We start from the raw sequence: 55,758 nt of genomic DNA on the forward strand, positions 1-55,758 counted from the left end.
ATCCGCCCTTCCCGATAGCGGTCCGCGAGCCGTGTGTTGCCGCCGACGAGGCGGCGCAGCAGGTGCGGGCCCTCGCCCTCGGGCGGAAGTACGGGCAGGGGTGCGCCCAGGACGCGTTCGGCGCTGTCGAGCAACTCCTGGAAGGTCATCGGCGCGGACCGGTCGTCGTCCGGTGACTCGACCTCCGTGGTGTGGACGCTCGCGGGTCGGCCGGGCAGCCTGGCGTAGACGATGGTCCCGCGCTCGGTGCGCACGTACATGGTGGGCGGCAGCGTCCCGTAGCCGGGGACGAGCAACTCGCCCTGCGGGCCCAGGTGTTCCTCGCGCACGGTGACGTTCGCGGAGCGTGACACGAAGTCGTCGTTGGTGACTCCGGGAAAACCGATACCGGCCAGGCGGCGCACGGTGCTGCGCCCTCCGTCGGCCGCCACCAGGTAACGGGACGTGAGGTGTTCCCCGTTCGCCAGCGTCACCCGGACCGAGTCGGCGTCCTGGTGGACGTCGGCAACTTCCTGGCCCATGCGCAGGTCGACCCCGAGTTCGGCGGCGCGTTCGGCGAGGACCTCTTCGATCCGCGCCTGTGGTGCGGGGAGGATGCCGACCGGGTTGTTCTCGAGCCGGTGGAGTTCCAGGGGGAACGCGCCGAACATGTAGCGGGGCACGGGCCTGACGGGTTCGTCGGACCCGCTGATCCGGGCGTACAGACCGCGCCGGTCCAGCATCCGCACCACCTGGCCCACCAAGCCGTTCGCCCGGGGTTCCGTCTTCGGTCCTGTGAGCCGCTCGATGACGACCGGGCGGACCCCGACCAGCGCCAACTCGCCGGCCAGCATCAGCCCGTTGGGGCCGCCGCCCGCGATGATCACATCGAACATGACATGCCTCCTCAGGCTTTAAGGGGAAGGCTTTAAGGGGTCGGTAGCCCTGCGGCCACCATCGTGAGGGCCGACTTCAGCAGCGCCTCCATCGACGTCGACTCCGCCGCACCGCCTCCGTGCAGGAACAGGTCGAGCGCGGCACTGTTGGCGGCGGTCACACTCGCGGCCACCAGGCGGGGATAGAGGTCGACGTCGACGGACGTGCCCGTGCGGTCGGCGATCGCCGCGGCGAGTTCACTCTCCGCGACCTTGCCCGCCCGCAGCATCTCGGCCTGCAGCGCCGGCTCCGCCACCATCACCCGGAGCCCCGCCGCCCAGTCGGCCGGCTCCTGCGGCGGCATGTCCCGCACCTCGGGCCCTGGCTCCAACTGCCGGAGGACCGCTTGGGAGACGACCTCCCACAACGGCTCGCCCTCCGGCGCGGACCGCACTTCGGCGGCCACCCGCAGGGAGCGCTGGAGGTGACGGAAGGCGATCGCCTCCGCCTTGCTGGAGAAGTAGTTGTTGAAGGTGCGCGGCGAGACACCGACCGCTTCGGCGATGTCCTCGACCCGGACGTCATCGAGCCCGCGCTCCACGGTGAGCCTGATCGCGGCCCAGCTCAGCGCCACCCGCGTGGCCTCCTTCTTGCGCTCCCTCAATCCACTCATGACACCAAGGTAGCAAACTTTGCGTGGCACGCAATAATTCCTGCCAAGCAATAATGCGCACCACGCAGATATCCCAGTGGGTCTCGGTCACAGCCAGGACGTCGCAAGGCCTACAGTCATGGCCCCCGCGCCGAGCAGCACACCGTTGAGCGCGACCTGGCGCTCGCCACGGCGCAGATGGAGGCTCGTCGCCCCGACCTGAAGGGCCACGAACCCGACGGCCGCGACCAGGGCCAGCCAGGGCGCGATCCCGGTCAGCGGCGGCAGCACAAGGCCGAGCGCGCCGAGCAGTTCCAGCGCCCCGATCGCCCTGACGGCCCGCATCGGCGTGCTGTCCACCCAGGCCATCATCGGCCGCAGCCGCTCGCGGCTGCGGACCACCTTGAGCCCTCCCGCGTAGACGTAGAACAGGGCGAGCGACCCGCCGACGATCCAATAAGCAACGGTCATGCCCCCGATTCCACCGCCGGGGCGCGGGATCCGTCCAAGACCTGTTTCGCGACGCCGATACCGTGCGGGTATCGTCCCCGCATGGAGCTACGCGCGCTGCGCTACTTCGTGGCGGTCGCCGAGGAACTCCACTTCGGCCGGGCCGCCACCCGGCTGCACATGAGCCAGCCGCCGCTGAGCCGGGCGATCAAGCAGCTGGAGACCGAGGTCGGAGCCGCGCTGTTCGACCGCTCCCCCGCCGGTGTCACGCTGACCGCGGTGGGCACGGTGCTGCTCGACGAGGCGCGCGCTCTGCTGGAGCGGGCCGATCTGGTACGTGCCCGGGTGGCAGCGGCGGCAGGGGCCGCGGCCCTCACCGTGGGCGTCCTGGGTGACAGCACCGATCCGGGCGTGACCCGGCTCGCCGCCGCTCACAGCCGCCGGCATCCGCGCGTCGAGGTGTCCGTCCGCGAGACGGATCTGACCGACCCCACCTGCGGGCTGCACGCCGGCCTCGTCGACATCGCCCTGACCCGTGGCCCGTTCGACGAAACCGGCCTGGCCGTCCACGAGTTGCGCGCAGACCCGGTGGGCGCCCTACTGCGGGACGACGATCCGCTGGCCGGCCGCGACAGCCTGGCTCTGGCGGATCTTGCCGACCGCCGCTGGTTCGTGTTCCCGCCGGGCACCGACCCCGCCTGGCAGGCGTACTGGAGCGGCGGAGAACCCCGCGAGGGACCGGTGGTCCGCACCGTCCAGGAGTGCCAGCAGGCCGTGCTCTGGAACGGCACGGTCGGCATGACACTTCTGAGTCACCGACCGGCGCGTGGGCTCACCGTGGTGCCGCTGACCGACATGCCACCGAGCCGCGTGGTCGCGGCGTGGAGCGACGGCGACACCAATCCGTTGGTCCGCTCGTTCGTCCAGCTCGCGACCACGACGTACCGGGGCTGACCTGCGCCCTCTCAGGCGGTGTGCAGGCCGAGGGCCGGGGCGAGTTCCCGCAGCGCCGGCAGTGGGTCGGCGGAGGGGTCGTCGCCGAGGACCTGCACGACCACCTGGTCGGCGCCCGCGTCCAGGTGTGCCTTCACGCGCGCGGCGACCGCCTCCGCGTCGCCCATGGCCACCATGGCCTCGGCCAGCTTGTCCGAGCCTCCGACGACCACGTCGGACTCGTCGAATCCCTGACGCAGCCAGGAATTACGGTAGTTGGGCAGCTGCGAGTACATGTCCAGGTGCTGGTGCGCACGGCGCAGGCCGGTCTCCCGGTCCGTGGTGAGCGCGACACCCTGCTCGCTGACCACCCACTTGTCGGGACCCAGCTGCTCGCGGGTGGACGCGGTCTGCTCCGGCGTCACCAGGTACGGGTGCGCCCCGTCGGCCGCCTTGCCGGACAGTTCGATCATCTTCGGGCCCAGGGCGGCGAGCAGCCGCGCCGGGCGCTGCCCGTCCGGCTCCACGGCGTCCGGCACCGCGTCCATGGTCCGCAGGTACTCCCGCATGGTGGCAAGCGGCTTGCTGTAGGACCCGGCGTAGCTGTGTTCCACCAGCGGCGCGTGGCTGACGCCGAGGCCGAGCACGAAGCGGCCCGGGTGCAGCGCGCCGAGCGTACGGGCTCCGGCTTCGCTCGCCGGGGCGCTGCGGGCGTGGATGTTGGCGATTCCGGTGCCGACCACCAGGCGTTCGGTGCCGCCCAACAGGGCGGCGGCCTGCGTGAAGGTCTCCTTGCCTCCGGCCTCGCCGTAGAACAGCGAGCCGTAGCCGAGGTTCTCGATCTCACGGGCTCGGGCGACGACGTCGTTGATCGGCCACCGGTCACTGGTCCACCAGACGCCGACACGAGAGCTGAAATTGATGTTGGCCATGCCCCCGAGGCTACCCACACCCGCCTCAGTGCGAGTCGCGCGGCACGGCGCTGCCGCGACAGCCGCGCAGGAAGCCGAAGTCCGCACCGCGGTCGGCGCCCTCGACGTGCTGCGTGTACAGCCACGCGTAGCCGCTGGTGTGGCGCGGCTCGGGCGGCTGCCAGGCCGCGCGGCGCCGCGCAAGCTCGGCCTCCTCGACCTCAAGCCGCAGCGACCGCTTCGGCACGTCCAGCGTGATGACGTCCCCGTCGCGTACGAGGGCCAGGGGGCCGCCGACCGCCGCCTCCGGTGCCACGTGGAGGACGACCGTGCCGTATCCCGTGCCACTCATCCGGCCGTCACAGACGCGCACCATGTCGGTGACCCCGGCCTTCAGCAGTTTGGTGGGCAGCGGCACGTTCGAGACCTCGGGCATGCCGGGGTAGCCCTTCGGGCCCGCGCCGCGGATGACGAGCACGGTGTTCTCGTCGACGTCGAGGTCCGGGTCGTCGCACACCGCGTGGTAGGCCTCCGGGGAGTCGAAGACGCGGGCGACACCGGAGTGCGTGAGCAGATGGGGCGAGGCCGCGGACTGCTTGATGACCGCGCCGTCGGGGCAGAGGTTGCCGCGCAGGACCGCCGTCCCCGTGCCCACGGGCTGGAACGGGTCGAGCACCCCCGTGATCACCTCGTCGCCGATGCGCTCCGCGTCCGCCACGTTCTCGGCGATGCTGCGCCCGGTGACGGTGAGCTGCTCGCCGTCCAGCAGCCCGGCGCGTACCAGCTCGTGGTGGACGGCGGGCAGCCCGCCCGCGTAGCAGAAGTCCTCCATGAGGTACTGACCGGAGGGCATCAGATTGAGCAAGGTCGGTACGTCGCGGGCGAGTCGGTCGAAGTCCTCGGTGTCGAGGTCGACGCCGACCCGGCCCGCGAGCGCCGTCAGGTGGATGATGGCGTTGGTGGAGCCGCCGATCGCCGCGTTCGTGCGGATCGCGTTCTCGAAGGCCTCGCGGGTGAGGATGCGCGAGGGGCGCAGGTCCTCGTCCACCATGTCCACGATGCGGCGGCCGGCCGCCTGCCCGGTCTCGTAGCGGCGCATGTCGACCGCGGGCCAGGTGGCGGAGCCGGGCAGTTGCATGCCGAGGGTCTCCGCCATGCACGCCATGGTGGAGGCCGTGCCCATCGTCATGCAGTGGCCGTTGGAGCGGGCCATGCAGCCCTCGGCGAAGAAGCACTCCTCCTCGGTCATCCGCCCGGCCTTGACCTCGGCCTCCATCTGCCAGACCGCCGTGCCCGAACCGACATCGCGGCCCTGGAACTTGCCGTTGAGCATCGGTCCACCGGTCACCATCACGGCGGGCAGGTCTACGCTCGCGGCGCCCATGAGCATGGCCGGTGTCGTCTTGTCGCAGCCCGAGAGCAGCACCACACCGTCCAGCGGGTTGGCGCGGATCAGCTCCTCGACCTCCATCGCCATGAGGTTGCGGTACAGCATGGCCGTGGGCCGCATCAGTGTCTCGCCGGTGGCCATGGTGGGGAATTCGAGCGGAAAGCCGCCGGCCTGCCACACCCCGCGCTTCACCGCCTCGGCGACCCGCGTCAAGTGCGCGTTGCAGGGCGCGAGTTCGGAGGCGGACACGGCGATGCCGATCACCGGCCGCCCGTCGAACACCTCGGGCCCGAAGCCCTGGTTGCGCATCCACGACCGGTACACCATGCCGCCGCGTCCGGCGGCGCCGAACCAGGCCTGGCTGCGTCGGGCTGCGTGACCATCCGTCATGAAGTTCCACTCCTGTACGTAGCGGGGTTGTACGGGACCAGGGTTGCGGGCGGGGCCGGGTGGTTCAGCCGAAGAGATCCGTCAGTTGCTGCCGCACCGTCAGCACGGACAGCACGCCGAAGAGCACCACCGCCCAGAGCAGCGCGGCCACGCGGATGCCGCGCACCTTCAGGGGGTTCGGCAGCGCGGTGCGGTTCATGACGAGGAGCAGGATCGAGTACACGAACATCATCAGCCCGGACACGCACGCCGAGATGACGAGCAGCACGAGCGGCTGGTCGAGCCCGGAGAGCAGCACGATCGCGCCGACGGCGATGACCGCCCACACGAGGCGCGCGTACATCCGCGACTCGCTCGTCCGGCTGCCGCGCAGATACGTCGACTTGAGGACGTCGGCCGCCATCCGGCTGGTGTAGTCGATGATGCCGGTGGCCGCGCTGAACAGCGAGAACGCGCCGACCAGCCAGAAGAACACGCCGAACCAGTCGCCGACGCGCTCCTGGAGGACCTGCCCCTCCTTCTGGATGAAGCCGACGTTGTTCTCGAGGCCGCCCGTCCCGAACAGCGTCGAGTGCGCGAGCAGCGACGACAACACGATGGTCACGACGGTGACGAGTACGAAGGTGAGGGCCTGCTCGACGTTGGCGAAGCGCCACCAGCGGCGCCAGCGCGCCATGTTCGTCTCGTTGAGCTCGAAGACGTAGCCGACGACGGGGTCCGCGGCCTCCTCCGTGCCGGTGACCGGGCTGACCAGGCGGGGCACGTAGTGGCCCATGCCGAATCCCTTGTCGCGGATCCAGTTGCTCTGCACGAGGTTCTGCCCGCCGCCCGCACCCGCGTAGGCGAGGGCGCCCATGAGCACGGCCACGCCGAGTTCGGAGGGGAACGTCGCGTCGGTGACGGCCTTCGGCAGATCGCCCACCGTGGTGGCGGTGACCGCGAGGATCAAGGCGAGGACGAAGAAGCCGCCGATGACGAGGATCTTGACGCCGAGCAGCTTCTCCAGCGCGTTGTAGACGACGGGCGCGAGGGTGAGGATCAGACCGATGAGGACGAGGAGTCCGATGCCGATGTAGGCGGGTTTGCCGCCGAACACGTAACTGAGCATCGTCGCCGAACTGGTGGCCCAGCCCGGCCAGAGGTTGGCCGCGTAGGTGAACACCACCATGACCAGGCCCCAGTGCCGCCAGTAGCGGTTGAAGCCGGTCACGGCGGTCTCGCCGGTGGCGAGGGTGTAGCGCTCGATCTCCATGTTGAGGAACCACTGGGTGACCACGCCCACCACGGCGCCCCAGAGGAAGACGAGGCCGGCCTGCGTGGCGATGTAGGGCCAGAGGATGAACTCGCCCGATGACACCCCGACTCCGGCGGCCACGATACCGGGGCCGATGATGCGCCAGGTCTTCGCGGGCGGTGCGGGCAGCTCCCGTACGGCGGGGGGCGGGAGGAGCTTGGTGCGCAGCGGGAACGGGACGGGTGCTGGGGAGGGGGAGTTTCCGGTCTCGGTCATCCGGGGCGTCTCTGGGGGCCGTTGGGGCGGAAGTGGAGCGCTTGCGATGCCCAGCAATCATCGGATGATTCGGGGAGTCCCGTCCAGGGGTGCGCACGAGAACGCCCCGAGAGCGGCGCGCCCAGGAGGCCGGCGGCGCTCTCGGCGACGGCTCCGGCGCGTCAGCCGCTCGTGGGCACGAGAACCGTGCGGTCGAACGGGCCGCCGTGTGCCGCGGAGTACGCGATGGCCTCGTTGACCTCGTCGAGCGGGAAGGACCGGACGCGTTCGGCGGTGAGGTCCGGGGCACCGGCGGCCAGCAGCCGGATGATGCCGGTGTTCGCCTCGCGCGGGTACATCCACTGCCCGCGCACCGTGATCGAGTTGCGCATGAGCCACGGGTAGGGGAACGCGAGGTCGTCGCCGCCGAGCATGCCGACGCCGCCCATGAGGACGACGCGGCCGTACTCGCGCACGGTCATCGCCGCCGCACGCGTCACGGAACTGGGCGCGCTCGGTGGAAGCAGGTCGAGCATCATGTCGACCGGCCCCTCGGCCGCCTCGGTCGTCGCCGCGCGGTCGGTGGCCTCGTCGCCGGTCAGCCGGACCGCTCGCACCCGCGGGCCGAACCGGTCGGCGAGGAGGCCGAGGGCGGCCCGGTTCCGTCCCGGAGCGACGACCCGCCCCGCCCCCATCGCGAGGGCGATCGCCACCGCGCAGCTGCCCAGGTTGCCGGTCGCCCCGCTGACGAGCAGGGTCTCGCCCGCCGCGAGGCCACCGGCCAGCAGTCCTCCGTACGCGATGGTGTGCGCGCTGAGCGCCGCCCACCGGGCCGGGTCGTCCCCCGCAGCGGCGGGCAGCGGGTGGACGTTCTCCGTCGGGACACGCATCAGCTCGGCGAACGCCCCGTCGTGCAGGTGCCGGGCGAGCGCGGCGCCGCCCTCGCCACGTGAACTCCAGCCCTGGAGCGTGATGTCGGGGGTCAGCGCGTCGTCGCGTGAGCGCACGGTCAGGTCGCACCACACGAGGTCGCCCGCGCGCAGCCGGGTGGCGTCCGGGCCGATGTGCACGATCCGGCCCACGCCACCTGTGCCGGGTACGACGGGCGGGACGAGCGGGTAGTTCCGTACGCCGCCGAAGACCTCGCCCGCGTACGGGGCCACGGCGGCGGCCAGCACTTCGACCAGCACCTCACCGGCCTGGGGCTTCGGGTCGGGCAGCTCCCGCACGGTGAGCGGGGCGCCGAATTCCGTCAGGACGGCTGCGCGCATGGGAGGACCTCCGGGGGTTGAGGGGGCGGGTTCCGGAGTCGACGTTAGGAGCGTGCAGGTCATGCGGGAAGCGAAGATCCAGCATCCCGGGCATGCGGGCCCCGCATGGCGAGCCGGTGGTGTCCGCGCTGAGCGACCCTGGTATCCGTAGGCCCATGGACATCTCCAGTGCGGGCCTTCGGGTGCTGCGGCAGATCGCGGAGTCCGGCAGTTTCACGGCGGCGGCCACCCGGCTCGGCTACACGCAGTCGGCCGTCTCCCGGCAGGCCGCCTCCCTCGAACAGGCCGCGGGCGCCGCCCTCTTCGAGCGCCGGACGAACGGGGTGCGGCTGACGTCCGCGGGGCTGACGCTGCTGCGGCACGGCCGGACGATCCTCGACGCCGTCGCGACGGCGGAGCGCGAACTCGCCGGTGCCGCACAGCCGACCGAAGTGGTGCGCCTGGGCGCCTTCCTGAGCGCGGGCGCGGCGCTCCTGCCCGCCGCGCTCCGGCGTCTCGCGCAGACCGATCCGCAGCTCACGGTCACCACCCGCGAGGGCACCACGCCCGCCCTGACGCGGGCGCTGCGCGCCGGTTCGATCGACCTGGCCCTGCTCACCTCCCGCCCGCCCCACCGGCCCTCGGACGGCGAGTCACCGCGCCTGCGGTTCGAGACCGTCGAGAACACCGAGCTCGTCGTGGCGGCGTCCACGACCGGGGAGTTCGCAGGCCGCGGCGCGGTGCACATCGACGAGCTGGTCGACGCGTCGTGGATCGCCACCCCGTCGTCCCGCTCCGAGCCGCTGCTCGGTGTCTGGCCCGGTCTGCCCGGACGGCCGCGCGTGGTCCACTCCGCGCGTGACTGGCTGACGAAGACGCAGCTGGTCGCCGCCGGTCTCGGGGTGACCACGGTGCCGCGGGCGCTCGCCCCGGTGTTGCCGTCGGGAGTGACGCTGCTCAGCGTCGAGGGGGCGCCGCCCGAGACCCGCCGGGTGCACGTGGCGCGCCTTCCCGGCACCCCGAGCCCGGCGGTCACGGCGGTGCTCCGGGCCCTGACGTCGTCATGAGACGGGGCGCGCGGCGACCCGGTGTCACTGCTTGCCGGAGCCGACCGGGTCCACCGTCACGTTGGACGTCGTGGAGTCGCTCGCCGGCAGGTTGAGGGAGACCGGCAGGGTCTTGGAGTGGGTCTCGCCGGGCGGCGTGACGACGATGCTGACGATGTCGACGCCCGAGCCGCCGGTGTCGTTGCGCGGAGTGTGCAGCGTGAAGCGGGTCTCCTCGCCGTTCTTGAGGACGACAGCCGGGCCGTCTTGCACGGCCCGGTGTTGATCTGCCCGCCGCCGCTGCCCTCGGCCGGGTCCGCCGAACCGCTGGCGGACGAGCCAGGGTTCGACGAGCCGTCCCCGGTGTTCGTGGCGTTGTCGTCCGCGCCCTGCTGCGCGTCGCCGCCGCCGTCGGAGTTCGAGGCCGAGGACGACGACGAGGCGGAGGAACCGGAGTCGTCCGTGCTCGCGGCGGAGCCCTCGCCGCCCTGGCAGGCCGTGAGCGAGAGGCCTAACGACTGCCGGATCCTCACATCACGGCGTTGAGCGCCATGACCCCACCGAGGCCCAAGAGCGCCAGCACCGTCGTATAGGTGGTCCGTGCCTTGATCGCGTCGAGGACCGAGAGGTTGAAGTACTCCTTGAACATCCAGAAGCCGGGGTCGTTCACGTGGGAGAAGGCGATCGAGCCGCAGGAGACGGCGAGCACCATCAGCTCCGGGGACGAACCGCTGCCTGCCACCATCGGGGCCACGATGCCGGCCGCCGTCGACACCGCCACCGTGGCCGAGCCGAGCGCGATGCGCAGGATCGCGGCGATCAGCCAGGCGAGCAGCAGCGGGGAGATCGACCAGTGCTCGGTGGTGTTCTTGATGTAGTCCGAGATACCGCCCTCGACGAGGACGTTCTTGTACGCGCCGCCCGCCGCGATCACCAGCATGATCATGGCCATGGACTTGGCGGCGTCGCCGCAGGACGTGGCGATGTCCTTCAGCGAGCGGCCGATGCGCGGGCCGAAGACGTAGATGGCGAGCAGCAGGGTCAGCAGCAGCGCGAACTCGGGGGAGCCGACGAACTTGATGACACCCATGCCCGGGGCGTGGTCGTCGAGGGACATCTCGGCGATGGCCGCGCCGGCGATGAGGACGACCGGGAGCAGCGCGACCGCGAGCGACCAGCCGAGGGCGGGCATCTCGTCGTCCTCGAAGACGCGCTCGGTGACCAGGCCCTTGGGGATCGAGGGGTTCATCCGGCGGATGAACGGGAGGCGGGGCCAGGCCAGGGCGATCAGGGCGCCGGCCGGGACGGCGATGAACAGGCCGACGAAGAGCGTCTTGCCGACGGAGGCGTCGAACATCTCGGCGACGGCGGTGGGGCCGGGGTGCGGCGGCAGGAAGCTGTGCATCGTGGAGAGCGCGATGGACATCGGCAGGCCGATCCACAGCAGGTTCTGCCGGGTGACACGGACCAGGGTGAACGCCACCGGGACGATGATGACGAAGGCCACCTCGTAGAACATGGTGACACCGATGAGCATCGCGGTGACGACCATCGCCACCTGCACCCAGCGGTCGCCGAAGGCCTTGGTCAGCTTGGTGGCGATGCGCTGGGCCGCTCCCGCGTCACCCATCACGCGGCCGACCATGGCCCCTAGGCCGATCACCGGCAACGTACCGGAGAGTTGATCGCCGATTCCGGTCTCCAGGACATCGGAGATGTCGGGGAGGCTGATGCCCTGGACGATGGCGACGACCACCGCGACGAGCAGCAGGGCTATGAAGCCGTTGAGCTTCACCTTGGTCATCAGGAACAGCAGCGCCACAACACTGAGCGCCACGACGAGCATTGGCATGATCACTTCCCCTTCGAAGTGACGGAGGTGCACGTTCTGAAGTCAGGGCATGCGAGGGCTCGGTGCGGCGTCACGGACGGACACCGCACCGGGAGAAACGGCCCGGGCGGAGAAGGCTCAGCGCACCAGCGCCGGGCGCTTGGCGTCGAAGGTCCAGCCGGGGATCAGGTACTGCATGCCGGCGGCGTCGTCCCGGCTGCCGAGGCCGAGGGAGAGGTAGCGCTGGTGGGCGGCCTCCACCTCGTCCATGTCCAACTCGACGCCCAGTCCCGGGCGTTCGGGGAGCGCGATGGCGCCGCCCTCGATGGGCAGCGGCTCGCGCGTCAGGCGCTGGCCGTCCTGCCAGATCCAGTGGGTGTCGATCGCGGTGATGTCACCGGGCGCCGCGGCGGCGACGTGCGTGAACATCGCGAGCGATACGTCGAAGTGGTTGTTGGAGTGCGAACCCCAGGTCAGACCCCAGGCGTCGCAGAGCTGGGCGACGCGCACGGAACCGTTCATGGTCCAGAAGTGCGGGTCGGCGAGGGGGATGTCGACGGCGTCGGCCTTGATGGCGTGACCCATCTGCCGCCAGTCCGTGGCGATCATGTTCGTGGCGGTCTTCAGGCCGGTGGCGCGCCGGAACTCGGCCATCACCTCGCGGCCCGAGTAGCCGCCCTCGGCGCCGCAGGGGTCCTCGGCGTACGCGAGGACGTCGCGCAGCGAGCGGCCGATCTCGATGGCGTCCTTGAGGAGCCAGCCACCGTTGGGGTCGAGGGTGATGCGGGCCTCGGGGAACCGCTCGGCGAGTGCGCGGACCGCCTCGGCCTCGGCCCAGCCGTCGAGCACACCGCCCTTGAGCTTGAAGTCCTGGAACCCGTACCGCTCCTGGGCCGCCTCGGCGAGCGCGACGACGGCCTCGGGGGTGAGCGCCTCCTCGCTGCGCAGCCGCTCCCAGTCGTCCTTGGCCTCGGACTCGTCGCGGTACGGGAGGTCGGTGCGGCGGCGGTCACCGACGTAGAAGAGGTAGCCGAGGACCGGGACGGACGTGCGCTGCACGCCCTCGCCGAGGAGCGCCGCGACCGGCACGTTCAGGTACTGGCCGAGCAGGTCGAGCAGTGCGGCCTCGACGGCGGTGACCGCGTGCACGGTGACGCGCAGGTCGAAGGTCTGCGCGCCGCGCCCGCCCGCGTCCCGGTCACCGAACCGCTCGCGTATCGCGCGCAGCACGGCCTGCGGGTCACCGACGGGCCGGCCGACGACCAGGTCGCTCGCCTCTTCGAGGGTGGTGCGGATGGGCTCGCCGCCGGGGACCTCACCCACGCCGGTGCGGCCGTCGGAGTCGGTGAGGATGACCAGGTTGCGGGTGAAGTACGGGGCGTGGGCGCCGCTCAGGTTCAGCAGCATGCTGTCCTGGCCTGCGACCGGGACGACCCGCATGGAGGCGACGACGGGGGTGGCGGCGGGGGGAACGGCCTTGGTGCTCATGGACGGTGACACCTTTCGCGTGCGGCTCGCAGGCGGATGAGGGGACCTACGGAAGGGGCGGGCGGTGCAGGGGGCGTGCGCTGGACGCTCTCAGAGGGTGATGCCCTTGATCAGCGCGGTGAGTGCGTCGAGTTCGTCCGGTTCGAGGTCGGTCAGCGGCGGCCGGACCGGGCCCGCGGGGTGGCCGGTGGCGGTGAGTCCCGCCTTGACGATGCTGACCGCGTAGCCCGCCTTGCGGTTGCGGATCTCCGTGTACGGGAGGACGAACTCGTCGAGCTTGCGCAGCACTTCGTCGTGGCGGCGGGCTCGGACGTCCGCGTAGAAGGAGAGCGCGAACTCGGGGACGAAGTTGAAGATCGCCGACGAGTAGGTGGTGACACCGAGTTCGAGGTACGGCAGGGCGAACATCTCGGCGGTGGGCAGGCCGCCGATGTACGTGAGCCGGTCGCCGAGCTTCGTGTAGATGCGGGTCATGGCGTCGATGTCACCGACGCCGTCCTTGTAGCCGATCAGGTTCGGGCAGCGCTCGGCGACGCGGGCCACGGTGTCGGCGCGGTACACGGCGTTGGCGCGGCTGTAGATGATGACGCCGAGGTTCGTGGCCTTGCAGACCGCCTCGACGTGCGCGGCGAGTCCGTCCTGCGGGGCCTCGGTGAGGTAGGGCGGGAAGAGCAGGATGCCGTCGGCGCCCGCGCTCTCGGCAGCCTTGGCCATCTCTACGGCGGTGGCGGTGCCGTAGCCGACCGGGGCCAGGATCGGGGTGCCCTCGGGCGCGGCGGCCACGGCGGCGGCGACGACACGTCCGACCTCGGGCACGGTCAGCGAGAAGAACTCGCCGGTGCCGCCGGCCGCGAAGAGACCGGCCACTTCGTACGCCCCGAGGCGGCCGATGTGCTCCCGGTAGGCCTCCTCGTCGAAGTCGAAGGAGGCGGGGTGGTCCTCGCCCCGGAAGTGGGTCACGGGGAAGGACAGCAGGCCCGAGCCGAGTCGTCGACCGAGGTCGGCAGGCGTGTAGGCGGTCATAGCGGTGGTGCTCCCGAACTGAGGTGTGCGACAGACGTACCAGAGGCGGGCCAACTCCCGTATGGCCCGCGTCACTGGTCTGGCGTGACGCTATGAGCTGCCGCTCATGCACGTCCAACACCGATTTCGCATCTTGCGATGCGCGTTGAGCATCACTGGGCAGGTCTCGCGGAGGTGTCCCGCATGTGACGTACAACGAAACGTTTGCGTTTCGATGAAAGGAGGGCGTACCTTTAGCGGTACGAAACCGTTTCGGATCGCTTATCCGCGCACGACAGACCGCGAGCGGATCCGCGCACCAACCGTCAGGCAAGGAATCCATGGGGCTGCCCGAACCCCTCACGCGCAGAAAGCGGCGCACCCGGCTCACCCCCGAGCGGGAGCGCGAGCTCTACGGACGCACCCTCGACCTCGTACGCGACGTCGGCTACGAGACGATGACGCTCGACGCCGTCGCCGCCCAGTCGCGGTGCAGCAAGGCCACGCTCTACCGGCAGTGGGGCAGCAAGCCCCGGCTGGTGTCCGAGGCGCTGCGCGAGATGCGGCCGTTCTCCCTCGACGACCTGGACACCGGGTCCCTGAGGGGCGATCTGCACGCGCTCGCGCGGCGGATCGGCGAGGCCCGCAAGGACCTCGACCTGGTACGCGGCATCTCGCTGGCCATCCGCAAGGACGCGGAGCTCGCGGACGCCGTGCACGAGGCGCTCGTCCAGCCCGAGCTCGACCTGTTCGAGGCGATGCTCGCGCGGGCCGCGGAGCGCGGCGAGATCGACCGCTCCCGGCCCGCCTGCGGTTTCCTTCCGCACATGTTCCTCGGTTCCGTCTTCTCCCGGCCGCTCCTTGAGCGGCAGCCGGCCGACACCGAATATCTCCAGCGCTACGTGGACACCGTCGTCCTCCCCTTGCTGCTGCACGCCTGACCGCCTCCGGCCGCTCCCGGCCTCCGGCGCACGACAGACCCTCGAAGGACCACGCAATGCCCACCCCGCTCGACGCGCGCGAGCGTCCGGCCGCGGCCCCGTCCGCACAGCCGCCGGGCGCCCTCGCAGCGCACCACGTGCCCCACCGCTGGTGGGTCCTGGCCGTCATCGGCCTCGCCCAGCTGATGGTGGTGCTCGACGCCACCATCGTGAACATCGCCCTGCCGTCCGCCCAGGCGGACCTCGGCTTCTCCGACGACGGCCGCCAGTGGGTCGTCACCGCCTACTCGCTCGCCTTCGGCAGCCTCCTGCTGCTCGGCGGCAAGCTGTCCGACCTCTTCGGACGCAAGAACACGCTGATCATCGGCCTCGTCGGGTTCGCGGGCTCGTCCGCCCTCGCCGGTGCCGCCACCGGGTTCTCGATGCTCGTCGCGGGCCGCGCCCTGCAGGGTGTGTTCGGCGCGATCCTCGCGCCGACCGCGATGGCGCTCCTTACGACGACGTTCACCGAGCCCAAGGAACGCGCCAAGGCGTTCGGCATCTTCGGTGCCATCGCCGGTTCCGGCGGTGCCATCGGCATGCTGCTCGGCGGCTTCCTCACCGAGCACCTTGACTGGCGCTGGACGCTCTACGTCAACCTGGTCATCGCCGCGGTCGCGGTCGTCGGCGCGGTCGTCTTCGTGCGCAAGCCCGCGCCCGGCCCGCGTCCCAAGCTCGACCTGCTGGGCACGCTGCTCGTCGCGGCGGGCCTCTTCAGCATCGTCTTCGGCTTCTCCAACGCCGAGACGCACAGCTGGGGCAACTGGATGTGCTGGGTCTTCCTGGCCGCGGGCGTCGTCCTGCTCGGGCTCTTCATCGCCTGGCAGACCAAGGCCAAGCACCCGCTGCTTCCGCTGCGCGTCCTGGCCGACCGCAACCGCGCCGCTTCCTACGTGAGCGTCTTCATCACCGGTGCGGGCATGTTCGGGATCTTCCTGTTCCTGACCTACTACCTGCAGCTGATCCTCGGCAAGAGCCCGATGGAGACGGGCGTCGCCTTCCTGCCGATGATCCTGTCGCTGATGGTGACGGCGCAGCTCGCCACCATGGCACTGATCCCGAAGCTCGGTCCCAAGCCGGTCGTCCCGGTCGGCATGGGTCTCACCGCGGGCGGCCTGGTCTGGCTCACCGCGCTGGACGTGACCAGCAGCTACGCCTCGCACGTGCTGCCGCCGCTGATCATGATCGGTGTCGGTATCGGCCTCGTGATGCCGCCCGCGATGAGCCTCGCCACCCTCGGGGTCGCCCCGAAGGACCAGGGCGTCGCCGCCGCGACCGTGAACACCATGCAGCAGGTCGGTGGTTCGATCGGTACGGCGCTGTTCAGCACCATGGCCGCGACGGCCGCCTCGAACTACATCGCCGACCACGGTGCCTCGAAGGCCGCCCAGGCCGAGGCCGCCGTGCACAGCTACGCGACCGCCTACTGGTGGGCCGCCGGGTTCTTCGTGGCCGGTCTCATCGTCTCGGTCCTGATGTACCGCGCGGGCCGTCCGCTGGCGCACTCGCAGCAGAAGGCCGAGTCCGCGGAGGCGGTCGAAGCCGCTGCCGAGTCCGTGGGCGCGACCGCGCCCATCGCCGCCGTCGCCACCGCCCCCGTGGTGGAGGGCTCCGGCGTGCACGGCCGGATCCTCGACGGGCAGGGTGCTCCCCTGACGGGCGCCGTGGTCACTCTCATCGACCGCACCGGCGCCCAGATCGGTCGCGGCGCCGCCGCCTCCGACGGCAGCTACGCGGTGTCGGCCCCGTCCGCCGACGGCGACGGCTACGTCCTCGTCGGCTCGGCGCCCGGCCGCGACCCGCGGGTCGCCACGCTCGCGCTCCGCGCGGACGGACCGGTCAGCTTCGACCTCGTCCTCAGCGGCGACGGTGGCCTGTACGGCACCGTACGGTCCGAGTCCGACTCGGCCCCCGTCCTGGGCGCGCTCGTCGTCACCACCGACGAGCGCGGTGAGACGGTCGGCTCGGCGCTCACCGACACCGACGGCGGCTACTCGCTGCCGCAACTGCCGCCGGGCGCCTACACCTTCACCGCCAGCGCGGAGGGCTTCCAGCCGTACGCGGGTCAGGCCCAGGTCGCCGGCGGCACCGCCACCCGGCAGGACGCCGTGCTGCGCTCCGCCGCGACCCTGACCGGCACGGTCCGGGGCACCGACGGCTCCCCCGTGCACGACGCGCGCGTCACCCTCCTCGACCAGGCGGGCAACGTGGTCGCGGTGCACACCACGGGCGACGACGGCGCGTACGCCTTCGTCGGCCTGTCCGGCGCCACGTACACGGTCATCGCCAGCGGCTACCCGCCGGTGTCGAAGCCGGTCACGGTGGCGGGCAGCGGCAACCCGAGCGACCTGGACGTCGCGCTCGGCCACGGGGACTGACGCCCCCGCTGGTTGAGTGAGCACACCGCCGCGGGCGGGGCAGATGTCTGCCCCGCCCGCGGCGTCTTGCTGTCGGCACGAGCGTGACCGCCACGACCGTGATCGGCGTGCCGCGGTCTCACACCGCCCGATGCCCCAGCGCATCGATGACCCGGTCCATGAAATCCGCCGCGGCGGGCGCCAGTTCGCGGCCCGCGCGGCACTGGACCTGGAGTGTGCGCTGGCGGAATTCCTTCTCCTCCAGGGGGACGGCGACGAGCGCGCGGCGGTCGGACGGACCCAGGGTGACGCGGCTGGCGAGGGTGACCGCACTGCTGGCACGTACGAAACGCAGGAGCGCGTCCACCGTGGTGCACTCGAAGACGCCCTCCACCGTGAGCTGGTGTGCGGCGGCCGAGGCTTCAAGGAGCAAGCGGCTCGTGGTGTCGGTCGAGGGCAGCGCCACGGGGTGCCGGACGAGGTCGCGTACCGAGACGGCCGGCCTGTCCGCCAGCGGGTGGCCCCTGCGGACGATCGCGCACAGCGGGGCCTCCTGGGTGTAACGGATCGAAACACCCGCGGGCAGCGCGATGTTGAAGGTGACGCCGAGGTCGGCGATGCCCTCCGCGACCATCTGGGTCGCCTCCGTCGGCCGCGCCACGTGCAGGATGACGCGGGCCTCCGGGTGCTCCGCGTGGAAGCCGGCCGCGACGTCGGGCAGCAGGTGGTGGGTGACGCCGATGGTGGCGGCGACGGTGATGACCGCCCGGGTCGTGCGGCGCTGATGCACCTCCTCGGTGAACGCCTCGGCGTCCTGGATCGCCCGGCGCGCGAAGCCCGCGAAGGCGCGCCCGGCCGCGGTGGCGGTCACACCGCTCGGCAGGCGCTCGAAGAGTGGCGCACCCACTTCCCTTTCCAGACGGGCGAGTTGACGGCTCACGGCGGAACCCGCGACGAAGAGACGGCGCGCGGCCGCGTTCACCGAACCCGTCTCGAAGACGGCGATGAAGTACTTCAGGGCCGGGTCGATCAGCGGCATCGGATGTCTCTCCGTGTCGGTCGCGACGAGCGTCTCTTCGTATACAGGGCAGGGGCGTTGGCATTGCCGCAGCGGCAACGCACGCATTCCCATATTGTCACTGCCGGATCGCTCGCCGCCCCTTGTTGACGTCCGAGGGGCAGTGCCACCGTCGTGGCCCATGAGCAGACAGGACGCGATCGACAGCGCCGCACACCACTTCGACTCCGGGACGTTCAGGGAGGAACTCACCCGTCTCGTCGCGGTCCCGACCGAGAGTCACGACCCGCGCCAGGAACCCGCGCTGCACCGGTACTTGACCGAGGAGGTCACTCCTCGCCTTGAGCGCATGGGGTTCGCCGTCGACATCGCGGAGAACCCCGTCTCCGCCCGCCATCCGTTCCTGGTCGCCCGCCGCACCGAGGCCGAGGGTCTGCCCACGCTGCTCACCTACGGTCACGCGGACGTGCAGCCGGGACACCCCGACCGATGGCGCACCGGGCTCGACCCCTGGCGGCTAACCGTCGAGGGCGAACGCTGGTACGGGCGCGGGGTCGCCGACAACAAGGGGCAGCACCTGGTCAACCTCGTCGCCCTGGAACATGTCATCGGGCAGCGGGGCGGGCGGCTCGGCTACAACGTCGTGCTGCTACTGGAGACCGGCGAGGAGTTCGGCTCCCCCGGCCTCGCCGAGTTCTGCGAGCAGCAGCGCGACCAGTCGCTCGCCGCAGACCTCCTCATCGGCTCCGACGGCCCACGCGTCGCGCAGGATCGGCCCACCGTGTTCCTCGGCTCGCGCGGCGCCGTGAACTTCACGCTGAGCCTCGATCTGCGCGAGGGGTCCCACCACTCGGGCAACTGGGGCGGGCTGCTGCGCAACCCCGGCACCGTCCTGGCGGGCGCGATCGCCTGCCTCGTCGACGAGCGCGGCAGCATCCGCGTCGAGGGCCTGCGCCCCGCCGGGATCTCCGACGAGGTGCGCCGCGCCCTCGCGGACATCCCCGCCGGCACCGACGGGCCGACGCCCGACGCCGGTTGGGGCGAGCCGGGGCTCACACCGAACGAGCGCCTCTTCGCCTGGAACACCATCGAGGTCCTCGCGATGACCACGGGCCAGCCGGACAACCCCACCAACGCCATCCCCGGCTCCGCCCGCGCCCACTGCCAGCTCCGCTTCGTCGTCGGCCTGGAGTCGTCCGACGTGGCGCGGGCGGTGCGCAAGCACCTCGACGAGCACGGTTTCGACATGGTCGAGGTCACCGCCGACTACGGCATGGAGGCGAGCCGGCTCGACCCGGACAACCCCTGGGTGCGCTGGACGCTCGACTCGCTGGAGCGCACGACCGGCACGACGCCCGCGCTGCTGCCCAACCTCGCCGGCTCGCTGCCCAACTCCGCCTTCTCCCGCGGCCTCGGCCTGCCCACCGTGTGGGTTCCGCACTCCTACCCCGGCTGCTCCCAGCACGCCCCCGACGAGCATCTGCCCGCCCCGCTCGTCCGCGACTCGCTCCAGGTCATGGCGGGACTCTTCTGGGATCTCGCCGAACTCGCCGGGTCCGGCACCTGGCCTCCGCAGGCCCCGGCCACCGAGGGGAACACCCCATGAGCGCGCCCCCGGTGAGAACCACGGCACCGACCACCACCACCCCGAGCCCAGGGAAGATCATCACCGCGGCGTGCGTCGGCAACGCCCTGGAGTGGTACGACATCGCGGTCTACAGCTACTTCGCGACGTACCTGTCGAAGGTCTTCTTCACCAATGACGACCCGGCCGTGTCGCTGCTCCTCACCCTGGGCACCTTCGGTGTCTCCTTCCTGATCCGGCCCGTGGGCGCGCTCGTACTGGGTTCCTACGCCGACCGGGCGGGCCGAAAGGCCGCGCTGACCTGGTCGATCGGGCTGATGGCGGTGGGCACACTGCTGATCTGCGTCATGCCCTCGTACGCGGCGATCGGTGTGGTCGCACCGATCGGGATCCTGCTCGCCCGGCTCATCCAGGGCTTCGCGGCGGGCGGGGAGTTCGGCAGCGCGACGGCCCTGATGGTCGAGTTCATGCCGAACCGGCGTGGTTTCGCCGCCAGTTGGCAGTTCACCAGCCAGGCCGCGAGCACGCTCCTCGCGGCGCTCCTCGGCACCGTGCTGACGTCCACCCTCAGCGAGGACCAGCTCATCTCGTGGGGCTTCAGGATCCCGTTCCTGATCGGCTTGCTCGTGGCGCCCGTGGGCCTCTACATCCGCCGCAACGTCCCCGAGCCTCCTGCCGCGCCCCGGCAGGAGGGATCCCGAAAGGAGGACTCCCCCACCCCGATCCGCACCATGCTGCGCGAGCACAAGGCCGGCGTGCTGCTCACCATCGGGCTGCTCGCCGTCACGACCTGCCTCAACTACCTGATCACGTACATCCCGACGTACGCGACGAAGACCCTGGACCTCCCGGACTCCACTGGTTTCATCGCGGCGCTCGCCGGTGGCCTGGTGCTGCTCGCGGTGACGAGTGTGGCGGGCCACTTCTCCGACCGGGTGGGACAGATCGCGATCATGGTTCCGGCGGCGGGCGCGGTCCTGCTGCTGATCTACCCGATGTTCGCACTCCTCGTGGCCGCACCCTCGCTGGCGATGCTGATCGGCGTCGTCATGGTGATGGCACTCTTCAAGGGCTGCTATTACGGTCCGATGGGCGCTCTCATGGCAGGCATCTTCCCGGCGGAGACCCGCGCGACCGGGATGGCGGTGGGTTACAACATCGGTGTCACCGTCTTCGGCGGCTTCACCCCGATGATCGCGGCCTGGCTGCTCGACTCCACCGGGCAGTCCGCGGCCCCCGCATATTGGGTGGCGTTCGCCGCCCTGGCGAGCCTGACCAGCCTGTTCGTACTGCGCCGCCGTTCCCTGCACCCCCGATGACCAGCGCCCGACGGGCCCGCCCAGGCAAGGAGTCCCCATGTCCCTGAACGACATGTCCCTGAACGACTTCGAGCGCCACCCCCTCCTGTTCGGCCCCAGCCCCGTGCACCCACTCGACCGGCTCAGCAGGCACCTCGGCGGCCCGCGCGTCTGGGCCAAGCGGGAGGACTGCAACGCCGGGCTCGCCTTCGGCGGCAACAAGACCCGCAAGCTGGAGTACCTGATCCCCGACGCGCTCGCCCAGGGCGCGGACACCCTCGTCAGTATCGGCGGCGTACAGTCCAACCACACCCGGCAAGTGGCCGCGGTCGCCGCCAAGTTGGGCCTGAAGGCCGTGCTGGTGCAGGAGAGCTGGGTGGACTGGCCGGACGCGGTCAACGACAAGGTCGGCAACATCCTGCTGTCCCGGATCATGGGCGCCGATGTACGGCTGGTCGAGGCCGGGTTCGGCATCGGCTTCAAGGACAGCTGGCAGCAGGCCCTGGACGACGTACGCGCCGCGGGCGGCACCCCGTACGCGATCCCCGCGGGCGCCTCGGACCATCCGCTCGGCGGCCTCGGCTTCGCGAACTGGGCGTATGAAGTGGAGCAGCAGGAGCGCGAGTTGGGCGTCTTCTTCGACACGGTCGTGGTGTGCAGTGTCACCGGTAGTACGCACGCGGGCATGATCGCCGGGTTCGCGGGCCAGGACCGGCCGCGCCGGGTGATCGGCATCGACGCCTCGGCGAAGATCGACGAGACCCGCGCACAGGTGGCGAAGATCGCCCGCGGAACCGCCGAACTCATCGGACTCGAACGGGAGTTGCGCGAGGACGAGATCACCGTCCTGGAGGGCTGGGCCGGTGACCGCTACGGCATTCCGGTCGATTCCACCGTCGACGCGATCCGGCTGACCGGCGAGCTGGAGGGTGTACTCCTCGACCCGGTGTACGAGGGCAAGTCGATGGCCGGACTCATCGATCTCGTACGCGACGGGGACATCCCCAAGGATTCGAACGTCCTCTACGCCCATCTGGGCGGCCAGCCGGCGCTCAATGCCTACAGCGGCATCTTCCACTGATCGGCGACCCACTCGCGGAACGTCCGCGCGGGAACCCCGAGGACATCGGCCACCGCCGATGTCACGTACGCCGGGTGCCCGTCGCTCGCACCCCACGCGTCGAGCAGCATGTCGACGACGGGCCGCGGCCACACACCTTCGGTCGCGTGCCGGAACTCGTCCGGCGTGAGCTCCTCGAACGGGATCGGGCGGCCGATGACATCGCCGATCACGCGCACCTGCTCCGCGTGGCTGAGCGCCTCGGGGCCCGTGAGGACGTAGTCGCCGCCGGTGTGCCCATCCTCGAACAGGGTGCGGGCCGCCACGGCGGCGAGGTCCCGCTCGTCGATCGGGGCGGTCTCGACGCCGGCGTAGGGCCACCGGACGGGCTCGCCGGCGTTGATCGCGGGCTCCCACCACAGGCGGACGTTCGAGGCGAACATGCCGGGCCTGAGGATCGTGGAGTCGAGCCCCGAGGCCGCGATCAGGCGCTCGATCTCCGCGTGCAGATCGGCCATCGGGTTGGGCTGCTGGAAGAACGGGTGCGGCGTCCGGTGGGGCGAGGAGAGGAAGACGATCCGTGACGTGTGAGCCGCGATCCGCTCGACGACGGCCCCGGCCGTGGCGGGCGGCGCCGTCCACAGGAGGAACACCGAGCGCACGCCCCGCAGTGCGGGGTCGAGCGAGGCGGGGTCGGCGAAGTCGCCCGCCACGACCTCGACCCCGTCCGGGAGCCCCGCGGCCGCGGGATCGCGCGTGAGCGCCCGCACGGGCACACCCGCGGCCAGGAGTTCACCGACCACCGCCCGGCCGATACGGCCGGTCGCTCCCGTCACGAGGACGGGGTGCGTCCCGCCCTGCCCGCCTTCGTTGCTTGCCTGCTCTTCGTTGCTTGCCTGCTGCGCCTTGTCGATCTTCACGGGAACCATAATAACGTAACCGAGTTACATTTTTTACCCGGCAAACCTCACGGCGTGACGATCGCGAAGTCCTGGTCACCGGGGTCGAGCACCGAGGCGAGCCGGCCGAGCACCGACGCGTCGCCCTCGACCCGGACACCCGCCCGCTCAAGCCCCTCGGAGGTCAGGCCCGTGACGGCCAGCGCGGACAGAGACTGGACCCCACCGGTGAGGGAGACATCAGCCGCGGTCTTCTGGGACGCTGCACTGTAGGTGAGCACACCGTTGGCGAGGCGGAGCCGGTAGCGCTCGTCGACATCCGTGAGATGGACGTCGATGCTGAGCTTCTCGTCCCAGGCCTTGGGTCCGTCGACCTGAATGGCGATGGCGTCGAACAGCATCGTCGGGCTGAGGTTCGCGATCACGTCGGCCGATGCGGCGACGGTGGGAGTGCCGAACTGGCCGTCGCGCAATTCGGTGGCGCCGGAGAGGTAGAAGTTGCGCCAGGGGCCGTTCTCCGCGCCGTAGCCGAGCTGTTCGTAGGTGTCGGCGAGCAGTTCGCGTGCCGCCGAGTGATCGGGTTCGGCGAACACGACGTGACTGAGCACCTCTGCGGCCCACCGGTAGTCGCCCGCGTCGAAGGAGCCACGCGCCTTGTCCACGACGGTGTCGGCGCCGCCCATGAACTCGACGTAGCGCTTGCCGGCCTCGACGGGCGGGTGCTGCCACAGATGGGCCGGGTTGCCGTCGAACCAGCCCATGTAGCGCTGGTAGATGGCCTTGAGGTTGTGGCTGACGGAGCCGTAGTAGCCGCGGGCGTTCCAGGCGTTCTTCAGGGCGGGCGGCAACTGCAGATGTTCGGCGATCTCCGCTCCGGTCCAGCCCTTGTTGATCAGGCGGAGCGTCTGGTCGCGGAGGTAGCCGTACAGGTCGCGCTGGCTCTCCAGGAACGCGACGACGCGCTCCTGACCCCAGGTCGGCCAGTGGTGCGAGGCGAAGACGACGTCGCTCTTGTCACCGAAGAGGTCGATGGTCTCGGTGAGGTAGTGCGACCAGCCGTGCGGGTCGCGGACCACGGCGCCGCGCAGGGTCAGCAAGTTGTGCAGGGTGTGCGTGGCGTCCTCGGCCGCGCACAGCGCCTTGAAGTCGGGGAAGTGGATCAGCATCTCCGAAGGCGCCTCGGTGTCGGGCGCCATCTGGAAGACCATACGCACCCCGTCGACGGTCTCCTCCTGACCCGTCGTCGTGACGGACAGGGTCGGCGGGATCAGCGTGACACCACCGGTCGACAGGGTCTGCCCGAGCCCGGCGCCGACCTGCCCCTGCGGGCCGCGGGCGAGCGCCGCCCCGTACATGTAGGCGGCGCGGCGGGCCATGGCGGTGCCCGCGTAGACGTTCTCGGCCACCGCGTGCTCGGTGAAGCCCTCCGGTGCGATGACGGGTACGCGCCCGGCGTCGACATCCTCCTGCGTGGTGACACCCTTGACGCCGCCGAAGTGGTCGGCGTGCGAGTGTGTGTAGATCACGGCGGTGACCGGGCGCTCGCCGCGGTGTTCCCGGTACAGGGCCAGCGCCGCCGCGGCCGGCTCCTTCGACAGAAGCGGATCGATCACGATCACACCGGTGTCGCCCTCGATGAACGTGACGTTCGACAGGTCGAGCCCACGCACCTGATAGATGCCCTCGACGACCTCGAACAGGCCCTGTTCCACGACGAGTTGGGACTGTCGCCACAGGCTCGGGTTCACGGTGTCGGGGGCATCGCCCTTGAGGAAGGCGTACGTGTCGTTGTCCCACACGACACGGCCGTCCTCGGCGGTGACGGCGTTCGGTGCACGCCGGGCGATCAACCCCCGCTTCGCGTCCTCGAAGTCCTGCGTGTCGGAGAACGGGAGACGTGCACGCAGTTCCGTCTGCTGCTGGGTGATGGCCGGCTGCGCGGCGTTGGGCGTCGAAGTCATATCGACAGATTCGCACCTTTGCATCCCTATTGTGCAGAGCGACGCGCACAACCAACCGTTGTGCCTGCGCGCCGTGTTCGTTGTTTGATCCCGACTCCCCCTGATGGCTTGGATAACGGCCATGCCAGATCAGGATCGCCTCTACGTCCACACACCCGAGTTCGCGCGCGTGGCCGAGCGCATCGAGTACGTCACCACGCTGACCTCACGGCTGAACGTCCTACCCTTCGACGACAAGGCCGCACGCGCGTCTCTGCTGTCCGAGATCTTCGGCAAGCCGCTGCCCGAATCCGCCACCGTCTACCCGCCCTTCTACACGGACTACGGACTCCGCATCGAGTTCGGCGAGCACGTCTTCGTGAACCAGGGGTGCACCTTCTTCGACCAGGGCGGCATCCGCATCGGCGACGGCGTGCTGATCGGGCCGAAGACCAATCTGATCTCCGCCAACCATCCGATCCGCGCGTCCGAGCGCCCCGAGTACTACACACGGGCACCCGTCACGATCGAGGCCAACGCGTGGATCGGTGCGTCGGTGACGGTGCTGCCCGGTGTCACGATCGGTCGCGGTGCCGTCGTCGGCGCCGGCGCCGTCGTCACCGAGGACGTACCACCGGACACGCTGGTGACCGGGTCCCCGGCGGCGGTGCGCAAGCGGTGGGAGGACTGAGGTGCGAGTCCTGGCGTCGCTACGCGCGTTCGCTCCCTGTGACCGTGATGCGGAAGGCGGGGTGGTCGGCCGGGTCCGGCAGCGCGTCGAAGGTCTTGGCGACGTTCGGGAGCTTGCCGAACTGTCGCAGGTAGTCCTCCATGAGTGCCGGAAGCTCCGACGGGTCGACCTCCACCGCCGTGAACCGCTCGACACGGCCGCGCCGGGTGAGCCGCCCCGACCCGCTGGCACGCAGATTGCGGGACCACTCGGTGTCGCCGTAGGCCGCCAGCAGGTACTCGGCGCCCCCGTGATCGAGCACGGCCACAGGGGTGGAGCGCCAGGCTCCCGTGGTGCGGCCGGGGACCGCGAGCAGGCTGACCACCTTGGGCTTGACCAGGCGGGCCATGCGCCCGCCGATGACACGCGCCGCCCAGGGCGGGCGCAGATAGTTCCTGGTGGACATGGTGGGACCTCGTCTTCTCCGTCGGGTACGCCGTGCCGCCCCCTCCCTGCCTCTCAAAGATAGACGCCTAACGCTTAGACATCAAACGTTTTGAACTCGCTGCTAAAGTTTCCGGCATGCCGCAACCCGCATCCCCGCCCCTCGGCCTCCAGCTGAGCCAAGCCGCCCGGACGGTCAGCCGGGCCTTCGAAGACGCACTGGAGGAGGCCGAAGGCTCGCTGCCGGTGTGGCTGATCCTGCTGAACCTGAAGACCGGGCGCCCCGCCAACCAGCGGCAGCTGGCCGAGGCGGTCGGTGTCCGGGACGCGACGCTCACACACCACCTCAACGCGATGGACAAGCGCGGCCTGATCACCCGGCGGCGCGACACCGCGAACCGGCGCATCCACGTCGTGGAGCTGACCGAGGCCGGCGAGGAGGCCTTCAAGCGGATGCGGAAGGCCGCGACCGCCTTCGATCGCGGCCTGGGCGCCGGCCTTTCGGACGCCGACCGCGCCGAGTTGAGCCGGCTGTTGCAGCACCTCGCGCGGAACGTGGCCCCCTAGGATCTGTCGTTCAGGGCCGGTTCTACAGGCCCACGTCCCGGCTGTGGATGTCCTCCAACGACTCGCGGCGTACGAGGAGTCGGGCGCGCCCGTCGCGGACGGCGACCACCGGCGGCCTGCCGACCGCGTTGTAACCGGACGCCATCGACAGCTGGTAGGCCCCGGCCACCGGCACGGCGACCAGGTCGCCCGCCCGCACGTCGTCGGGGAGCCGGGCATCCGCGGCGAGCACGTCACCGGCCTCGCAGTGCCGGCCGACGACCGTGACCGGGGCGAGGTCCGCGCTGCCCCGGCGGCCGATGAGGCGGGGCGCGTAGCGCACCCCGTACAGCGCGGGCCGCGGGTTGTCGCTCATGCCGCCGTCGACCGCGACGAAGGTGCGGCCCGCGGTGTGCTTGACGGACACGACGCGGTACAGGGCGACCCCGGCGGGCCCCACGACGGCCCGGCCCGGCTCGATGATCAGGCGCGGCACGGTGAGTCCGGCCGCCGCGCACGCCTCGGTCAGCTCCGCGCGGACCTTGCGGACGAGACGGGTGAGGTCCATGGCGGGCTCGCCGGGACGGTAGGCGATGCCGTGACCGCCGCCGAGGTCCAGCTCGCGGAGCGCGAGACCGTGCTGCTCCTTGAGGCGGGCCATCAGGCCCACCATGCGGCGGACCGCCGCGAGGTACGGCTTGACGTCGGCGATCTGGGAGCCCAAGTGGCAGTGCAGGCCCGTGAGTTCGAGCTGCGGCTGGTCGAGGATGCGGGCGATGGCGTGCTGGGCGTAGCCGTCGCTGATGGACAGGCCGAACTTCTGGTCCCCGGTGCCGGTGCGGATCTTGTCGTGGCCGCCCGCGCTGATGCCGGGGACCACGCGGACCATCACCTTCTGGTGTCCTTCGGGGCCGACCGCCGCGGCGATCCGGGCGATCTCGGAGGGGCTGTCGATGACGATGCGGCCGACGCCGTACCCCAGGGCCCGCCGCAGGTCGTGCGGTGTCTTGGCGTTGCCGTGCAGGACGATCCGGTCGGCGGGGAAGCCCGCGGCGACGGCGAGTTCCAGCTCACCGGCGGAGCACACGTCGAGGCCGAGGCCCTCCTCCGACACCCAGTGCGTCATCGCGCGGCACAGGAACGCCTTGGCGGCGTAGTGGATTTCGGCTTCCGGGAAGGCGTCGCGGTAGGTGCGGCAGCGGTGGCGTACCTCGCCCTCGTCGAGGACGTACACGGGCGTGCCGTAGCGGCCCGCGACCTCCGCGAGCGGCACACCGCCGACGGTCGTGTCGCCGGGGTGCCGTTCAGTGGCGGAGCTCGGCCACACCGACAGGTCCTCGGGAGGAGTCATGGCGGCGGGTTCGTGAAGGGTGGTCATCGCGCCGTCGCCCTCCTCGACCCATCGAGTACGACAGCGCCATGCCGAGGTTGGGGGTCCACCGTGACGGTGGCGGCGCCGAGCGGCGTGGCCATGTCGCGCAGGGCGGACTCGGCCAGCCTGACCCACGGTTGGCCTGCCCCGAGGGTCGCGGTCAGCGCGTGCTCGGAGGTGAAGCCGACCGCCGTGCGGTCACCGAGCGGGGTGCGGAACAGCCGGGCGGCGTGCCCGAGCGGGCCCGGCCGGACGGGAACGTACAGCGGCCAGGCCGGGAACCGTTCGGAGGGTTCCGGGTCCTCGTCGCTCACGGGTTGTGCCATGGGGTGTCTCCTGGAGAGTCCGGGAATGGTGGCTCACCAAGGACGCTATGGCGCTCTCCTCCGCCCCCGGCCCGTCCTGACGGGACGCTGACGACGACGGCGGCGATGCTGACGCGCTGGTGACGCCCCCGGACCCCGGCGGCCCTACCGCCCCTCCCACTCCGGCTTCCGCTTCTCCAGGAAGGCGGCCACGCCCTCCCCGAAGTCCCGGCTGCCGTAGACACGGGCGTACAGGTCCTCGGCGGGTCCGGGGGCGGCGGCCGCCAGTACGCGGCGGTCCGCCTCCTTCAGGGCCGCCAGGGTCAACGGGGCGCAGCGGGCGATGTCCGCCGTGAGGTGCGCGAGGCGTTCGTCCAGGTCGGCCGGGTCGACGATGTCCGCCACGAATCCCGACTCGTAGGCCTCCGTCGCCGTGATCAGGCGGCCGGCGAGGAGGGCGCGCAGGGTGCGGGCGCGGCCGAGTCCCGCGTAGAGGCGGGAGATCATGGCGGGGGCGAGGCAGTTGCCGAGCGTGCGGCCGATGGGGGCGCCGAAGACCGCGTCCGGGGTGCACAGCACCACGTCGCAGCAGCTCGCGAGCGCGCTGCCCGCGCCGACCGCCGGTCCTTCGACCACCGCGACGACGGGCATCCGCATCCCCGCGAGCCGGTCGACGGCGAGGCCGACACGGCGCTCGTACGCCACGCCGTCGTCGCCGCTCGCGAAGTCACGGAACTCGCGGATGTCGGTGCCGGCCGCGAACGCGCGCCCGCCCGCTCCGCGGAGCACCGTGAGGCGGACGTCCGGGTCGGCGTCGATCTCCTGGCAGGCGCGCTCCAGTTGGTCGTACATGTGCAGGGTCAGGGCGTTGCGCCGGTCCGGGTTGGCGAGGGTGAGGTGGGCGGCGTATGTGTCGGTGCCGGGGACCGCGTGGCGGGTCCAGGTGACGGAGCCGCTCCCCGCGTCGTCGTCTGCCGTCAACTCCGGTTTCTTTCCGAGGAGTTCCTCGTCTGCCGTCAACTCCGGTTCCTTTCCGAGGAGTTCCTCGTTGTGCTCACCCAGGACCGGCGGGTGGCGGCGCAACGTCGCCGGGGTGCGGGCGAGTTTCACCGGGAAGCCGACGACGCGGCTGCGGCCGTCGACCGGGTGGTCGTACTCCTCGACCATGCCGCGGGCCCGGGCGTGCGGGTCGTGGTCGAGGATCTGCCCGTAGTCGAGGATCGGGCCCGCGGGGACGCCCGCTTCGAGGAGCTGGGCCACACACGACTCGGTGCTGGTCGCCGCGAGCCGACCTTCGAGGAGGGCGATGAGTTCGGCGCGGTGGCCCATCCGGTCGGTGTTGGTGGCGAACCGCTCGTCGTCCGCGAGGTGTTGGAGGTCGAGCGCCTCGCACAGCCGCAGCCACAGCCGCTGGTTGTTGGCGGCGATGGTGGCGTGGCCGTCCTTGGTGCGGACGACCTGGTAGGGCGCGGACATCCGGTGCGCGGAGCCGAGGCGCTGCGGGGGCTCGCCACCGGCGAAGTACTCGACCGACTCCCACACCGACATCGCCAACACCGCTTCGTAGAGCGACGTTTCGAGGTACTGGCCCTCCCCCGTGCGCAGCCGGTGGACGTGCGCGGCGGCGATACTCAGCGCGCAGAGCATGCCCGCGCCGAGGTCACCCACCGGAAGGCCGCACTTGACCGGCGGGCCGTCCGGGTCTCCGGTGACACTGACGGCTCCCGCCATGCCCTGCGCGATGAGGTCGTAGCCGGGTCGGTCGGCGTACGGGCCGTACTGGCCGAAGCCGGAGATCGACGCGTAGATGATGTCGGGCCGGACCTCGCGGACGGCTTCGTAGCCGACACCGAGGCGGTCGGTGACACCGGGCCGGAAGTTCTCCACGACGACGTCCGCGTCGGCGACGAGCCGGAAGAACTCGGCGCGGTCGGCGTCGGTGCGCAGGTTGAGGGTGACGCTGCGCTTGTTGCGGTTGAGGGCGTGGAAGGCGGGGGTGTCGCTGCCGGGGCGTGGTGTGCCCATGGATGTGCGGGTCTGGTCGCCGCCCTCCGGTGACTCGATCTTGATGACGTCCGCGCCGAGGTCGGCGAGCAGCATCGTGCAGTACGGGCCCGCCATGACCTGGGTGAGGTCGAGGACGCGGACGCCGTCCAGCGCACCTGCGGTGCCGGTCATCGCACCGCCTCCCGTATCAGCTGGAGCGGGTGCACCGCCGTGCGCTCCGTGCCGTGGTGGATCTGCTGGCGGCAGGAGACACCGGTGGCGGCGAGCACGGTGTCGTCCGGTTCGGCCCGCACCGCGGGGAAGAGCCGGTCCTCGCCGACCGCCATGGATGTGTCGTAGTGCTCGGCCTCGAAGCCGAAGGAGCCCGCCATCCCGCAGCATCCCGCGTCGAGTTCGACGACCTCGGCGCCCGGGATGCGCTGGAGCAGCGCGACGGTGGCCGCGGTGCCGACCTCGGCCTTCTGGTGGCAGTGGCCGTGGAAGAGGATGCGGCGGCCCGCGGGCCCTGTGTCGTCCCGCAGTGGGAGCCTGCCGTCGTCGATGGCCTCGGTGAGCAGCTCCTCCAGTTGCCTCACCCGTCCCGACACGTCGGCGACGGCCGGGTCGCCGGGCAGCAGGGCACGGTGTTCGTCGCGCAGGGTCAGCAGGCAGGAGGGTTCGCAGCCGACGATGGGTCCATCCCCGGAGTCCGCGAGGCGGTGCACGAGATCGCCGGCCTGCGCCTTCGCCTGGTCGAGCAGTCCCTTGGAGAAGGCGGCACGGCCGCAGCAGCCGCCGCTCTCCAACTGTACGTGCCAGCCCGCCCGTTCGAGGAGTTCGACGGCGGCGCGGCCGACGTCCGGGTCGGTGTACGTGGTGAAGGAGTCGGCGAGGAGGGTGACGGTGCCCTGGCTGCCCGCCACCGTCCCCGGCCTGCGCCGGAACCATGTCACGAGGTTGCGGCGGGCGAACACGGGCAGCGGGCGGGCGCTCGCGATGCCGAGTCCGCGCTCCAACAACCGCCTGGGCAAAGGGAGGTTGGAGATCGGGGCGGTCGCGGACCCCAGTCGGTTGAGGCGGCGGATGGCGCCGAAGACCCGCGAACGCAGTGGTGTGCCGTGCTGCTCGTGGTGGTGGGCCAGGGTCTCGGCCTTGAGGGTCGCCATGTCGACGCCGAGGGGGCACTCGCTCTTGCACGCCTTGCACATCAGGCACAGGTCGAGGACCTCGTGCAGCCCCTCGTCGCCGAGCGCCGCCTTGGGGTCGGGCTCGGAGAGCGCCTTGACAAGTGCGTTCGCTCGGCCGCGCGTGGAGTCGTGTTCGTGGCGGGTCACCATGTACGAAGGGCACATGGCGCCCGATTCGCTCTTGCGGCACAGGCCGATGTTCATGCACCGGTCGGCGGCGCCGCGCATGTCACCGCCTCCGACGACCTCGAAGTCGAGGTGGGTACGCAGCGGTGGCGCGGGCGGCAGGGCCACGTCGCGGAGGTGCTCGGTCATCGCCGGGGCGTCGACGATCTTGCCGGGGTTCAGCCGGTTCTCCGGGTCGAACAGGCCCTTGACCTCGCGCATCGCCTCGTACAGGTCGTCGCCGTAGAGCTCGCGGTTGAACTCGCTGCGGGCCAGGCCGTCGCCGTGCTCGCTGGAGTTGACGCCGCCGTACTCCCGTACCAGCTCCTTGATCTCCTCGGCGACCGCCCTCATCGTACGGACCTGGTCGGGGTCGGCGACGTCGACGAATGGCCTGATGTGCAGACAGCCGACCGAACAGTGGCCGTAGAAACCGGCGTTGAGTCCGTGCCGGTCAAGGACCTGCTTGAAGCGGCGGGTGTACGCGGCGAGGTGTCGCGGGTCGACCGCGGTGTCCTCGATGAAGGCCAGCGGGCGGCGGGTGCCCTCGCTCGCGGCCATCAGCAGTCCGAGGCTGGACTTGCGGACCTTGAGCAGCCCGGACTGCTGGGCGGGGGTGACGGCCTGGAGGGTGTGGTAGCCGTGGCCGTGCCGCTTCCAGAGGCCGGTCAACCCCTGTAGGCGACCGGTGAGTTCGGCTTCGTCGTCGCCAGTGAAGCTGACGAAGAGCAAGGCCTCCGGTTCGCCTTCGAGGATGTTTCCGAGCGAGGCGTACTCGATCTTCTGCCGGGAGAGGTCGAGGATCGTCCGGTCCATCATCTCGACGGCGGCCGGATCGAGGCCGAGGGCGTCCTCGGTGGCCTCGATGGCGCCGGCGACGGAGGTGAAGTGGCCGACGGCGATGACCGTGCGGGCGGGCTTGGGGACGAGGTCGACCAGGGCGCGGGTGGCGACGACGAGGGTGCCCTCCGAGCCGACGACGAACTTCGCGAGGTCGAAGGGGGCGTCGCCGCTCGGGTCGGCGAGCCGGTCCAGGCGGTAGCCGCCGGAGCGTCGCCAGTAGGCGGGGAAGTCCGTGGCGATCGAGGCGGCGTGCGCCTCCACGATCCTGGGGAGCTCGCGATAGAGCCGCCCCTCCAGGGTGTCGAGGCCGGCGCGGCGGGCGCGCTCCGCCTCGTCTACGGGGGCGAGGCGGGCCGTGGTGCCGTCCGAGAGGACGACATCCAGTTCCCGTACGTGGTCGATGGTCATGCCGTAGCGGATCGAGCCACTGCCCGCCGAGTTGTTGCCGGCCATGCCGCCGATGGTCGCGCGGTTGCTGGTCGAGGTGTCGGGGCCGAACATCAGGCCGTGCGGTGCGGCGGCCCGGTTCAACTCGTCCTGGACCACACCGGGTTCGACGAGCGCGGTACGCGCGTCGGCGTCGAGTTCGATGATGCGGTGCATGTGCCGGGAGAGGTCGAGGACGAGGCCGGGGCCCACCGTCTGCCCGGCCAGACTGGTCCCGGCACCCCGGGGTACCAGCGGCACACCGTGCTCCGCGGCGGCGGCGACCGCGGCCCGCACATCGTCGGCGTGGCGTGGGAAGACGACGCCCTGCGGTTCGATCGCGTACATGCTGGCGTCGCGGGAGAACAGGTGCCGGGTGTAGTCGTCGAAGGCCACCTCGCCGTCGAGATCGCGGCGCAGCGCGGCCTCGAGGTCGCGGGTGGCGGTGCGGACCTCGCTGGGGGCCGTCATCGCAGCACCTCCAACGCCGCTTCGAGGCCGCCCCGTTGGACGGGGACGCCGGCGAGTTCGAGGCCCATCTGCACTCCGGCGAGGGTGCCCGCGAGGGTCAGGTCGTTGAAGTTGCCGAGGTGACCGATGCGGAAGACACGGCCGGCGAGCTTTCCGAGGCCGGAGCCGAGTGACATGTCGAAGCGCTCCAGGATGATCTTCCGGAGCTTGTCGGCGTCGTGCCCTTCGGGCATCAGGACGGCGGTGAGCGAGCCGGAGTGCTCGCGTTCGTCGGCGCACAGCACCTCGAGTCCCCAGCCCCGCACGGCGGCGCGGGTGGCGGCGGCATGGCGGGCATGCCGGGCGAAGACGTTCTCCAGGCCCTCCTCCTCCAGCATGCGCAGCGCCTCGTCGAGGCCGTACAGGAGGTTGGTGGCCGGGGTGTACGGGAAGGCGCCCTTGGCGTTGGCGTCGATGACCGGCTGCCAGCGCCAGAAGGAGGCGGGGAGCCGGGCGGTCCGTGAGGCGGCGAGGGCCTTGTCGCTCACGGCGTTGAAGCTGAGGCCCGGCGGCAGCATCAGCCCCTTCTGCGAGCCGGCGACGGTGACGTCGACGCCCCACTCGTCATGCCGGTAGTCGATGGATCCGAGCGAGGAGATGGTGTCGACGAACAGCAGCGCAGGATGCCCTGCGGCGTCGATCGCCGCGCGCAGTTCGGGGATTCGGCTGGTGACACCGGTCGATGTCTCGTTGTGCACGACGCACACCGCCTTGATGCGGTGCTCGGTGTCGGCGGCGAGCCGCTCGGCGAGCGCCTGCGGGTCCGCGCCGTGCCGCCAGTCACCGGGGATCGCGTCGGTGTCGGCGTCCAGGCCGAGGCCACGGGCCATCTCACGCCAGAGCGCCGCGAAGTGCCCGGTCTCGAAGGACAGTACCCGGTCGCCGGGACTGAGCGTGTTGACCAGCGCGGCCTCCCAGGCACCGGTGCCCGAGGCGGGGTAGACGACGACGGGCCCCGCCGTACCGAACACCGGCTTCAGGGCGGCGAGCAGACGCTTCGTCAGCTCGGCGAACTCCGGTCCGCGGTGGTCGATGGTGGGCGCCGCCATGGCGCGCAGTACCCGGTCGGGGACGTTCGTGGGGCCGGGGATCTGCAGGAAGTGGCGGCCGGTGCGGAGCGTCATGCGGTCGACTCCTCAAGGGTGTTGTGCCGTGAGACGGCACGCCGTACCGTGAAGCGGCACATGGAGCGTAGGCTTCCCCTCGCCGACGCGTCAACGGCCGCGTACGGCTCGTGGGTTGGGATCACGCGTACGGGCCGCTGAGCGGGGTCACGCGTACGGGTCGCCGGCTGGGATCAACGGATGCGTGAGGACTCGCGATGATGCAGAACGTGGCCAACACCCTGCGGGCGCTGGAGGAAGTGGCGGCTCTGCAGCCCGTCGGCGTCGCCGACCTGGCCAGGGCCCTCGACCTGCCGAAGAGCTCCGTCCAGCGCTCGCTCGTCACACTGCACACCACGGGCTGGATCCGCCCCGCCGGAGGAACCCCGACCCGCTGGGTGGTGACCACGAAGGCACTGCACGTCGGGCGGCACGCCACGGACGAGCTGGGGCTGCGCGACGCGGCGCTGCCCGTGATGGAGGAACTGCGCCAACGGACCGACGAGACCGTCCATTTGGCGGTCCGCGAGGGCGGAAGGGTGCTGCTGGTCGAGCGGCTGCAGACGAGCAAGGCCGTGCGCATCATCCTTCCGCTCGGCCAGGATCTGCCGATGCACGCCTCGGCCAACGGCAAGGCGGTGCTCGCCGCCGACCCCGACGACGCGGTCGAGCGCTACCTCGACGAGGGGCTGCCGCGCTACACCGGCACCACCGTCACCGACCGGGAGCAACTCCTCGCGGAGGTCCGGGAGATCAGGGCGCGCGGCTACGCGACGAACTCGGGCGAGTGGCGCGCGGATGTCTCCGCGGTGGCCGCGGCCGTGCTCGGCGCGGGGGGCCTGCCGGTGGCCAGCGTGAGCGTCAATGTGCCGACGAGCCGGATGACCGAGGACACCGCCGCCACCTTCGGTGACCTGGTGCAGGAGGCGGCGCGGACCATCAGCGCCCGAATCTCCTGATGTGCAACCTGAATCTCCTGATGTGCGGGGTGTCTTGACGAGCCATCAGGCGCTGTCCATACTCTCGCCCCAGCCCGAAACCCAGATTCCGGATTCCGGAACGTCCTGAATGTGTGGTGACCACCGACCGAAGGCGAGGAAGCCTCGTGTCAGATCAAGTCATCTCCATCATCGGCCTTGTGCTCGTGTTCGTCATCGCAACCTTCTCCAAGGTGCACATGGGCGTCATCGCCATCGTCGCCGCGTTCGTCGTCGGCACGGCAGTCGCCGGTGAGTCGGCCGATGAACTGTTCGCCGGCTTTCCCGGCGATCTGTTCGTGGTGCTCGTCGGCGTCACCCTGTTGTTCGCGATCGCCAAGAACAACGGCACCGTGGACTGGCTCGTCCAGGCCTCGACCCGTGCCGTGCGCGGCAGAATCGCCCTCATCCCGTGGGTGATGTTCCTGATCACGGGGGCACTGACGGCCTCCGGCGCGGTCGTCCCCGGCGCGGTGGGCATCATGGCACCCATCGGCATGGGCTTCGCCGTGCGTCACAAGATCAACCCGATCCTGATGGGCCTGCTCATCATCAACGGTGCCAGCGCCGGCGGCTTCTCGCCGATCAGCATCTTCGGCACCATCACCAACGGCGTGGTGCAGCGGGAGGACCTGCCCGGCAGCGAGGGCATGCTCTTCCTGACCTCGTTCCTCTTCAATCTCGCCCTGAGCGTGATCGTCTTCTTCCTGTTCGGCGGCCGCAAGCTGCTGGGCAGGCGGGCGGAGCCCCTCACCGAGAAGGAGCCCCTCACCGGGAAACCGGCCGAAGGCGGCCTGGCGGCGGTGCCCGCCCCCACCCCCTCCCCGGACGGCGGGGCACCGCCGGCCCGCGGAGGTGACGGCACCGGTACCGCAACAGCCCCCGCTCCCACGGGAGTTCGGACCACGACACCCGACCGACCGGCCACCGGGACCGAGGAAGAGATCTACCGCCTCGACCCCGTCCGCGCACTCACCGTGCTCGGGGTCATCAGCCTGGCCGTCGGCTCGCTCGCCTTCGACCTCGACGTGGGCCTGATGGCCTTCGTGGTCTCAGCGGTCCTGTGCCTCGTCTCCCCCGCCTCCGCGAAGGGAGCGGTCGAGCGCTGCGCATGGCCCACGGTCCTGCTGGTCTGCGGCATCGTGATGTACGTCAGCCTGATGGACAAGATGGGCACCATCAAGTGGGCCGGCGAGAGCGTCAGCGACCTCGGCACGCCCCTGGTGTCGGCGCTGCTCATCTGCGTGATCGGCGGCGTAGTGTCCGCGTTCGCCTCCACGACCGGCATTCTCGGCGCCCTCATCCCGCTGGCCGTCCCGTTCCTCGCCGGGGGTGAGATCGGCGCGATCGGCATGATCAGCGCTCTGGCGATCTCGTCCTCCGTGGTGGACTCCTCACCGTTCTCCACCAGCGGTGCACTGACCGTGGCCAGCGCGCCGGAGGAGATGCGGGACACCGTCTTCCGACGGCTGATGACATGGGGTCTGAGCATGACCCTGATCGCCCCGCTCGCGACCTGGGTCATCCTCGTGATCCCCGGCCAGCTGTGAGGACGGGGGTGTCACGGTCACTACTCAGCGGGTCAACTGCCGTAGCGCGATGTTGAGTTCGAGGACGTTGACCCGCGGCTCCCCCATGAATCCGAGGTCCCGACCGTCCTTGTGCGCGTCGACCAGCTTCTGGACCCGCTCGACGGAGAGGTGGTTCCGCTCCGCGATCCGGTGCACCTGAAGGTCGGCGTACTCGGGCGATATCGCCGGGTCGAGACCCGACCCCGAGGAGGTGACGGCGTCGGCCGGGATGTCCGACGCCTTCACCTTGTACGTCGCCGTGGAGTTGTCCTTGACGACGGCGGCCTTGGCGGACTCGACCTGCTTCACCAGCTCCTTGTTGTCACCGGAGAGGTTGGTGGCTCCGGAGAGGATCAGCTTGTACTGAGTGTTCACACTGTTCTCGCCCAGGCCGTTCGAGGGCCGCGGCTGGAACCACGTCAGGTCCGGCTTGCCGTCCTTGGTGAGGTACCTCTGACCGATGAGGGAGGAGCCGACGACCTTGCCGTCGGCGCTGACCTCCGAGCCGTTGGCCTTGTCGTGGAAGGCGGCCTGGGCGATGCCGGTGACGGCGAGCGGGTAGATCACGCCGCACACGACGGTCAGGACGATCAGGGCGCGCAGGCCCGCCCACAGCAACCGGCCCGTGTTTGCTACCGAGTTGTTCACGACAGTTACCTCAGCCGATTCCGGGGATGAGAGAGATGAGCAGGTCGATGATCTTGATGCCGATGAAGGGCGCGACGAGCCCGCCGAGCCCGTAGATCCCGAGGTTGCGGCGGAGCAGCTTGTCCGCGCTGACCGGCCGGTACTGGACGCCCTTCAGGGCGAGCGGGACCAGCGCGATGATGATGATCGCGTTGAAGATGACCGCGGAGAGGATCGCCGAGTCGGGGCTGGACAGGTGCATGATGTTGAGCTTGTCCAGGCCGGGGTAGACCGCAGCGAAGAGCGCCGGGATGATCGCGAAGTACTTCGCGACGTCGTTGGCGATCGAGAAGGTCGTCAACGCGCCCCGGGTGATGAGCAGTTGCTTGCCGATCTCGACGATCTCGATGAGCTTGGTCGGGTTCGAGTCGAGGTCGACCATGTTGCCGGCCTCCTTCGCTGCCGACGTACCGGTGTTCATCGCGACACCCACGTCGGCCTGCGCGAGGGCGGGCGCGTCGTTGGTGCCGTCACCGGTCATCGCGACGAGCTTGCCGCCCGCCTGCTCCCGCTTGATGAGGGCCATCTTGTCCTCAGGGGTGGCCTCCGCGAGGAAGTCGTCGACGCCCGCCTCCTCGGCGATCGCCTTGGCGGTCAGCGGGTTGTCACCCGTGATCATCACGGTCTTGATGCCCATGCGGCGCAGCTCGACGAACCGCTCGCGCATGCCGTCCTTGACGACGTCCTTGAGGTGGATGACACCGAGGACGCGGGCGCGCTCAGCGTCCTCCAGAGCTACAAGCAGCGGCGTGCCACCAGCCTGTGAAATGCGGTCGTTGAGTACCTGGGCATCCTCGGAGACCTCGCCGCCACGTTCCTTGACCCAGGCGATGACCGAATTCGTCGCACCCTTGCGGATCTTGCGCCCGTCCACGTCGACACCCGACATGCGTGTCTGGGCGGTGAACTCGATCCACTCGGCGCCCGTCAGCTCGCCCTGGTGCCGCTCGCGCAGCCCGTACTTCTCCTTGGCGAGGACCACCACGGAGCGGCCCTCTGGTGTCTCGTCGGACAGCGACGAGAGCTGCGCGGCGTCGGCGAGTTCGGCCTCGGTGGTGCCTCGTACGGGCACGAACTCGGCGGCCTGGCGGTTGCCGAGGGTGATGGTGCCGGTCTTGTCGAGCAGCAGCGTGGACACGTCGCCCGCCGCCTCGACGGCCCTGCCGGACATGGCCAGTACGTTGCGCTGCACGAGCCGGTCCATGCCCGCGATGCCGATCGCGGAGAGCAGCGCGCCGATGGTGGTCGGGATCAGACACACCAACAGGGCGACGAGCACGACCATGGTGAGGTGCTTGCCCGCGTAGTCGGCGAACGGCGGCAGCGTGGCGACCGCGAGCAGGAAGACGATGGTCAGCGAGGCCAGCAGGATGTTGAGCGCGATCTCGTTGGGTGTCTTCTGCCGGGCGGCCCCCTCGACCAGGTTGATCATGCGGTCGATGAACGTCTCGCCGGGCTTCGTCGTGATCTTGACGACGATGCGGTCGGAGAGGACCTTCGTACCGCCGGTGACCGCGCACCGGTCGCCGCCGGACTCGCGGATGACCGGGGCGGACTCGCCGGTGATGGCCGACTCGTCGACGGAGGCCACGCCGTCGACCACGTCACCGTCGCCGGGGATGATGTCACCGGCCTCGCAGACGACGAGGTCACCGATGGTCAGCTGCGTCCCTGCGACCTGCTCCTCGCGGCCCCCCGTCAGGCGCCGCGCCACGGTGTCGGTCTTGGCCTTGCGCAGCGTATCCGCCTGCGCCTTGCCGCGGCCCTCGGCGACGGCCTCCGCCAGGTTCGCGAAGATCACCGTCAGCCACAGCCAGGCGCTGATGGTCCAGCCGAACCAGTCGGACGGGTGCAGGCAGGAGAACACCGTCGTCAGCACGGACCCGATCAGGACCACGAACATCACGGGCGACTTGACCATGATGCGCGGGTCGAGCTTGCGGCAGGCGTCGGGCAGCGACCTCAGCAGCTGCTTGGGGTCGAACAGGCCCCCGCCGACCTTGCCGCCGCCGGGCTTGTGCCCTGTGGGCACATCCTGGTGGGGCGCCCTGGTGGGTGTGGCAGTGGACATCGTGCCCTCAAAATTCTCGGAACGTCCGGAATTCTCGGAACGTTCGGTACGTACGGTCATGACGCCAGGCCTTCCGCGAGCGGGCCGAGCGCGAGCGCCGGGAAGTACGTCAGGCCGGTGATGATCAGGAGGGTGCCGACCAACAGGCCGGTGAAGAGCGGCTTGTTGGTGCGCAGGGTCCCCGCCGTGGCCGGGCTCGGTGTCTGCTCGGCCAGCGAGCCGGCGAGCGCGAGCACGAACACCATCGGCAGGAAGCGGCCGAGCAGCATCGCGAGGCCGATCGTGGTGTTGAACCACTGGGTGTCGGCGGACAGGCCCGCGAAGGCGGAGCCGTTGTTGTTGGCGCCGGACGTGTACGCGTACAGGATCTCGGAGAAGCCGTGCGCGCCGGAGTTGAGCATCGAGTTCGGCGGGGTCGGCAGCGCCATCGACACCGAGGTGAAGACGAGTACGAGGGCCGGCGTGATGAGGATGTAGCAGGCCGCGAACTTGATCTCGCGGGTGCCGATCTTCTTGCCGAGGTACTCGGGTGTGCGGCCCACCATCAGGCCGGCGATGAACACCGCGATGATCGCCATGATCAGCATGCCGTAGAGGCCGGATCCGGTGCCTCCGGGCGCGATCTCGCCGAGCTGCATGCCGAGCAGGTTGAGGCCGCCGCCGAGACCGGTGTTGGAGGAGTGGAAGGAGTTCACGGCGCCGGTCGAGGTGAGCGTCGTGGCGACCGAGAAGATCGCCGACCCGCCGATGCCGAAGCGGCTCTCCTTGCCCTCCATCGCGCCGCCCGCGGCCTGGAAGGCCGGGCCGTGGTGGGCGAACTCGGTCCACATCATCAGGGCGGTGAAGCCGACCCAGATGGTCACCATCGTGGCGAGGATCGCGTACCCCTGCTTGACCGAGCCGACCATGGTGCCGAAGGTGCGGGTCAGTGCGAACGGGATGACGAGGATCAGGAAGACCTCGAAGAGGTTCGAGAACGCGGTGGGGTTCTCGAAGGGGTGGGCCGAGTTGGCGTTGAAGTAGCCGCCACCGTTGGTGCCCAGCTCCTTGATGACCTCCTGGGAGGCGACGGCGCCGCCGTTCCACTCCTGGTTGCCGCCCATGAACTGGCCGACCGAGTGGATGCCGGAGAAGTTCTGGATGGCACCACAAGCGACCAGGACGATCGCGCCGACGATGGAGATCGGGATGAGGATCCGGACGACACCGCGCACCAGGTCGGACCAGAAGTTGCCCAGTTCACCGGTGCGGGATCGAGCGAAGCCGCGTACGAGGGCGACCGCCACGGCGATGCCCACGGCCGCCGAGACGAAGTTCTGCACGGCGAGCCCGGCGGTCTGTACGACGTGGCCCATGGCCTGCTCGCCGTAGTACGACTGCCAGTTGGTGTTGGCGACGAAGGACGCCGCCGTGTTGAACGCCTGGTCCGGGTCGATCGAGGCGAAGCCGAGCGAGCCCGGCAGGCTGCCCTGGATCCGCTGCAGCAGGTACAGGAACAGGACGCTCATGGCGGAGAAGGCGAGGACGCCGCGCAGATAGGCGGTCCAGCGCATCCCGGCGTCCGGGTTGGCGCCGATGCCCTTGTAGATCCACTTCTCGACCCGGAGGTGCTTCCCGGAGGAGTAGACCCGGGCCATGTAATCGCCGAGCGGGCGGTACGCCAGTGCGAGCGCCGCTATGAGCGCGAGCAGCTGGAGCACTCCGGCGAGTTCGGGGCTCATGTCTCCCGCTGCGGCAGCAGCCGATATCACGGTCAGAACCTCTCCGGGTAGATGAGGGCGAGGACGAGATAGCCCAGGAGGGCGACGGCCACGACGAGGCCGACGATGTTTTCGGCGGTCACAGCTTGGTCACCCCCTTGGCGACGAGTGCCACCAGCGCGAACACCGCGATCGTGGTGACGACGAAGGCCAGGTCGGCCATCGTGAGCTCCCTGGGTGAAGGTCGTGATTCGGAACTGACACTGAGAGGAAACCCCCGGTCAGGGCAGCTTTCGATGCTCGTTGACGGCTCCCATACGCCGCTCTGTGCGCCCTTGACGCGTCTCTTACGCGGGCGGGGGCGGGCGGCGGTCGTGGAACGGTTCCGGGACTGTCCGGGAGCTGTCACATTCGGCGCCGGGACCTGGTTCACGGGGCGCGACGGGCGCATCGTCGACACATGGGGGCAGCCCTCCAGGACCGCCCTCCGGCCGACCCGGAGGTTCGCCATGTGTTTCCACCGCCCCACGTGCCCGAACCGCGAGCACGTCGTCGCCGCCCATCCCGAGCAGGGCTGGAGCCTGTGCTGCGACGGCACGATCGTCTTCGACGACACCGGTGAGCTGCGGCCCGACGGGGACGTCGTGGCCCCGCACCGGTCGTACCCGGTGGAGCGGCTGGCCGTCGCGGCCTGAGGACGTCCGGCGCGCCTCCTAAAGAAGGCGTACGGAGAGGCGTAAGCCGCCCCGCCTCCTCATGTCCAGATGGTGGCCGCGAGCGCCGCGCCCGTGAAGGCGGCGCCGAGTCCGGCCACGACGGTGCCGATGACGTTGACGGCCGCGTAGAAGCGCGCACCGCCCTCGGCCAGGCGCAGCGTCTCGTACGAGAACGTGGAGTACGTCGTCAATGCCCCGCACAGTCCGGTGCCGAGCAGCAACTGCACCTGGGAGGAAGCGCCGCCGGCCGCGACGGCGCCTGTGACGAGGCCGAGGATCAGGGAGCCCGTCACATTGACGGCGAACGTGCCCCAGGGGAAGAGCGTGTCGTGCCTCGACTGGACGGCGCGGTCGGTGAGGTAGCGCAGCGGGGCGCCGACCATCGCGCCCACGATCACCAGCAGCCAGTTCACTTCTCGCCCCCGTTCTTAGCCGCACGCCCCACGTGGCGGATGGCCCCGCAGCCGATGACGCGGCGGGTCAGACGCGCCGCGGTCCACACCGACGCGAGCGCCACGCACACCGTCAGGGCGAGGTAGCCGAGTGCGGTGCGCGGATGGCCTTCGTCGATGAGGTGCTGGATGTCCACGGCGTACGTGGAGAAGGTCGTGAAGCCGCCGAGGACGCCGGTGCCGAAGAACGGCCGGACGAGGCGGTGGGCCGCCCACACGTCCGTGATGACGACCATGAAGACGCCGATGACCGCGCAGCCGATCGCGTTGACGATGAGCGTCGTCCAGGGGAAGGCGCCGGTCGCGGTGGGCCACAGCAGGGCCGCCCCGTAGCGGGCGCTCGCGCCGGTCGCGCCGCCGAGCGAGACCGCGGCGACGACGGGCCCCTGCCCCCGCCACGCGGCCTTGCGCGGGACGGGAACACGCAGGTCGACGTCCGGATCGACGGGTTCGTTCAGCATCGGGGGGCGGGCCTCTTCCACGTACGTCTCCTACTCGCCGGGCACACGTTACGGGTGTGCGTCGTCGCAAGCAGGGACCGTTGGCGGCGACTGTGCCGCGGTTGGAGGACGGCGGGCCCCACCACCGCGCGGTGATCGCGCACACCGCCGCGAAGACCTTACCTGGCGCCGTGCCGGGCCACCGCGCGGCGGCGGGCCCGCACCGTTTGCAGATTGCGGGCCCGCACCGTTTCGCAGATTGCAGGCCCGCACCGTTTCGTAGATTGACGGGCGCACGACACTACGACGTCACCAAAACGGGCATCACCGTAGTGACCCCGCACTGCTCCTCCCCTGCCCTGCGCTGTGCGCGCCCTGAAAGGACGGCTCAAGCGTGGCCATTCCCCCTCCCCCTGTCCTGCGGCCTGCCCCGCGACGCCGACGTCCCGTACGGAAATGGTTTGCGCTCGTTCCGCTCGTTCCGCTCGTCCTGGTCGCCGGGTGGGTGGCCTGGAACTGGCCCGTGTTCACCTCGGCGCTCGCGCAGTTGCACGGCGCGGATCCCGGCTGGCTGCTGGCCGCCGCTGTGGCCACGGCCGCGTGCTGGGTGCCGGTGTGTCTGCTGCGGCAGGGCGCGGTGCTCGAACCGCTGCCGCCGGGGCGGCTGTTGGCCTCGCAGGTCGCGGCGGGTTCCGCGAATCACCTGCTGCCGGCGGGGCTCGGCGCGCACGTGGTGACGCTGCGGTTCATGCGCTCGTGCGGGATATCGGCGACCCGGGGCTGCGCCGCGCTCGCGCTGTACTCGCTGGCGCAGCCCATCGGCCGGTACGCCCTGCTGATCGCGCTGATGGCGGCCTCGCCCGACGCGCTGCCGCTGGGCGGGCTGATGCCGGCCGAGCGGGGTGGCCTGGCGGTGCTCCTGCTCGTCACGGTGGTCGCCGTCGTGGCCGGGGCGCTGTGGTGGGTGCGGCCGCTGCGCGGGGCCGTCCGGGACTTCCTGGCCACCGCGCTGACCGATGTGCGGGCCCTGCACGCCTGGCCCGCCCGCGCGCTGGCCCTGTGGTGCGGGGCGGTCGGCTTTCCCGCGTTGCAGGCCACCGTCATGGTCGCGGTGGCTCGCTCCCTTCAGGTGCCGGTGCCGTCGCTGGACATCGCCCTCGCGTATCTGGCGGCCTCGGTCGTGGCCGGGGTGGTGCCGACGCCGGGCGGGATCGGGTCCGTCGAGGCGGCCCTTGCCTTCGCGCTCGTGGGCGCGGGGTCACCGGTCGTCGAGGCGACCGCCGCGGTCGTGGGCTTCCGCCTGCTCACGGTCTGGGTGCCGCTGCTGCCCGGCGCCCTGGTGCTGGCCGCACTGGTGCGCCGCAAGGTGATCTGACTCCGGATCGCCGGGCCGAGGGCGACGACCGCGACCGACGGCCACCGCCGCGAGGTACATTCGCGGCCTGGATGCCGATATGTCGCACACGAGGAGGCGTGGTGCCCATGACGCCGCTCGCCCTGTTCCTGCCCCGCCTTGACGCGGTCCCGCGCTGGCTTCAGATCACGGCGGCCGTGGTGATCCTCGGCCTCATGGTCACTCGGGTGTGGCTGTTCATCCGCCGCCGGAAATAGCGTTGCCCCTGTCGGCCGCCGTCATTAAGGTCACCGACGTGACTACCGGGTCGGCCATGGGCCATGCACGAGTAAGGCTCCCGGCCCCGGCGTGAGCCCGGGGCGGGCGAGAGGCCCGCCGTTCCCCTCCGCGTCTTTTCCCCCGGCGCCCGTACGCGGCGCCGCATTCCAGCGGATCCCGAGACCGGAGACACACCACTGATGCATGTCCAGCTGAACCACACCGCCGTCTACGCGAGTGACCGGCACCTGTCCGCCGAGTTCATCGCCGCGATCCTCGGCCTGAAGGTGAGCGCCCCGTTCGGGCCGTTCCTGCCCGTCGATCTCGGCAACGGCGTGACGCTCGACTACTACGAGAAGCGGGACGAGCCGATCCAGGCGCAGCACTACGCCTTCCTTGTGCCCGACGAGGAGTTCGACGCCATGATCACTCGTCTGGAGACGGTCGGAGTGACGTACTACGCCGACCCCGCACACACCGAGCGCGGCCGGGTCAACGACCTGTTCGGTGGGCGCGGGGCCTACTTCGACGATCCGGACGGCCACAATCTGGAGATCATGACCCGGCCCTACGCCCGCCCCTGACGCACAGGGGCGGGCGTAGGCGGCCGAGCGATCAACCCTGGACGCGGATCAGCTTCTTGTTCGCGAATTCCGCCATGCCGTACTTGCCCAGCTCACGGCCGATGCCCGAGCGCTTGACGCCGCCGAAGGGCAGGTCGGCCTGGGTGCCCGCGAAGCCGTTGATCCACACCATTCCGGTGTCGAGCTGGTCGGCGACCCGCTTGGCGCGCTCGACGTCGCCGCTCCAGACGGCGCCGCCGAGCCCGTACGGCGAGCTGTTGGCCAGCTCGACGGCGGCGTCCTCGTCGGCCACCGGGTAGACGACGGCGACGGGGCCGAACAGCTCCTCGGTGTAGGCGCGCATCTCGGGCGTGATGCCGGTCAGCACGGTCGGCTGGACGTACGCGCCCGGGCCCTCGCCGCGGGCGCCGCCGGTGTGCAGCGTGGCGCCCTTGTCGACCGCGTCCTTGATCTGCTCGAGCAGCTGGTCGGCCGCCGCGCGCGAGGACAGCGGGCCGAACTTGGTACCGGGCTCCAGCGGGTCGCCGGCCTGCACCGCGCTGATGTTCGCGGTCAGTTCGCGCACGAAGTCCTCGTAGAGGCCCTCCTGGACGAGGAAGCGCTTCGGCGAGTTGCAGGCCTGCCCCGCGTTGCCGAGCCGGCCGCCCGCCGCCTTGCGGGCCGTCTTCGCGACGTCCTCGGTGTCCAGGAGGATGAACGCGTCGGAGCCGCCCAGCTCAAGGACGCACTTCTTCAGGTTGCGGCCCGCGATCTCGGCGACGGCCGAACCGGCCCGCTCGCTGCCGGTCAGTGAGACACCCTGGTTGCGCGGGTCGGCGATGATGTCGGCGACCTGGTCGTTGGTGGCGAAGACGTTGATGTACGCGCCGGTCGGCAGGCCGGCGTCCGCGAAGATCTGCTCCATCGCGAGGGCCGCCTGCGGACAGCTGGGGGCGTGCTTGAGCAGGATCGTGTTGCCGAGCATCAGGTTCGGCGCGGCGAACCGGGCCACCTGGTAGTACGGGAAGTTCCACGGCATGATCCCGAGCAGCGAGCCAAGCGGGGCGGTGCGCACGGTGGCGGTGCCGCCGCCGCTGACCGAGAGCTCCTCGTCGGCGAGGAAGCCGGGGCCCTGGGTGGCGTAGTACTCGTAGATGCTGGTGACGATGTCGATCTCGCCCTTGGACTGGGCGAGCGGCTTGCCCATCTCCAGGCTGATGATCCGGGCCAGCTCGTCCTTGCGCTCCTGGTAGATCTCACCGACGCGACGCAGCACCGCGGAGCGGGTCTCGACGGGCGAGCTGCGCCAACTCTGGTAGGCCGCGTGGGAGTCGGCCAGTGCCGTCTCGATCTGCTTCGCGGTCGCCTCGGGGAATTCCTCGAGGGTCTCGCCGGTCGCGGGGTTCACCGTCTTGTAGGCCGTCATGCTCGCGACCATACCTTTTGCCTCCGGCCGGCCGTCCAGGCCCTGCCCGGCCCCTGCCCAGGTCCCAGGAAACGTACTACGGGATATTGACGCTCCTGCACGAGAACGTGGAGTGTTGTGTCATCCGATGACACGTCATCCGAGGGCAAGGGGACTGCCATGCGCGTCGAGTTCCGGACCGCCCCGACGCACTACCGCCACTGGTCGCTGAAGGTCGACGAGGCCGTCGCCACGCTCACCATGGACGTGGCGGAGCAGGGCGGACTCGTGCCCGGCTACGAACTCAAGCTCAACTCCTACGACCTCGGCGTCGACATCGAGCTGTACGACGCCGTGCAGCGGCTGCGCTTCGAGCACCCCGAGGTGCGTGCGGTCGTGGTGACGAGCGGCAAGGAGAAGGTGTTCTGCGCCGGGGCGAACATCCGGATGCTGGCCGGATCGAGTCACACGTGGAAGGTGAACTTCTGCAAGTTCACGAACGAGACCCGCGGCGCCATCGAGGACGCCTCCGCGCACTCCGGGCAGACCTACCTCGCCGCCCTCAACGGCACGGCCTCGGGCGGCGGTTACGAGCTGGCGCTCGCCTGCGAGCGGATCCTGCTCGTCGACGACCGTTCGTCGGCGGTGTCACTGCCCGAGCTGCCGCTGCTCGGTGTACTGCCGGGCACCGGCGGTCTGACCCGGCTCGTCGACAAGCGCCATGTCCGACGCGACCGCGCCGACTACTTCGCGACGAAGCCGGAGGGCGTGAGCGGCGAACGGGCCGCGCAGTGGCGTCTGGTCGACGAGGTTGTGCCGCGCAGGGACTGGGAGCACACCGTCGCCGCCCGCGCGGCCGAGGCCGCTGCCCGCTCCGACCGCCCGGCGCGCGAACCCCAGGGCATCCGCCTCACACCGCTGGAGAAGACCCGCACCAAGGACCGGATCGCGTACCGGTACGTGCACGCGGCCCTCGACCCCGCCTGCCGCACCGTGGACATCACCATCGAAGGCCCACAAGAGGACGCGCCGACCGACCTCGCCGCCCTGCACCGGCAGGGCGACGCGAGCTGGCCGCTCGCCCTGGCCCGCGAACTCGACGACCTCATCCTCGATCTGCGGACGAACGAGCCCGAGTTGGGCACCTGGGTCGTACGCAGCCGGGGCGACGCCTCCCGCGTCCTCGACCACGACGCCCTGCTGCTCGCCCACCGCGAGGACTGGCTCGCCCGCGAGATCACGCTCTATCTCAAGCGCACGCTGAAGCGCCTCGACCTGAGCAGCCGCAGCCTCATCGCCCTGATCGAGCCCGGCAGTTGCTTCGCCGGGACGCTCCTGGAGACCGTGCTCGCGGCCGACCGTTCCTTCCAACTGGCCGGTGTCTTCGAGGAGATCGCCCCGGACGCCGAACCGGCCGCGCTCGTCGTCGGCCCGATGAACCTCGGCCCGCTCCCCATGAGCAACGGGCTGAGCCGCCTTGAGACCCGGTTCCTCGGCGACGCTCCCGCGCTGGCCGCGGCGCAGGAGGCAGCGGGCCGGCCGCTCGACGCCGAAGAGGCCGAGCGGCTCGGCCTGGTCACCTTCGCCCCCGACGACATCGACTGGGACGAGGAGGTGCGGATCTCGCTGGAGGAGCGGTCCGGGTTCAGCCCGGACGCCCTCACGGGACTTGAGGCGAACCTGCGTTTCGCGGGTCCCGAGACACTGGAAACCAAGATTTTCGGGCGCCTCACCGCCTGGCAGAACTGGATCTTCAACCGTCCCAACGCCTCGGGCCCCGAAGGGGCTCTGCGCAGGTACGGCACCGGGCAGCGCGCCGAATTCGACCGGAAGCGGGTGTGACGATGGCGCTCACCGCCGACTACTCGGACAAGATCCCCAACAACGTGGATCTGCACGAGGACCGCAGGCTCCAGCGGGCCCTGGAGTCCTGGCAGCCCAACTTCCTCACCTGGTGGGACTCCATGGGCCCCACCCTCCCCACCGACGACGTGTATCTGCGCACGGCGGTCGACGTCGGCCGTGACGGCTGGGCGCAGTTCGGGCACGTAGCCATGCGCGACTACCGCTGGGGTGTGTTCCTCGCCGAACCGAAACCCGACCGCCGGATCGCCTTCGGCGCACACCGTGGTGAGCCCGCCTGGCAGCAGGTGCCCGGCGAGTACCGGGCCGATCTGCAGCGCCTCATCGTCATCCAGGGCGACACCGAACCGGCCAGCGTCGAGCAGCAGCGCAACCTGGGTGCCACCGCGCCCAGCCTCTACGACCTGCGCAATCTGTTCCAGGTGAACGTGGAGGAGGGCCGGCACCTGTGGGCGATGGTGTATCTGCTGCACGCCTACTTCGGCCGGGAGGGGCGCGAGGAGGCCGAGCAGCTGCTGCACCGCAACTCCGGCAGTGAAGACTCGCCGCGCATCCTGGGCGCGTTCAACGAGGAGACCCCCGACTGGCTGTCCTTCTTCATGTTCACGTACTTCACCGACCGCGACGGCAAGTACCAGCTGGGCACGCTCAAGGAGTCGGCCTTCGACCCGCTGTCACGCACATGTGAGTTCATGCTGAAGGAAGAGGCACACCACATGTTCGTCGGCACCACCGGCATCGACCGGGTGGTGCTGCGCACGGCCGAGCTGATGCGCGAGCACGACACCGACGACGTGACGGCCTCCGGCGGCATCCCGCTGGACGTGATCCAGAAGTACATCAACTTCCACTACTCGGTCTCGCTCGACCTGTTCGGCTCGGAGACGTCGACGAACGTCGCCAACTACTACACGTCGGGCCTCAAGGGCCGTTGGGGCGAGGAGCGCCGCAAGGACGACCACACCCTGACCGACGACTCGTTCCTGGTCGACGCGCTGGTCGAGGGCGCGATCGGGCAGCGGGAGGTCGCGGCGCTCGTGGGTCTCAACACCGATCTGCGCCGCGAGTACATCCGCGACTGCCACAGCGGCCTGAACCGCTGGAACCGCCTGCTGGAGGAGGCCGGTGTCGACCGGCGGCTGTATCTGCCGCACATCGCGTTCAACCGGCAGGTCGGCGCCTTCGCCGCGGTCGAGACGGCGCCCGACGGCACGGTTCTCACCGCCGACGCGTGGGAGGACGCCAAGGGTGCCTGGCTGCCGACCGAGGTCGACAAGACGTACATCCGCTCGCTGATGCGGCCCGTGCACGAGCCCGGCCGGATCGCCTCCTGGATCGCCCCGCCGCGCCAGGGCATCAACGGCAAGCCGTTCGACTACGAGTACGTGCACCTCGCCTGACGACGATGACGACGATCCGGGGAGCCGACGATGAGCGAACCCTTCAACGCGTGCCGCTATCTGCTCGACCGCCGGCTCGACCTCGGGGACGGCGACCGCCCCGCACTGACCGGCCCCGCGGGCGAGTTCAGCTACGCCGAACTGCACGACCGGGTGTGCCGTACGGCGTGCGGCCTGCGCGCGATCGGCCTGCGGCCCGAGCAGCGCGTGCTGCTGTTCATGGCCGACTCCCCCGACTTCGTCACCGTCTTCCTCGCCGCGCTGCGGGTCGGTGCGATCCCGGTGCCGGTGTCGACGATGCTGCACGCGGGCGACCTCGCCGAGCTGCTGCGGGACGCGCGGGCCGCGTTCCTGGCCGTCAGCTCCTCGTACGCGGCGGTGGCCGACAAGGCGGTGCCGGACGCTCCGGAGCTGCGGGGGCTGCTCGCCGGGGAGGGTGTCACCTTCACGGGCGGCCTGCCGGTCCACTCCCTGCGGGAGTTGGCGGCGGCCGACCCGGACACCGATGTGTACGCCACCGCCGCCGACTCCCCCGGCTTCTGGCTCTACACCTCCGGCACCACCGGTTCGCCGAAGGCCGCGATGCACCGGCACGGCGCCGTCGCCGAGGTCTGTGAGACGTACGCGACCCGGGTCCTGGGAATCCGGCCCGGTGACCGGTGCCTGTCGGCGGCCAAGGCGTTCTTCGCGTACGGCCTCGGCAACTCGCTGCTGTTCCCGCTCGCGGTGGGGGCGGCGACCGTGCTCGAACCGGAGCCGTCGCGCCCGGAGTTGCTGGCCTCGCGGGTCCAGGAGTTCGGCGCGACGCTGTTCTTCGCCGGCCCGACCTTCTTCGCCAACATGCTGCACGCCGCCCTGCCCGGCGACGCGCTCGCCGGTGTCAGACTCGCGGCCTCCGCGGGCGAGCCGCTGCCCGCCGCGCTGCAACACCGCTGGAGCGAGCGCTTCGGCGTCGACATCATCGACGGCATCGGCATGACCGAGACCCTGCACATCTTCCTGTCGAACGCGCCGGGAGCGATCCGCCCGGGCACGACGGGCCGCCCCGTGCCCGGCTACGAGCTGCGCGTCCTCGACGAGGCGGACCGCGAGACACCGACCGGCACCCCGGGCACCCTGCACGTGCGCGGCCGCTCCGTCGCCACCGGCTACTGGTCCCGCTACGACGAGTCCCGCCAGGTGTTCCGGGGTGAGTGGCTGCGCACGGGAGACACCTACGTACGCGATGAGGACGGCTACTTCACATGTCTCGGCCGCACCGGGGACATGCTCAAGGCCGGTGGCATCTGGGTGTCCCCCGCCGAGGTCGAGGCACGACTGCTCGAACACCCCGCCGTCGCCCAGGCCGCGGTCGTCGCGGCGACGGACACGGACGGCCTGGAGAAACCGGTCGCGTATGTCGTGACATCACCGGGGCAGCGGCTCACCGCCGGGGAACTCATCGCGTACTGCCGCACCGGGCTGCCCTCGTTCAAGCGGCCCCGGCACGTGGTGTTCACCGAGGCGCTGCCGACGACCGCCACCGGCAAGATCCGCCGCGTGGAGCTACGGGCCCGCGCGGCCGACGACGTGACCGCATCCCGAGAACAGCACGAGGAGACCTGATGCTGGACGGCCACCCACTGATCGACGTCCACCTGCACCCGGCGCGCCTGTCCACGCTGAAACCCACGTACGAGGAGTGGACCCAGGGCGTCGCCGACCACGATCTCCTCGCCCGGATCTACGACGGCGACACGGTGTCCCCCGAGGCGTTCCACCGCCATCTCGTCTCCGAGGGCGTCGACATCGCGCTGCTGCTGTCGGAGTACAGCCCGCGGACGACCGGCATCCAGCCGATCGAGGACCTGCTGCCGATCACGTCCTACGACCCGTCCAGGGCCAAGGCGATCGCCAACATCAACCCGCATCTGCACTACCCCATCGAGGAAGAACTCCAGCGCCAGCTCGACCTGGGCGCGGTCGCGTGCAAGCTGCACCCCGTACACGCGGGTGTCGCCGCGAACGACCGGCGCCTCTACCCCGCGTACGAGCTCTGCCAGTCGGCCGGCATCCCGCTCGTCGTGCACTGCGGCACGAGCACGTTCCCCGGCGCCCTCAACAAGTACGCCGACCCGCTGTTCCTGGACGACGTGCTGCGCGACTTCCGGCGCCTGGACGTGGCGCTCGCGCACGGCGGGCGCGGCTGGTGGTACGACGCGGCGGCCTTCATGGCGCTGTCCAACGAACGGGTGTGGATCGAACTCTCCGGCCTCCCGCCGTCCCGTCTGCGCACGTACTACGGCAAGCACGACTGGGCCCGCCTCACCCGCCGAATGATCTTCGGCACCGACTGGCCGGGAGTCCCGGGCATCGCGCGAAACGCCCGCGCGGTGGCGGCCCTGTGCCCGGACGAGACGACCGCGGGCCTCGTCCTGGCGGGGAACGCGGCGCAGGTGTACCGGCTCAAGCCGGAGGGGTGAGCGGGGCGGTCAGCCGGTCCCACTCCTCCTGTGCGGCCCCGTGCCAGCGCTCGTGCAGCTCGGTGAAGAGGTTGGCCGCGCGCACGCCGATCCAGTGCGGGGGCAGCAGTTCCAGGGGCAGTTGCGGGTCGAGGGCCGGGAAGCGGCGCCATGCGTCGACGAGGCGGACCTGGGCGAGGAGGGTGTCCGCGCCGGGTTCGGCGCGCATCCCGGCGAAGGCGTGGACGAACTCCGCGTACTCGGTGGCCAGGTCGCCGAGGCGCCACGCCTGTTCCACCATGTCCCGCTCGGAGCCGATCCCCGCGAAGGGCCCGCAGAACGAGGACACTTCCGGGCCGAGACCCAGCTCCTCCACCACCTGCTTGGCCTCCGCCTCGCGTGCGGTGTGCGGGCCCACCCACAGGCCCGGCGCTGGGCTGCCGAGGCCCACCCAGGTCAGCCGGGTGCGCAGCCGGTGGCGCAGTTCGCGCTTCGACTCGGGGACGCTGACGAACAGCACCAGCCAGCGGCCGTCCCAGCTCGACCGCGCCCGCCCGAAGGAGTAGATGCGCTCCGCGCCCTCGCTCAGCAGCGTCCTGCCGTGCTCGGTCAGCGCCCAGCGCACCCGCCGCCCGGACCGCTCGGCGGTGACGAGACCGCTCGCCGACAGCCGGTTCAGTGCCTGGCGGGCCGCCTTCTCCTCGACGCCGAGGCCGTCAAGGACCCGCAACAGCGCGGAGGTCCAGACGGGGGCGTCCCGTGGCAGCACGTACTCACCGAGCACGGTGAGCAGGAGGGAGCGCGCGCTCCCCGATCCGGTCGGCCTGGTCAATCCGGGCTCCTCCACTGGGCGTTGTGCCATGGTAGCCGAATCCTGCTACATGCCGACGGCGTGGCGCCATACCTTCGTAGAGTATCGAGAAACGCTTCAGCGGCGCTTGACGCCGACACCCGCGAAGTGGGTGACCTCGACGTCCTCGCTTCCCGGCTCGGGGCGCCATCGGGAGCAGGAGACGATGCCCGGAGGGAGCAGTTCGACGCCGCTGAAGATGCGCGCGAGGTCCTCGCGGTCGCGCAGTGTCATGGGCGCCGAGCCCTGGCTGTTCCAGTGGTCGACCGCCGCCGTCATGGCCTCGCCGTCGACCTCGGTGGTGGGATGCGAGACGACGAGGTGGCTGCCGGGCGGGACGCCGTCGAGGAGCCGGCGCACGATGTCGACCGCCTCGTCGGTGTCCATGACGAAGTTCAGGACGCCGAGCATGGTGATCGCGATCGGTTGCTCGAGGTCCAGGGTGGCCGCGGCGCCCCGCAGGACCGCCTCCGGGTCCCGGGCGTCCGCCTCGATGTAGTCCGTGGCGCCCTCGGGCGCGCTGGTGAGCAGGGCGTGGGCGTGGTGGAGGACGACCGGGTCCTTGTCGACGTAGACGATCCGGCAGGTCGGGTCGACGCCTTGCGCGACCTCGTGGGTGTTGTTCGCGACGGGCAGGCCGGTGCCGATGTCCAGGAACTGCCGGATTCCGGCCTTCCCGGCCAGGTAACGCACCGCGCGGGCCAGGAAGCGCCGGTCGGCGACGGCCGAACGGGGCAGCTCCGGCACGAAGGACAGGATCTGCCCGCCGACCTCGGCGTCGACCTCGTAGTGGTCCTTGCCGCCCAGCCAGTAGTTCCAGATCCGGGCGGAGTGGGAGACGTCCGTCCGCAGCGGGTCGGCGGCGGGGTCGCGGGGCGCGGAGTCGGGCATGACGGCAGGCTCCTTCGAACAGTACGAATCGGGGCGATCACCAACCTAGGCGCGGACGATCAACTTCGTTGCCGTTTACGGAGGTTGCTCCCGACCCCTGGTCCTACCGGCGCTCCCTTCCCGTACGTCGAGGGCTTGGGCCCGTCCTTGTGCACCCGCGTCGTTGAACACGGCACGGACGCACCCGAACACCTGGGCCAGCGCGGTGCGTTGACCGGTGTCCGGGTGCAACCTGAATGAACCCCGGTGGCGCCAACCGTTCAGCGCCGCCCCTTGAGCCTCTCCACGCCCGCGACACCGACCGCGGCGAGTCCGATCTGCATGGCGAGTTCGATCCAGTCGATGCCGTTCGTCTCGGCGACGTCGAAGGCGCCTGCGAGGGCGGTCCCGACGAGTGCCGCGGCGATGCCGACCAGGAGCGTCCACAGGATGCCGATGCGTTGCCGGCCCGGAATGGCCAGCCTGCCCAGCACGCCGATCACGACGCCGATGACGATCGCGGTGAAGATGCCGGAGATCTCCATACCTGTTTGCCTCCTTGATCCGACACGTCGACGTTTCGACACGCTGTCGAATGTCGCTGTACGTGTTCCCCGGCATGGGGGACGCAGTCCCGCCGACGACGGTTGAGCGCCGAAGGTGGAGTTGACCGAAGGCTGCGTGTGCTGTCTGCTTCAACATGCCGCTGAATCAACGGAGTTGCGATCCCTACCGGGAGCCGGGTAGCCCCCACTGCGGTGGTGGGGTCAAGGAGCACCACGCCCCCTTCCGGGAGTCGCTCGGCTGACGGCACCTTCCCCGAGCACGCTCAGGCGGCCGCCTGCGGGTGGGTGAGCCGGGCCAGCAGGTCGTCGAGGGCGACGAGGCCGGTCAGCCGGCCGGTGTCGTCGCGGACGACAGCGAGCGAGGCCCGGCGGTGACGGAGCTGCTCGATGGCCTGGCCGACCGTGTCGCCTGCCAGCAACTCCGGTACCGGGCGGGCCAGTTCGCCCGCGGTGGTGGCACGCCCCCGGCTGCGGGCGATCAGCGCGTCGCGGGCGTGCACGGAGCCGACGATCCGGTCCCCCGCGCGCACGAGGAGGCGGCTGCGGTCGCGCGCCGTCGCCGTGGCGAGGATCGCGTCGAGGTCCGCGTCCGCCGGTACTGAGGTGATCCGTGCGGCGGGCGTCTGGAGGTCGCCGACGGGGGTGAGCGGTTCGACCAGCGAGCTGGTGATCAGCTCCGAGTCGTCCTTGCTGATCAGGCCGAGCCGCTCGGACTCCACGACGAGGTGCGTGAGTTGCTCCCGGTTGTGGACCTCGGCGAGTTCGTCGCGCGGGGTGACCCGGCACATCCGCACCAGTGCGTTGCTGACCTTGTTGAGGACCCAGATCAGCGGGCGGACCGCCTTGACCACGGCGCGGAACGGCGGTGCGAGGAGCATCGCCGAGCGCTCGGGGTGGGCGATCGCCCAGGACTTGGGCGCCATCTCACCGACGACCATGTGCAGGAACACCACGACGAGCATCGCGAAGGCGAAGGAGACACCGTAGCTGAGACCGCTGGGCAGGCCCCAGCTGTGCAGCAGCGGGTCCAGCTCGTGCGAGATCGCGGGCTTGGAGATCGAGCCCAGGCCCAACGTGCAGATGGTGATGCCAAGTTGGGCGCCGGCGAGCATCAACGACAGCTCGCGCATACCGGCGAGCGCCGCCTTGGCGCCGCTGGCGCCGGACGCGACCGCCTGCTCCATGCGGTGCCG

General features: G+C 70.6%; 52 protein-coding genes (2 of these 52 only partly in view). 20 read left to right on the forward strand and 32 right to left on the reverse strand.

The window, feature by feature from the left end; translation table 11 throughout:
* The 3 genes from ACIRHA_RS17160 to ACIRHA_RS17170 all read right to left on the reverse strand — a co-directional run.
* Window positions 1–875: the 5' portion of an FAD-dependent monooxygenase gene (locus ACIRHA_RS17160; RefSeq protein WP_403845890.1), read on the reverse strand. Its footprint begins 616 nt before the window's first position; the window shows 875 of its 1,491 coding nt (coding positions 1–875); it begins with the start codon at window positions 873–875; its stop codon lies off the left edge, out of view.
* 32 nt (window positions 876–907) lie between these two features.
* Entirely contained in the window at window positions 908–1,528 is a 621-nt protein-coding gene (locus tag ACIRHA_RS17165; RefSeq protein ID WP_403845892.1) for a TetR family transcriptional regulator, read from the reverse strand.
* An 87-nt stretch (window positions 1,529–1,615) separates the two neighbouring features.
* Window positions 1,616–1,978 carry a DoxX family protein gene (locus ACIRHA_RS17170; RefSeq protein ID WP_403845894.1) on the reverse strand — a complete coding sequence of 121 codons (363 nt, stop codon included), beginning with the start codon at window positions 1,976–1,978 and terminating at the stop codon, window positions 1,616–1,618.
* Between the two features lie 81 nt (window positions 1,979–2,059).
* Between ACIRHA_RS17170 and ACIRHA_RS17175 the strand changes: the two genes are divergently transcribed.
* On the forward strand, window positions 2,060–2,911 hold the full coding sequence (locus ACIRHA_RS17175) for a LysR family transcriptional regulator (RefSeq protein ID WP_403845897.1): 852 nt from the start codon (window positions 2,060–2,062) through the stop codon (window positions 2,909–2,911).
* Window positions 2,912–2,922: 11 nt separating this feature from the next.
* Here the strand turns inward: ACIRHA_RS17175 and ACIRHA_RS17180 are convergent, their stop codons facing one another.
* From ACIRHA_RS17180 to ACIRHA_RS17195, 4 genes are all read right to left on the reverse strand, one after another.
* A complete protein-coding gene (locus ACIRHA_RS17180; protein ID WP_403845899.1) occupies window positions 2,923–3,822 on the reverse strand; it encodes an LLM class F420-dependent oxidoreductase in 900 nt (299 codons plus the stop codon).
* A gap of 25 nt (window positions 3,823–3,847) precedes the next feature.
* On the reverse strand, window positions 3,848–5,581 hold the full coding sequence (locus ACIRHA_RS17185; protein WP_403845902.1) for an IlvD/Edd family dehydratase: 1,734 nt from the start codon (window positions 5,579–5,581) through the stop codon (window positions 3,848–3,850).
* Window positions 5,582–5,645: 64 nt separating this feature from the next.
* A complete protein-coding gene (locus ACIRHA_RS17190) occupies window positions 5,646–7,091 on the reverse strand; it encodes an Nramp family divalent metal transporter (RefSeq protein WP_403845904.1) in 1,446 nt (481 codons plus the stop codon).
* A gap of 161 nt (window positions 7,092–7,252) precedes the next feature.
* Complete coding sequence (locus ACIRHA_RS17195; protein ID WP_403845906.1) at window positions 7,253–8,341, reverse strand: alcohol dehydrogenase catalytic domain-containing protein; 1,089 nt, start codon at window positions 8,339–8,341, stop codon at window positions 7,253–7,255.
* A 155-nt stretch (window positions 8,342–8,496) separates the two neighbouring features.
* Between ACIRHA_RS17195 and ACIRHA_RS17200 the strand changes: the two genes are divergently transcribed.
* The gene (locus ACIRHA_RS17200) at window positions 8,497–9,387 is read left to right on the forward strand and encodes a LysR family transcriptional regulator (RefSeq protein WP_403846513.1); all 891 of its coding nucleotides are present in this window, start codon (window positions 8,497–8,499) and stop codon (window positions 9,385–9,387) included.
* A 24-nt stretch (window positions 9,388–9,411) separates the two neighbouring features.
* Here ACIRHA_RS17200 and ACIRHA_RS17205 read toward each other — a convergent pair whose 3' ends face one another.
* Window positions 9,412–9,639, reverse strand: coding sequence for a DUF4232 domain-containing protein (locus ACIRHA_RS17205; RefSeq protein WP_403845908.1), 228 nt, complete (start codon window positions 9,637–9,639; stop codon window positions 9,412–9,414).
* 6 nt (window positions 9,640–9,645) lie between these two features.
* Between ACIRHA_RS17205 and ACIRHA_RS17210 the strand changes: the two genes are divergently transcribed.
* On the forward strand, window positions 9,646–9,912 hold the full coding sequence (locus tag ACIRHA_RS17210; RefSeq protein ID WP_403845910.1) for a hypothetical protein: 267 nt from the start codon (window positions 9,646–9,648) through the stop codon (window positions 9,910–9,912).
* Here ACIRHA_RS17210 and ACIRHA_RS17215 read toward each other — a convergent pair.
* The 3 genes from ACIRHA_RS17215 to kdgD form a co-directional block, all read right to left on the reverse strand.
* Window positions 9,896–11,218: a gluconate:H+ symporter gene (locus ACIRHA_RS17215; RefSeq protein ID WP_403845912.1), complete on the reverse strand. Its 1,323-nt coding sequence runs from the start codon at window positions 11,216–11,218 to the stop codon at window positions 9,896–9,898. The genes ACIRHA_RS17210 and ACIRHA_RS17215 overlap by 17 nt on opposite strands.
* Window positions 11,219–11,335: 117 nt before the next feature.
* Window positions 11,336–12,685, reverse strand: coding sequence for a glucarate dehydratase (gene gudD, locus ACIRHA_RS17220; protein WP_403845915.1), 1,350 nt, complete (start codon window positions 12,683–12,685; stop codon window positions 11,336–11,338).
* Between the two features lie 90 nt (window positions 12,686–12,775).
* Complete coding sequence (gene kdgD / locus ACIRHA_RS17225; protein WP_403845918.1) at window positions 12,776–13,708, reverse strand: 5-dehydro-4-deoxyglucarate dehydratase; 933 nt, start codon at window positions 13,706–13,708, stop codon at window positions 12,776–12,778.
* 320 nt (window positions 13,709–14,028) lie between these two features.
* Here kdgD and ACIRHA_RS17230 point away from each other — a divergent pair, with 320 nt between their 5' ends.
* Together ACIRHA_RS17230 and ACIRHA_RS17235 are read left to right on the forward strand one after the other, a co-directional pair.
* Complete coding sequence (locus ACIRHA_RS17230; protein WP_403845921.1) at window positions 14,029–14,628, forward strand: TetR/AcrR family transcriptional regulator C-terminal ligand-binding domain-containing protein; 600 nt, start codon at window positions 14,029–14,031, stop codon at window positions 14,626–14,628.
* 56 nt (window positions 14,629–14,684) lie between these two features.
* Window positions 14,685–17,045: a DHA2 family efflux MFS transporter permease subunit gene (locus ACIRHA_RS17235; RefSeq protein ID WP_403845923.1), complete on the forward strand. Its 2,361-nt coding sequence runs from the start codon at window positions 14,685–14,687 to the stop codon at window positions 17,043–17,045.
* A 118-nt stretch (window positions 17,046–17,163) separates the two neighbouring features.
* On the opposite strand, the gene ACIRHA_RS17240 is transcribed toward ACIRHA_RS17235, so the two are convergent.
* The gene (locus ACIRHA_RS17240; protein ID WP_403845926.1) at window positions 17,164–18,063 is read right to left on the reverse strand and encodes a LysR family transcriptional regulator; all 900 of its coding nucleotides are present in this window, start codon (window positions 18,061–18,063) and stop codon (window positions 17,164–17,166) included.
* A gap of 160 nt (window positions 18,064–18,223) precedes the next feature.
* Here ACIRHA_RS17240 and ACIRHA_RS17245 point away from each other — a divergent pair, with 160 nt between their 5' ends.
* From ACIRHA_RS17245 to ACIRHA_RS17255, 3 genes are read left to right on the forward strand one after another with little or no spacing between them, the layout of a single operon-like run.
* Window positions 18,224–19,648: a M20 family metallopeptidase gene (locus ACIRHA_RS17245; protein WP_403845928.1), complete on the forward strand. Its 1,425-nt coding sequence runs from the start codon at window positions 18,224–18,226 to the stop codon at window positions 19,646–19,648.
* A complete protein-coding gene (locus ACIRHA_RS17250; protein WP_403845930.1) occupies window positions 19,645–20,946 on the forward strand; it encodes an MFS transporter in 1,302 nt (433 codons plus the stop codon). The genes ACIRHA_RS17245 and ACIRHA_RS17250 overlap by 4 nt, the downstream gene beginning before the upstream one ends.
* A 52-nt stretch (window positions 20,947–20,998) precedes the next feature.
* Entirely contained in the window at window positions 20,999–22,006 is a 1,008-nt protein-coding gene (locus ACIRHA_RS17255; protein WP_403846516.1) for a 1-aminocyclopropane-1-carboxylate deaminase, read from the forward strand.
* Here ACIRHA_RS17255 and ACIRHA_RS17260 read toward each other — a convergent pair.
* Both ACIRHA_RS17260 and ACIRHA_RS17265 read right to left on the reverse strand, forming a co-directional pair.
* Window positions 21,985–22,905, reverse strand: coding sequence for an NAD(P)H-binding protein (locus ACIRHA_RS17260; protein WP_403845933.1), 921 nt, complete (start codon window positions 22,903–22,905; stop codon window positions 21,985–21,987). The two genes, ACIRHA_RS17255 and ACIRHA_RS17260, sit on opposite strands and share 22 nt — an antisense overlap.
* A 47-nt stretch (window positions 22,906–22,952) precedes the next feature.
* Complete coding sequence (locus tag ACIRHA_RS17265) at window positions 22,953–24,845, reverse strand: alkyl/aryl-sulfatase (protein ID WP_403845936.1); 1,893 nt, start codon at window positions 24,843–24,845, stop codon at window positions 22,953–22,955.
* A 121-nt stretch (window positions 24,846–24,966) separates the two neighbouring features.
* On the opposite strand from ACIRHA_RS17265, the gene ACIRHA_RS17270 reads away from it, so the two are divergent.
* Window positions 24,967–25,515: a DapH/DapD/GlmU-related protein gene (locus tag ACIRHA_RS17270; RefSeq protein WP_403845939.1), complete on the forward strand. Its 549-nt coding sequence runs from the start codon at window positions 24,967–24,969 to the stop codon at window positions 25,513–25,515.
* Between the two features lie 19 nt (window positions 25,516–25,534).
* Here the strand turns inward: ACIRHA_RS17270 and ACIRHA_RS17275 are convergent, their stop codons facing one another.
* Complete coding sequence (locus ACIRHA_RS17275) at window positions 25,535–25,960, reverse strand: nitroreductase/quinone reductase family protein (RefSeq protein WP_403845941.1); 426 nt, start codon at window positions 25,958–25,960, stop codon at window positions 25,535–25,537.
* Window positions 25,961–26,076: 116 nt separating this feature from the next.
* Between ACIRHA_RS17275 and ACIRHA_RS17280 the strand changes: the two genes are divergently transcribed.
* Window positions 26,077–26,505 (forward strand): MarR family winged helix-turn-helix transcriptional regulator, encoded by a 429-nt coding sequence (locus ACIRHA_RS17280; protein ID WP_403845944.1) that lies wholly within the window; start codon window positions 26,077–26,079, stop codon window positions 26,503–26,505.
* A gap of 22 nt (window positions 26,506–26,527) precedes the next feature.
* Here the strand turns inward: ACIRHA_RS17280 and lysA are convergent, their stop codons facing one another.
* The 5 genes from lysA to ACIRHA_RS17305 form a co-directional block, all read right to left on the reverse strand.
* On the reverse strand, window positions 26,528–27,862 hold the full coding sequence (gene lysA, locus ACIRHA_RS17285) for a diaminopimelate decarboxylase (RefSeq protein ID WP_403845948.1): 1,335 nt from the start codon (window positions 27,860–27,862) through the stop codon (window positions 26,528–26,530).
* A complete protein-coding gene (locus ACIRHA_RS17290; RefSeq protein WP_403845950.1) occupies window positions 27,859–28,182 on the reverse strand; it encodes an SAV_915 family protein in 324 nt (107 codons plus the stop codon). The genes lysA and ACIRHA_RS17290 overlap by 4 nt, the downstream gene beginning before the upstream one ends.
* A 144-nt stretch (window positions 28,183–28,326) precedes the next feature.
* The gene (locus tag ACIRHA_RS17295; RefSeq protein WP_403845953.1) at window positions 28,327–30,339 is read right to left on the reverse strand and encodes an enoyl-CoA hydratase; all 2,013 of its coding nucleotides are present in this window, start codon (window positions 30,337–30,339) and stop codon (window positions 28,327–28,329) included.
* Window positions 30,336–33,239 carry an FAD-binding and (Fe-S)-binding domain-containing protein gene (locus ACIRHA_RS17300; RefSeq protein ID WP_403845955.1) on the reverse strand — a complete coding sequence of 968 codons (2,904 nt, stop codon included), beginning with the start codon at window positions 33,237–33,239 and terminating at the stop codon, window positions 30,336–30,338. Before ACIRHA_RS17300 ends, ACIRHA_RS17295 begins: the two co-directional genes overlap by 4 nt.
* On the reverse strand, window positions 33,236–34,402 hold the full coding sequence (locus ACIRHA_RS17305; protein WP_403845957.1) for a pyridoxal-phosphate-dependent aminotransferase family protein: 1,167 nt from the start codon (window positions 34,400–34,402) through the stop codon (window positions 33,236–33,238). The genes ACIRHA_RS17300 and ACIRHA_RS17305 overlap by 4 nt, the downstream gene beginning before the upstream one ends.
* Before the next feature lie 197 nt (window positions 34,403–34,599).
* Here ACIRHA_RS17305 and ACIRHA_RS17310 point away from each other — a divergent pair, with 197 nt between their 5' ends.
* Both ACIRHA_RS17310 and ACIRHA_RS17315 read left to right on the forward strand, forming a co-directional pair.
* Window positions 34,600–35,340 carry an IclR family transcriptional regulator gene (locus ACIRHA_RS17310; RefSeq protein WP_403845959.1) on the forward strand — a complete coding sequence of 247 codons (741 nt, stop codon included), beginning with the start codon at window positions 34,600–34,602 and terminating at the stop codon, window positions 35,338–35,340.
* A gap of 146 nt (window positions 35,341–35,486) precedes the next feature.
* On the forward strand, window positions 35,487–36,908 hold the full coding sequence (locus tag ACIRHA_RS17315) for an SLC13 family permease (RefSeq protein ID WP_403845961.1): 1,422 nt from the start codon (window positions 35,487–35,489) through the stop codon (window positions 36,906–36,908).
* Window positions 36,909–36,932: 24 nt separating this feature from the next.
* On the opposite strand, the gene ACIRHA_RS17320 is transcribed toward ACIRHA_RS17315, so the two are convergent.
* Genes ACIRHA_RS17320 through kdpF form a run of 4 tightly spaced genes read right to left on the reverse strand, consistent with a single transcriptional unit; the run spans window position 36,933 to window position 41,530 of the window.
* Window positions 36,933–37,577: a potassium-transporting ATPase subunit C gene (locus tag ACIRHA_RS17320; RefSeq protein ID WP_403845963.1), complete on the reverse strand. Its 645-nt coding sequence runs from the start codon at window positions 37,575–37,577 to the stop codon at window positions 36,933–36,935.
* A 10-nt stretch (window positions 37,578–37,587) separates the two neighbouring features.
* A complete protein-coding gene (gene kdpB, locus ACIRHA_RS17325; protein WP_403845965.1) occupies window positions 37,588–39,687 on the reverse strand; it encodes a potassium-transporting ATPase subunit KdpB in 2,100 nt (699 codons plus the stop codon).
* Between the two features lie 56 nt (window positions 39,688–39,743).
* Entirely contained in the window at window positions 39,744–41,408 is a 1,665-nt protein-coding gene (gene kdpA, locus ACIRHA_RS17330; protein WP_403845968.1) for a potassium-transporting ATPase subunit KdpA, read from the reverse strand.
* 32 nt (window positions 41,409–41,440) lie between these two features.
* Window positions 41,441–41,530 (reverse strand): K(+)-transporting ATPase subunit F, encoded by a 90-nt coding sequence (gene kdpF, locus ACIRHA_RS17335; protein WP_018533641.1) that lies wholly within the window; start codon window positions 41,528–41,530, stop codon window positions 41,441–41,443.
* A gap of 366 nt (window positions 41,531–41,896) precedes the next feature.
* On the opposite strand from kdpF, the gene ACIRHA_RS17340 reads away from it, so the two are divergent.
* Window positions 41,897–42,082 (forward strand): DUF5999 family protein, encoded by a 186-nt coding sequence (locus tag ACIRHA_RS17340; RefSeq protein ID WP_403845971.1) that lies wholly within the window; start codon window positions 41,897–41,899, stop codon window positions 42,080–42,082.
* A gap of 59 nt (window positions 42,083–42,141) precedes the next feature.
* On the opposite strand, the gene crcB (ACIRHA_RS17345) is transcribed toward ACIRHA_RS17340, so the two are convergent.
* Complete coding sequence (gene crcB / locus ACIRHA_RS17345) at window positions 42,142–42,516, reverse strand: fluoride efflux transporter CrcB (RefSeq protein WP_403845974.1); 375 nt, start codon at window positions 42,514–42,516, stop codon at window positions 42,142–42,144.
* Window positions 42,513–43,016 carry a fluoride efflux transporter CrcB gene (crcB, locus tag ACIRHA_RS17350; protein ID WP_403846519.1) on the reverse strand — a complete coding sequence of 168 codons (504 nt, stop codon included), beginning with the start codon at window positions 43,014–43,016 and terminating at the stop codon, window positions 42,513–42,515. Before crcB (ACIRHA_RS17350) ends, crcB (ACIRHA_RS17345) begins: the two co-directional genes overlap by 4 nt.
* A 373-nt stretch (window positions 43,017–43,389) precedes the next feature.
* On the opposite strand from crcB (ACIRHA_RS17350), the gene ACIRHA_RS17355 reads away from it, so the two are divergent.
* The 3 genes from ACIRHA_RS17355 (at window position 43,390) to ACIRHA_RS17365 (ending at window position 45,191) form a co-directional block, all read left to right on the forward strand.
* Window positions 43,390–44,370, forward strand: a complete 981-nt coding sequence (locus ACIRHA_RS17355) for a YbhN family protein (RefSeq protein WP_403845977.1) — start codon at window positions 43,390–43,392, stop codon at window positions 44,368–44,370.
* A gap of 107 nt (window positions 44,371–44,477) precedes the next feature.
* Window positions 44,478–44,606, forward strand: coding sequence for a hypothetical protein (locus ACIRHA_RS17360; RefSeq protein WP_403845979.1), 129 nt, complete (start codon window positions 44,478–44,480; stop codon window positions 44,604–44,606).
* 201 nt (window positions 44,607–44,807) lie between these two features.
* Window positions 44,808–45,191, forward strand: a complete 384-nt coding sequence (locus ACIRHA_RS17365) for a VOC family protein (RefSeq protein ID WP_403845982.1) — start codon at window positions 44,808–44,810, stop codon at window positions 45,189–45,191.
* A gap of 31 nt (window positions 45,192–45,222) precedes the next feature.
* Here ACIRHA_RS17365 and ACIRHA_RS17370 read toward each other — a convergent pair whose 3' ends face one another.
* On the reverse strand, window positions 45,223–46,596 hold the full coding sequence (locus ACIRHA_RS17370; RefSeq protein WP_403845985.1) for an NAD-dependent succinate-semialdehyde dehydrogenase: 1,374 nt from the start codon (window positions 46,594–46,596) through the stop codon (window positions 45,223–45,225).
* Between the two features lie 159 nt (window positions 46,597–46,755).
* Here ACIRHA_RS17370 and boxC point away from each other — a divergent pair, with 159 nt between their 5' ends.
* The 4 genes from boxC to ACIRHA_RS17390 are packed head-to-tail and all read left to right on the forward strand — an operon-like array spanning window position 46,756 to window position 52,300.
* A complete protein-coding gene (gene boxC / locus ACIRHA_RS17375; protein ID WP_403845987.1) occupies window positions 46,756–48,417 on the forward strand; it encodes a 2,3-epoxybenzoyl-CoA dihydrolase in 1,662 nt (553 codons plus the stop codon).
* A gap of 2 nt (window positions 48,418–48,419) precedes the next feature.
* Window positions 48,420–49,838 carry a benzoyl-CoA 2,3-epoxidase subunit BoxB gene (gene boxB / locus ACIRHA_RS17380; protein ID WP_403845989.1) on the forward strand — a complete coding sequence of 473 codons (1,419 nt, stop codon included), beginning with the start codon at window positions 48,420–48,422 and terminating at the stop codon, window positions 49,836–49,838.
* A 30-nt stretch (window positions 49,839–49,868) separates the two neighbouring features.
* Window positions 49,869–51,443 carry a benzoate-CoA ligase family protein gene (locus ACIRHA_RS17385; protein ID WP_403845992.1) on the forward strand — a complete coding sequence of 525 codons (1,575 nt, stop codon included), beginning with the start codon at window positions 49,869–49,871 and terminating at the stop codon, window positions 51,441–51,443.
* Window positions 51,443–52,300, forward strand: coding sequence for an amidohydrolase family protein (locus ACIRHA_RS17390; protein WP_403845994.1), 858 nt, complete (start codon window positions 51,443–51,445; stop codon window positions 52,298–52,300). Before ACIRHA_RS17385 ends, ACIRHA_RS17390 begins: the two co-directional genes overlap by 1 nt.
* Here the strand turns inward: ACIRHA_RS17390 and ACIRHA_RS17395 are convergent.
* The 5 genes from ACIRHA_RS17395 to ACIRHA_RS17415 all read right to left on the reverse strand — a co-directional run.
* Window positions 52,284–53,141 (reverse strand): PaaX family transcriptional regulator C-terminal domain-containing protein, encoded by an 858-nt coding sequence (locus tag ACIRHA_RS17395; protein WP_403845997.1) that lies wholly within the window; start codon window positions 53,139–53,141, stop codon window positions 52,284–52,286. The genes ACIRHA_RS17390 and ACIRHA_RS17395 overlap by 17 nt on opposite strands.
* Before the next feature lie 66 nt (window positions 53,142–53,207).
* On the reverse strand, window positions 53,208–54,020 hold the full coding sequence (locus ACIRHA_RS17400) for an SAM-dependent methyltransferase (protein ID WP_403845999.1): 813 nt from the start codon (window positions 54,018–54,020) through the stop codon (window positions 53,208–53,210).
* 75 nt (window positions 54,021–54,095) lie between these two features.
* Window positions 54,096–54,251, reverse strand: a complete 156-nt coding sequence (locus ACIRHA_RS17405) for a helix-turn-helix domain-containing protein (protein WP_403846001.1) — start codon at window positions 54,249–54,251, stop codon at window positions 54,096–54,098.
* 29 nt (window positions 54,252–54,280) lie between these two features.
* Window positions 54,281–54,544: a GlsB/YeaQ/YmgE family stress response membrane protein gene (locus ACIRHA_RS17410; RefSeq protein ID WP_403846003.1), complete on the reverse strand. Its 264-nt coding sequence runs from the start codon at window positions 54,542–54,544 to the stop codon at window positions 54,281–54,283.
* 284 nt (window positions 54,545–54,828) lie between these two features.
* Window positions 54,829–55,758, reverse strand: the 3' portion of a protein-coding gene (locus tag ACIRHA_RS17415) for a hemolysin family protein (protein WP_403846006.1). Its footprint extends 93 nt past the window's final position; the window shows 930 of its 1,023 coding nt (coding positions 94–1,023); its start codon lies off the right edge, out of view; it ends in the stop codon at window positions 54,829–54,831.

This window comes from Streptomyces sp. NPDC102360, from assembly GCF_044766085.1.
Taxonomy (GTDB): Bacteria; Actinomycetota; Actinomycetes; order Streptomycetales; family Streptomycetaceae; genus Streptomyces.

Coding starts and splice junctions, on each gene's coding strand:
- crcB (WP_403846519.1), bottom strand. CDS start 43,016: ATGCTGAACGAACCCGTCGATCCGGACGTCGACCTGCGTGTTCCCGTC.
- ACIRHA_RS17305 (WP_403845957.1), bottom strand. CDS start 34,402: ATGACGCTCCGCACCGGCCGCCACTTCCTGCAGATCCCCGGCCCCACG.
- ACIRHA_RS17275 (WP_403845941.1), bottom strand. CDS start 25,960: ATGTCCACCAGGAACTATCTGCGCCCGCCCTGGGCGGCGCGTGTCATC.
- ACIRHA_RS17170 (WP_403845894.1), bottom strand. CDS start 1,978: ATGACCGTTGCTTATTGGATCGTCGGCGGGTCGCTCGCCCTGTTCTAC.
- ACIRHA_RS17250 (WP_403845930.1), top strand. CDS start 19,645: ATGAGCGCGCCCCCGGTGAGAACCACGGCACCGACCACCACCACCCCG.
- kdgD (WP_403845918.1), bottom strand. CDS start 13,708: ATGACCGCCTACACGCCTGCCGACCTCGGTCGACGACTCGGCTCGGGC.
- ACIRHA_RS17270 (WP_403845939.1), top strand. CDS start 24,967: ATGCCAGATCAGGATCGCCTCTACGTCCACACACCCGAGTTCGCGCGC.
- ACIRHA_RS17195 (WP_403845906.1), bottom strand. CDS start 8,341: ATGCGCGCAGCCGTCCTGACGGAATTCGGCGCCCCGCTCACCGTGCGG.
- ACIRHA_RS17290 (WP_403845950.1), bottom strand. CDS start 28,182: ATGGCACAACCCGTGAGCGACGAGGACCCGGAACCCTCCGAACGGTTC.
- boxC (WP_403845987.1), top strand. CDS start 46,756: ATGCGCGTCGAGTTCCGGACCGCCCCGACGCACTACCGCCACTGGTCG.
- ACIRHA_RS17300 (WP_403845955.1), bottom strand. CDS start 33,239: ATGACGGCCCCCAGCGAGGTCCGCACCGCCACCCGCGACCTCGAGGCC.
- ACIRHA_RS17295 (WP_403845953.1), bottom strand. CDS start 30,339: ATGACCGGCACCGCAGGTGCGCTGGACGGCGTCCGCGTCCTCGACCTC.
- ACIRHA_RS17280 (WP_403845944.1), top strand. CDS start 26,077: ATGCCGCAACCCGCATCCCCGCCCCTCGGCCTCCAGCTGAGCCAAGCC.
- ACIRHA_RS17175 (WP_403845897.1), top strand. CDS start 2,060: ATGGAGCTACGCGCGCTGCGCTACTTCGTGGCGGTCGCCGAGGAACTC.
- ACIRHA_RS17255 (WP_403846516.1), top strand. CDS start 20,999: ATGTCCCTGAACGACTTCGAGCGCCACCCCCTCCTGTTCGGCCCCAGC.
- ACIRHA_RS17185 (WP_403845902.1), bottom strand. CDS start 5,581: ATGACGGATGGTCACGCAGCCCGACGCAGCCAGGCCTGGTTCGGCGCC.
- lysA (WP_403845948.1), bottom strand. CDS start 27,862: ATGACCACCCTTCACGAACCCGCCGCCATGACTCCTCCCGAGGACCTG.
- ACIRHA_RS17340 (WP_403845971.1), top strand. CDS start 41,897: ATGTGTTTCCACCGCCCCACGTGCCCGAACCGCGAGCACGTCGTCGCC.
- ACIRHA_RS17230 (WP_403845921.1), top strand. CDS start 14,029: ATGGGGCTGCCCGAACCCCTCACGCGCAGAAAGCGGCGCACCCGGCTC.
- ACIRHA_RS17265 (WP_403845936.1), bottom strand. CDS start 24,845: ATGACTTCGACGCCCAACGCCGCGCAGCCGGCCATCACCCAGCAGCAG.
- ACIRHA_RS17235 (WP_403845923.1), top strand. CDS start 14,685: ATGCCCACCCCGCTCGACGCGCGCGAGCGTCCGGCCGCGGCCCCGTCC.
- ACIRHA_RS17310 (WP_403845959.1), top strand. CDS start 34,600: ATGATGCAGAACGTGGCCAACACCCTGCGGGCGCTGGAGGAAGTGGCG.
- kdpA (WP_403845968.1), bottom strand. CDS start 41,408: ATGAGCCCCGAACTCGCCGGAGTGCTCCAGCTGCTCGCGCTCATAGCG.
- ACIRHA_RS17180 (WP_403845899.1), bottom strand. CDS start 3,822: ATGGCCAACATCAATTTCAGCTCTCGTGTCGGCGTCTGGTGGACCAGT.
- kdpB (WP_403845965.1), bottom strand. CDS start 39,687: ATGTCCACTGCCACACCCACCAGGGCGCCCCACCAGGATGTGCCCACA.
- gudD (WP_403845915.1), bottom strand. CDS start 12,685: ATGAGCACCAAGGCCGTTCCCCCCGCCGCCACCCCCGTCGTCGCCTCC.
- ACIRHA_RS17360 (WP_403845979.1), top strand. CDS start 44,478: ATGACGCCGCTCGCCCTGTTCCTGCCCCGCCTTGACGCGGTCCCGCGC.
- ACIRHA_RS17165 (WP_403845892.1), bottom strand. CDS start 1,528: ATGAGTGGATTGAGGGAGCGCAAGAAGGAGGCCACGCGGGTGGCGCTG.
- ACIRHA_RS17370 (WP_403845985.1), bottom strand. CDS start 46,596: ATGACGGCCTACAAGACGGTGAACCCCGCGACCGGCGAGACCCTCGAG.
- ACIRHA_RS17365 (WP_403845982.1), top strand. CDS start 44,808: ATGCATGTCCAGCTGAACCACACCGCCGTCTACGCGAGTGACCGGCAC.
- ACIRHA_RS17410 (WP_403846003.1), bottom strand. CDS start 54,544: ATGGAGATCTCCGGCATCTTCACCGCGATCGTCATCGGCGTCGTGATC.
- ACIRHA_RS17215 (WP_403845912.1), bottom strand. CDS start 11,218: ATGCCAATGCTCGTCGTGGCGCTCAGTGTTGTGGCGCTGCTGTTCCTG.
- ACIRHA_RS17395 (WP_403845997.1), bottom strand. CDS start 53,141: ATGGCACAACGCCCAGTGGAGGAGCCCGGATTGACCAGGCCGACCGGA.
- boxB (WP_403845989.1), top strand. CDS start 48,420: ATGGCGCTCACCGCCGACTACTCGGACAAGATCCCCAACAACGTGGAT.
- ACIRHA_RS17190 (WP_403845904.1), bottom strand. CDS start 7,091: ATGACCGAGACCGGAAACTCCCCCTCCCCAGCACCCGTCCCGTTCCCG.
- ACIRHA_RS17400 (WP_403845999.1), bottom strand. CDS start 54,020: ATGCCCGACTCCGCGCCCCGCGACCCCGCCGCCGACCCGCTGCGGACG.
- ACIRHA_RS17385 (WP_403845992.1), top strand. CDS start 49,869: ATGAGCGAACCCTTCAACGCGTGCCGCTATCTGCTCGACCGCCGGCTC.
- ACIRHA_RS17200 (WP_403846513.1), top strand. CDS start 8,497: ATGGACATCTCCAGTGCGGGCCTTCGGGTGCTGCGGCAGATCGCGGAG.
- ACIRHA_RS17390 (WP_403845994.1), top strand. CDS start 51,443: ATGCTGGACGGCCACCCACTGATCGACGTCCACCTGCACCCGGCGCGC.
- ACIRHA_RS17245 (WP_403845928.1), top strand. CDS start 18,224: ATGAGCAGACAGGACGCGATCGACAGCGCCGCACACCACTTCGACTCC.
- ACIRHA_RS17240 (WP_403845926.1), bottom strand. CDS start 18,063: ATGCCGCTGATCGACCCGGCCCTGAAGTACTTCATCGCCGTCTTCGAG.